At 38.3% G+C, this 53,530-nt stretch carries 49 protein-coding genes, 1 tRNA gene, 1 pseudogene and 1 riboswitch; of the genes and pseudogenes, 28 read left to right on the top strand and 23 right to left on the bottom strand.

Going from position 1 to position 53,530, the window contains the following annotated elements; all coding sequences use genetic code 11:
* Positions 1 to 304 (bottom strand): hypothetical protein (locus QZ620_RS01900; RefSeq protein WP_295178503.1); only part of this gene is annotated, 304 nt, incomplete at its 3' end.
* A 46-nt stretch (positions 305 to 350) separates the two neighbouring features.
* Between QZ620_RS01900 and QZ620_RS01895 the strand changes: the two are divergent.
* A pseudogene (locus QZ620_RS01895) lies at positions 351 to 1,319 on the top strand (S9 family peptidase); the annotation flags it as partial.
* A gap of 487 nt (positions 1,320 to 1,806) precedes the next feature.
* Here the strand turns inward: QZ620_RS01895 and QZ620_RS01890 are convergent.
* The 3 genes from QZ620_RS01890 to QZ620_RS01880 form a co-directional block, all read right to left on the bottom strand.
* Positions 1,807 to 2,463 (bottom strand): HD domain-containing protein, encoded by a 657-nt coding sequence (locus tag QZ620_RS01890; protein WP_295178501.1) that lies wholly within the window; start codon positions 2,461 to 2,463, stop codon positions 1,807 to 1,809.
* 3 nt (positions 2,464 to 2,466) lie between these two features.
* Positions 2,467 to 3,198, bottom strand: coding sequence for a 1-acyl-sn-glycerol-3-phosphate acyltransferase (locus QZ620_RS01885; protein WP_272957434.1), 732 nt, complete (start codon positions 3,196 to 3,198; stop codon positions 2,467 to 2,469).
* A gap of 161 nt (positions 3,199 to 3,359) precedes the next feature.
* Positions 3,360 to 3,770, bottom strand: coding sequence for a BrxA/BrxB family bacilliredoxin (locus tag QZ620_RS01880; protein WP_013069643.1), 411 nt, complete (start codon positions 3,768 to 3,770; stop codon positions 3,360 to 3,362).
* Between the two features lie 176 nt (positions 3,771 to 3,946).
* On the opposite strand from QZ620_RS01880, the gene QZ620_RS01875 reads away from it, so the two are divergent.
* Together QZ620_RS01875 and QZ620_RS01870 are read left to right on the top strand one after the other, a co-directional pair.
* Positions 3,947 to 4,687: a TerB family tellurite resistance protein gene (locus QZ620_RS01875; RefSeq protein WP_228252072.1), complete on the top strand. Its 741-nt coding sequence runs from the start codon at positions 3,947 to 3,949 to the stop codon at positions 4,685 to 4,687.
* Between the two features lie 191 nt (positions 4,688 to 4,878).
* Entirely contained in the window at positions 4,879 to 5,391 is a 513-nt protein-coding gene (locus QZ620_RS01870) for a hypothetical protein (RefSeq protein ID WP_013069646.1), read from the top strand.
* A 15-nt stretch (positions 5,392 to 5,406) separates the two neighbouring features.
* On the opposite strand, the gene QZ620_RS01865 is transcribed toward QZ620_RS01870, so the two are convergent.
* Genes QZ620_RS01865 through QZ620_RS01850 form a run of 4 tightly spaced genes read right to left on the bottom strand, consistent with a single transcriptional unit; the run spans position 5,407 to position 7,611 of the window.
* The gene (locus QZ620_RS01865) at positions 5,407 to 5,898 is read right to left on the bottom strand and encodes a thioredoxin family protein (protein WP_013069647.1); all 492 of its coding nucleotides are present in this window, start codon (positions 5,896 to 5,898) and stop codon (positions 5,407 to 5,409) included.
* A gap of 26 nt (positions 5,899 to 5,924) precedes the next feature.
* On the bottom strand, positions 5,925 to 6,686 hold the full coding sequence (locus QZ620_RS01860) for a UDP-2,3-diacylglucosamine diphosphatase (protein WP_295178489.1): 762 nt from the start codon (positions 6,684 to 6,686) through the stop codon (positions 5,925 to 5,927).
* Between the two features lie 49 nt (positions 6,687 to 6,735).
* On the bottom strand, positions 6,736 to 7,113 hold the full coding sequence (locus tag QZ620_RS01855) for a rhodanese-like domain-containing protein (protein ID WP_013069649.1): 378 nt from the start codon (positions 7,111 to 7,113) through the stop codon (positions 6,736 to 6,738).
* A 48-nt stretch (positions 7,114 to 7,161) separates the two neighbouring features.
* Positions 7,162 to 7,611: a 6-carboxytetrahydropterin synthase gene (locus QZ620_RS01850; protein WP_013069650.1), complete on the bottom strand. Its 450-nt coding sequence runs from the start codon at positions 7,609 to 7,611 to the stop codon at positions 7,162 to 7,164.
* A gap of 184 nt (positions 7,612 to 7,795) precedes the next feature.
* A riboswitch (TPP riboswitch) is annotated at positions 7,796 to 7,892 on the top strand.
* 186 nt (positions 7,893 to 8,078) lie between these two features.
* On the opposite strand from QZ620_RS01850, the gene thiS reads away from it, so the two are divergent.
* The 6 genes from thiS to thiH all read left to right on the top strand — a co-directional run bounded on the left by thiS (position 8,079) and on the right by thiH (position 13,769).
* Entirely contained in the window at positions 8,079 to 8,282 is a 204-nt protein-coding gene (thiS, locus tag QZ620_RS01845; protein WP_295178483.1) for a sulfur carrier protein ThiS, read from the top strand.
* A 52-nt stretch (positions 8,283 to 8,334) separates the two neighbouring features.
* Positions 8,335 to 10,191 carry a phosphomethylpyrimidine synthase ThiC gene (gene thiC / locus QZ620_RS01840; protein WP_295178480.1) on the top strand — a complete coding sequence of 619 codons (1,857 nt, stop codon included), beginning with the start codon at positions 8,335 to 8,337 and terminating at the stop codon, positions 10,189 to 10,191.
* Positions 10,192 to 10,314: 123 nt separating this feature from the next.
* A complete protein-coding gene (locus QZ620_RS01835; RefSeq protein WP_295178477.1) occupies positions 10,315 to 10,911 on the top strand; it encodes a thiamine phosphate synthase in 597 nt (198 codons plus the stop codon).
* Positions 10,892 to 11,566, top strand: coding sequence for a thiamine phosphate synthase (locus tag QZ620_RS01830; RefSeq protein ID WP_295178474.1), 675 nt, complete (start codon positions 10,892 to 10,894; stop codon positions 11,564 to 11,566). Before QZ620_RS01835 ends, QZ620_RS01830 begins: the two co-directional genes overlap by 20 nt.
* A gap of 333 nt (positions 11,567 to 11,899) precedes the next feature.
* Positions 11,900 to 12,670 (top strand): thiazole synthase, encoded by a 771-nt coding sequence (locus tag QZ620_RS01825; RefSeq protein WP_295178471.1) that lies wholly within the window; start codon positions 11,900 to 11,902, stop codon positions 12,668 to 12,670.
* Positions 12,663 to 13,769 carry a 2-iminoacetate synthase ThiH gene (thiH, locus tag QZ620_RS01820; RefSeq protein ID WP_295178468.1) on the top strand — a complete coding sequence of 369 codons (1,107 nt, stop codon included), beginning with the start codon at positions 12,663 to 12,665 and terminating at the stop codon, positions 13,767 to 13,769. Before QZ620_RS01825 ends, thiH begins: the two co-directional genes overlap by 8 nt.
* A 669-nt stretch (positions 13,770 to 14,438) precedes the next feature.
* Here the strand turns inward: thiH and QZ620_RS01815 are convergent.
* From QZ620_RS01815 to QZ620_RS01785, 8 genes are all read right to left on the bottom strand, one after another.
* Positions 14,439 to 15,338: a carbohydrate kinase gene (locus tag QZ620_RS01815; RefSeq protein ID WP_295178466.1), complete on the bottom strand. Its 900-nt coding sequence runs from the start codon at positions 15,336 to 15,338 to the stop codon at positions 14,439 to 14,441.
* 1 nt (position 15,339) lies between these two features.
* Positions 15,340 to 16,104, bottom strand: coding sequence for a type I methionyl aminopeptidase (gene map, locus QZ620_RS01810; RefSeq protein ID WP_295178464.1), 765 nt, complete (start codon positions 16,102 to 16,104; stop codon positions 15,340 to 15,342).
* 21 nt (positions 16,105 to 16,125) lie between these two features.
* A complete protein-coding gene (locus tag QZ620_RS01805) occupies positions 16,126 to 17,703 on the bottom strand; it encodes a glycoside hydrolase family 32 protein (protein WP_228252086.1) in 1,578 nt (525 codons plus the stop codon).
* 283 nt (positions 17,704 to 17,986) lie between these two features.
* Entirely contained in the window at positions 17,987 to 19,279 is a 1,293-nt protein-coding gene (locus QZ620_RS01800) for a PepSY domain-containing protein (protein ID WP_295178460.1), read from the bottom strand.
* 2 nt (positions 19,280 to 19,281) lie between these two features.
* Positions 19,282 to 21,750, bottom strand: a complete 2,469-nt coding sequence (locus tag QZ620_RS01795; protein ID WP_295178458.1) for a TonB-dependent receptor — start codon at positions 21,748 to 21,750, stop codon at positions 19,282 to 19,284.
* Positions 21,751 to 22,135: 385 nt separating this feature from the next.
* Positions 22,136 to 22,297, bottom strand: a complete 162-nt coding sequence (locus tag QZ620_RS01790; protein ID WP_295178456.1) for a hypothetical protein — start codon at positions 22,295 to 22,297, stop codon at positions 22,136 to 22,138.
* A gap of 187 nt (positions 22,298 to 22,484) precedes the next feature.
* Positions 22,485 to 22,610, bottom strand: a complete 126-nt coding sequence (locus QZ620_RS13830; protein WP_366935414.1) for a GIY-YIG nuclease family protein — start codon at positions 22,608 to 22,610, stop codon at positions 22,485 to 22,487.
* Between the two features lie 47 nt (positions 22,611 to 22,657).
* Positions 22,658 to 22,731 (bottom strand) — tRNA-Asn (locus tag QZ620_RS01785).
* A 118-nt stretch (positions 22,732 to 22,849) separates the two neighbouring features.
* Between QZ620_RS01785 and QZ620_RS01780 the strand changes: the two genes are divergently transcribed.
* The 4 genes from QZ620_RS01780 to QZ620_RS01765 all read left to right on the top strand — a co-directional run bounded on the left by QZ620_RS01780 (position 22,850) and on the right by QZ620_RS01765 (position 25,955).
* Entirely contained in the window at positions 22,850 to 22,999 is a 150-nt protein-coding gene (locus tag QZ620_RS01780) for a hypothetical protein (protein ID WP_272958858.1), read from the top strand.
* 327 nt (positions 23,000 to 23,326) lie between these two features.
* Entirely contained in the window at positions 23,327 to 24,736 is a 1,410-nt protein-coding gene (locus tag QZ620_RS01775; RefSeq protein ID WP_295178453.1) for a nicotinate phosphoribosyltransferase, read from the top strand.
* 6 nt (positions 24,737 to 24,742) lie between these two features.
* Positions 24,743 to 25,345 (top strand): bifunctional nicotinamidase/pyrazinamidase, encoded by a 603-nt coding sequence (gene pncA / locus QZ620_RS01770; RefSeq protein WP_295178451.1) that lies wholly within the window; start codon positions 24,743 to 24,745, stop codon positions 25,343 to 25,345.
* Positions 25,346 to 25,370: 25 nt separating this feature from the next.
* Positions 25,371 to 25,955 carry a hypothetical protein gene (locus tag QZ620_RS01765; RefSeq protein ID WP_295178448.1) on the top strand — a complete coding sequence of 195 codons (585 nt, stop codon included), beginning with the start codon at positions 25,371 to 25,373 and terminating at the stop codon, positions 25,953 to 25,955.
* 40 nt (positions 25,956 to 25,995) lie between these two features.
* Here the strand turns inward: QZ620_RS01765 and QZ620_RS01760 are convergent, their stop codons facing one another.
* On the bottom strand, positions 25,996 to 26,754 hold the full coding sequence (locus QZ620_RS01760) for a hypothetical protein (protein WP_013069673.1): 759 nt from the start codon (positions 26,752 to 26,754) through the stop codon (positions 25,996 to 25,998).
* Between the two features lie 201 nt (positions 26,755 to 26,955).
* On the opposite strand from QZ620_RS01760, the gene gdhA reads away from it, so the two are divergent.
* The 7 genes from gdhA (at position 26,956) to QZ620_RS01725 (ending at position 36,736) form a co-directional block, all read left to right on the top strand.
* Complete coding sequence (gene gdhA / locus QZ620_RS01755; RefSeq protein WP_272958856.1) at positions 26,956 to 28,299, top strand: NADP-specific glutamate dehydrogenase; 1,344 nt, start codon at positions 26,956 to 26,958, stop codon at positions 28,297 to 28,299.
* An 86-nt stretch (positions 28,300 to 28,385) separates the two neighbouring features.
* Entirely contained in the window at positions 28,386 to 29,105 is a 720-nt protein-coding gene (recO, locus tag QZ620_RS01750; protein ID WP_295178441.1) for a DNA repair protein RecO, read from the top strand.
* Complete coding sequence (locus tag QZ620_RS01745) at positions 29,105 to 31,498, top strand: TonB-dependent receptor (protein WP_295178439.1); 2,394 nt, start codon at positions 29,105 to 29,107, stop codon at positions 31,496 to 31,498. The genes recO and QZ620_RS01745 overlap by 1 nt, the downstream gene beginning before the upstream one ends.
* A 124-nt stretch (positions 31,499 to 31,622) precedes the next feature.
* A complete protein-coding gene (gene ileS / locus QZ620_RS01740; RefSeq protein ID WP_295178437.1) occupies positions 31,623 to 35,024 on the top strand; it encodes an isoleucine--tRNA ligase in 3,402 nt (1,133 codons plus the stop codon).
* 3 nt (positions 35,025 to 35,027) lie between these two features.
* The gene (locus QZ620_RS01735) at positions 35,028 to 35,411 is read left to right on the top strand and encodes a TraR/DksA C4-type zinc finger protein (protein ID WP_026914778.1); all 384 of its coding nucleotides are present in this window, start codon (positions 35,028 to 35,030) and stop codon (positions 35,409 to 35,411) included.
* A 57-nt stretch (positions 35,412 to 35,468) separates the two neighbouring features.
* A complete protein-coding gene (locus QZ620_RS01730; RefSeq protein WP_295178433.1) occupies positions 35,469 to 36,092 on the top strand; it encodes a hypothetical protein in 624 nt (207 codons plus the stop codon).
* 38 nt (positions 36,093 to 36,130) lie between these two features.
* Complete coding sequence (locus QZ620_RS01725) at positions 36,131 to 36,736, top strand: lipoprotein signal peptidase (protein WP_295178431.1); 606 nt, start codon at positions 36,131 to 36,133, stop codon at positions 36,734 to 36,736.
* Between the two features lie 2 nt (positions 36,737 to 36,738).
* Here QZ620_RS01725 and QZ620_RS01720 read toward each other — a convergent pair whose 3' ends face one another.
* Genes QZ620_RS01720 through QZ620_RS01695 form a run of 6 tightly spaced genes read right to left on the bottom strand, consistent with a single transcriptional unit; the run spans position 36,739 to position 41,524 of the window.
* Complete coding sequence (locus tag QZ620_RS01720) at positions 36,739 to 37,155, bottom strand: response regulator (RefSeq protein WP_295178429.1); 417 nt, start codon at positions 37,153 to 37,155, stop codon at positions 36,739 to 36,741.
* Positions 37,156 to 37,164: 9 nt separating this feature from the next.
* On the bottom strand, positions 37,165 to 38,619 hold the full coding sequence (locus QZ620_RS01715; RefSeq protein ID WP_295178427.1) for a PAS domain-containing sensor histidine kinase: 1,455 nt from the start codon (positions 38,617 to 38,619) through the stop codon (positions 37,165 to 37,167).
* 53 nt (positions 38,620 to 38,672) lie between these two features.
* On the bottom strand, positions 38,673 to 39,245 hold the full coding sequence (locus QZ620_RS01710; RefSeq protein WP_295178425.1) for a 5-formyltetrahydrofolate cyclo-ligase: 573 nt from the start codon (positions 39,243 to 39,245) through the stop codon (positions 38,673 to 38,675).
* Positions 39,232 to 40,227 carry a succinylglutamate desuccinylase/aspartoacylase family protein gene (locus tag QZ620_RS01705; protein WP_295178423.1) on the bottom strand — a complete coding sequence of 332 codons (996 nt, stop codon included), beginning with the start codon at positions 40,225 to 40,227 and terminating at the stop codon, positions 39,232 to 39,234. The genes QZ620_RS01710 and QZ620_RS01705 overlap by 14 nt, the downstream gene beginning before the upstream one ends.
* 3 nt (positions 40,228 to 40,230) lie before the next feature.
* Positions 40,231 to 41,103: a 30S ribosomal protein S6--L-glutamate ligase gene (gene rimK / locus QZ620_RS01700; protein WP_295178420.1), complete on the bottom strand. Its 873-nt coding sequence runs from the start codon at positions 41,101 to 41,103 to the stop codon at positions 40,231 to 40,233.
* A gap of 1 nt (position 41,104) precedes the next feature.
* Entirely contained in the window at positions 41,105 to 41,524 is a 420-nt protein-coding gene (locus QZ620_RS01695) for a RimK/LysX family protein (RefSeq protein ID WP_295178417.1), read from the bottom strand.
* Between the two features lie 153 nt (positions 41,525 to 41,677).
* On the opposite strand from QZ620_RS01695, the gene uvrC reads away from it, so the two are divergent.
* The 8 genes from uvrC (at position 41,678) to pgi (ending at position 53,194) form a co-directional block, all read left to right on the top strand.
* The gene (gene uvrC / locus QZ620_RS01690; protein WP_295178414.1) at positions 41,678 to 43,477 is read left to right on the top strand and encodes an excinuclease ABC subunit UvrC; all 1,800 of its coding nucleotides are present in this window, start codon (positions 41,678 to 41,680) and stop codon (positions 43,475 to 43,477) included.
* On the top strand, positions 43,470 to 45,698 hold the full coding sequence (locus QZ620_RS01685) for a patatin-like phospholipase family protein (RefSeq protein WP_295178412.1): 2,229 nt from the start codon (positions 43,470 to 43,472) through the stop codon (positions 45,696 to 45,698). The genes uvrC and QZ620_RS01685 overlap by 8 nt, the downstream gene beginning before the upstream one ends.
* A 172-nt stretch (positions 45,699 to 45,870) precedes the next feature.
* A complete protein-coding gene (locus QZ620_RS01680; protein WP_295178409.1) occupies positions 45,871 to 47,037 on the top strand; it encodes a homogentisate 1,2-dioxygenase in 1,167 nt (388 codons plus the stop codon).
* A gap of 102 nt (positions 47,038 to 47,139) precedes the next feature.
* A complete protein-coding gene (gene hppD, locus QZ620_RS01675) occupies positions 47,140 to 48,282 on the top strand; it encodes a 4-hydroxyphenylpyruvate dioxygenase (RefSeq protein ID WP_295178408.1) in 1,143 nt (380 codons plus the stop codon).
* A 295-nt stretch (positions 48,283 to 48,577) separates the two neighbouring features.
* The gene (locus QZ620_RS01670; RefSeq protein WP_295178406.1) at positions 48,578 to 49,354 is read left to right on the top strand and encodes a DUF3108 domain-containing protein; all 777 of its coding nucleotides are present in this window, start codon (positions 48,578 to 48,580) and stop codon (positions 49,352 to 49,354) included.
* A gap of 2 nt (positions 49,355 to 49,356) precedes the next feature.
* Complete coding sequence (locus QZ620_RS01665; protein WP_295178404.1) at positions 49,357 to 50,325, top strand: tryptophan 2,3-dioxygenase family protein; 969 nt, start codon at positions 49,357 to 49,359, stop codon at positions 50,323 to 50,325.
* Positions 50,326 to 50,329: 4 nt separating this feature from the next.
* Positions 50,330 to 51,562 (top strand): peptidoglycan DD-metalloendopeptidase family protein, encoded by a 1,233-nt coding sequence (locus QZ620_RS01660; protein WP_295178402.1) that lies wholly within the window; start codon positions 50,330 to 50,332, stop codon positions 51,560 to 51,562.
* Positions 51,563 to 53,194, top strand: coding sequence for a glucose-6-phosphate isomerase (gene pgi, locus QZ620_RS01655; RefSeq protein ID WP_295178399.1), 1,632 nt, complete (start codon positions 51,563 to 51,565; stop codon positions 53,192 to 53,194).
* The last annotated feature ends 336 nt before the right edge of the window (positions 53,195 to 53,530 follow it).

Genomic DNA, 53,530 nt, shown 5'->3' with positions numbered 1-53,530 from the left:
GATGACCAGCATCCTCTTCTTTATAACACTTAATACAACTCTTAGGTTTCTCACCTCGCATCATTGCTTTACGTGTACCTCTCATATAAGCATTATTCCAAGCTTCAGCTAAGGATGTATTAGCAAGATTAGAAGGCATACCATCATCATTTTTAATAATGCCAATATCCGATTCTACTTTATCTTGGGAGTCTGGGTTCTGAACACCAGATGCGTTTGCTGTACAGCATACTCGCATATGTCCATTTGGTCTGGTTGAGAGATGCACCCAAGGGAGTGCACAAAAAGTATCACTTGTTTCCATAATGTATTTTCCAAAAAATGATAAACTTGATATTAGTAAGTATTTTAGGGAATTTGGAGATAAACAGTTTTTTACCGTAGGTAGAACAGATGACGAATCCAAATATATGATTGCGGTAACCAGCGATAAAATTGTAGGAGAGTACTACCTATATGATGTAGAAGCTGATGAGGTAAGTTTACTCTATAAATTATTACCGCATCTAAAAGAAGAAGATATGGCGAGTATGAAGCCTATCACTTTTAAAAGTCGGGATGGATTAAGGCTACACGGTTATATTACTTTGCCGCATAACTATCAGGAAGGAATGCAAGTGCCATTAGTGGTAAATCCTCATGGCGGTCCACAGGGAATCCGTGATAGCTGGGGCTTTAATCCAGAAGCGCAATTATTCGCCAGCCGTGGCTATGCAACCTTAAATGTAAACTTTAGAATTTCTGGAGGCTATGGAAAAGAATTTTTAAAAGCAGGCTTTGGAGAAATTGGTCGTAAAGCAATGGACGATGTGGAAGATGGCGTAGATTATGTAATTGAACAAGGTTGGGTAGATAAAGAGCGCATAGCGATATATGGCGGCAGTCATGGTGGTTATGCTGTATTACGCGGAATGACAAAAACACCAGAAAAATATGCCTGCGGAGTAGATTATGTAGGTGTGAGTAACCTAAATACTTTTATGGAAACTATCCCGCCATACTGGGAAAAGTATCGGGAGTTATTATATAAGATATGGTATAATCCGGGCATTCCGGAAGAGAAAAAGGTTATGGACGAGATTTCGCCCGCCTTACATGTCGATGAAATCAAAAATCCGTTGTTTGTGGTTCAGGGGGCTAATGATCCTAGAGTGAATATTAACGAAGCCGATCAAATCGTAGAGACCCTTAGATCTAAAGGAGTAGAAGTGCCTTATATGGTGAAATACGATGAGGGTCACGGTTTTGCTAAAGAAGAAAATCGATTAGATCTTTATAAAGCGATGATGGGCTTTTTTGCGGAACACTTGAAGAATTAGAATTGATCAATTTGCTAATTTGAAGATGTGGCGATGGGGATTAAGAATTTAGATCGCTGCGCTGCTAGAATATAGGTCAGATAAAAGAGATTTCGCAAATCAAGAGCCAGGAAGCTATTTTAAAAATTTTGAATTTTAAATGCTGAATTTTGAATTTTTTTTAAGCTGACTGTTTAGAGTTTTGTACAGGTTATTGTTAATGGTCAATGTAGATTGACTGCTATCATCCTGGGCACTTCGATACGATTTTTGAAATCACTCAGTGACCTAAATGCTAATGAGGGCCGAGTGATTTTTCAAAAGCAGATTAATTGAATCTATGATTTGAAGTGCTTTATACGGTGATAATCTAGAATATAGAGAAGAGAAAATAGACGAGATATTCAAGAATCAAGAGCCAGGAAGCAGGACAAGAAGTTGAATTTTAAATGTTGAATTTTGAATTATTCTGAAAGCTGATGCCTTTTTCCGTTTACTGTAAAATAATTCAAGCTTCCCCATTCCATTCTGCGTAAAACTGATCTAAAAAGCTTTCCATATATTGATGGCGTTTTTGTGCAATTTCAGTACCAGTTTTGGTGTTCATTCGATCTTTAAGCAATAACAACTTTTCGTAGAAATGATTGATCGTTGGAGTATTAGAGGCTTTATATTCTTCTTTTGTCATATTTAATTTTGGCGCTATTTCAGGGTCATAAAGCGGTCTTCCCTTAAAGCCACCATAATTAAAGGTTCTTGCGATCCCGATGGCACCAAGGGCATCTAAACGATCGGCATCCTGAACGATATCCAATTCGGTCGAATGAAATTGTTGCTCTACATTTCCGCCTTTAAAAGAGATATTCTGAATAATTTTTACCACATGCTCGATAACATCTGCATTTACCTGCTGAGATTGTAGAAATTCGGTAGCTACTTTTGGCCCAACCGCCTCATCTCCATTATGAAATTTAGAATCGGCAATATCATGAAGTAATGCGCCAAGCTGAATGATAAAATCATTGGCCTCTTCTGTCTTAGCGATAAGTTTAGCATTATTTAAAACACGTTCTATATGAAACCAGTCATGCCCACCTTCAGCGTTTTTAAGTGTATCTTTTACAAACTGAATGGTGTTTTCAATAATCAAATCTTTGTTAGTCATAGTTTATCGAATATCAGCAATTATTGTACGCTCTACCAGGGCTACCAGGCTTTCCGGATCGGTAGAATCGATTTCAATAGGTTTATGAACTTTCATTCGTAATTTTACCCCTATTGTTAAAGGGAAACTTCCATCCTTTAAAAGTTGCCAGCAGTTATTAATGGTTATTGGTACCACCAGCGCATGTGGCATCTGCTTAAAAAGCATCTGCATTCCACTGGCCGCAAATTTTTTAGGTTGGCCATCTCGACTTCTTGTACCCTCAGGAAAGATTACGGCAGAGCGATTGGTCTCTTTTAAATATTTGGCAAATTTTGCCATTTTTAATAAACTTTCTCTACGGTTTTTACGATCGATTAAAACCGATCCACCATGTCTTAAATTAAAAGAAATACTGGGAATCCCTTTGCCCAATTCTTTTTTACTAACAAATTTGGGATGGTGTTTTCTTAAATACCAGATAATGGGTGGGATATCGTAAACGCCCTGATGGTTAGCAACAAATATACATGGACGCTCTACCGGGATATTATGTTCGTTTTCAACCACAAATCGTGTTCCTAATATGTTAAGGCAACGCAGCAAGAAAAAATTAAAAATATCTACACTTTTTTTATGTGCAGAATAACCTCCCAATTTTAATGATATCCATTGGACTGGATGAAATATTAGTAAGGTAAGAAAGAAAAAAAAGTAAAAAATTACCGTTAATGGATATGATAGTATTTTCTTCATTATGCAGTTTAAAACTACAAAAATAAGTTTTTAAAGGAAATAGCCACAGATTTCTTATACGATCATTCCATGTCGCATTCTGGGCAATATGGGAAAATAGTGGAGATAAAAAAACCGACAAGCAATTTGTCGGTTTTTGATATTTTAAATGTGAATGCTGCTTAGCAAAATTCGTCGTAAGCACCGGTAAGGTTCTCTGCAATCATTTCAGCAGGACGTCCTTCAATATGATGGCGCTCTAACATGTGTACCAGCTCACCATCTTTAAATAAGGCCATAGAAGGCGACGAAGGAGGGAACGGTACCATAAAACCACGAGCAACATCAGTAGCTTCGCGATCTACACCGGCAAAAACGGTATATAAGTTATCTGGAGTTTTTGCATTTTGTAAAGACATTCTGGCACCAGGACGAGCATTTGCTGCAGCACATCCGCAAACAGAATTTACTACAACTAACGTAGTTCCTTCTTTTTTCATTGCCGCTTCTACATCTTCTACGGTATGTAATTCTTCAAAACCTATGCTAGTAAGATCTTCTCGCATTGGCTTTACTAAATCTGCTGGATACATATATTGTAATTTATTATTAGACTTTATTAGTTTACAAAGATATTAAATTAAGTTCAGCTTCATGAAAGTCAGCCGTTAAACCTAATTTCTTATAAAGTTGTCGTGCGTAAATCGCTGCCCTTACAATAAAAGCGGTTAGTTTTGTAAATGTTATCTTTGCTAAAAAATTTCGATCTATGATAAAGTGGCTTTTAGCTGTTTTAGGTTTTATGTACATGCGATATCCCGGGGCCATTATTGGTTTTATCATTGGGACACTTTTAGATAATTGGAATCGCAGCAGTGGTGGCTTTTTACAGTCAATGATGGGAGGGAAGCAGACGTCTTCGGTAAGTCCGGGTGATTTTGAACTCAATTTATTGTCACTTTGCGCCCTGGTTATTAAAGCAGATGGTAAAGTTTCGCAAACCGAACTGGATTATGTGCGTTCCTATTTTGTTCGTGCTTACGGGAAAGAACGGGCCAATGCTACGTTTAGAACTTTTAATGATGTCATTAAAAACCGCGAATTATCGGCCTCCCGAATTTCACAATATTTGGCCAGCCGTACTCAGTATCCCACCCGATTGCAAATTACGCACTTTTTATTTGGGATTGCCCAGGCCGATGGCTCGGTAAGTACCTCAGAGGCTAATATGATCCAGCAAATCGCCAGTTATCTTAAGATTGGTGCTAAGGATTTTGAAAGTATTAAGGCCATGTTTCTTAAGCAAACGCCAGAGAGTGCTTATAAAATACTGGAGATTGATAAATCAGCCTCAGATGCCGATGTGAAAAAAGCCTATCGTAAAATGGTAAAGAAATACCACCCCGATAAGTTAGAACACATGGATGAGGCTTATAAAAAAGGGGCTCGTGAGAAATTTGATAAAGTACAGGAAGCCTACGAAACCATCCAGAAAGAACGTGGCTTCTAAGGCTCATCGAGCCATTTTTAATTGATGTAGTAAATGTTGGTTAATAGACGTTGCCTGCGCCGGGCTTTACGCTACAATCTTATGCTCGTTCCTCACAAAAGGATTTTCACTGCAATCCCTAACGCAAATTATTTTTGGATGGTTACGCAACTATTTAGTTGTTTAGGTATCTATTTATAAAACAGGGATTTATGAGAGCTACTTTACGATTTTTATTTTTACTGGTGTTTTTGGTAGGTTGTGCAGGTGATGATGAGGAGGAAATTGAATGTTCTTTGGAAAAAAATGCGCTTTTAGACTCTTATTATTCTCCACAATTTTTAATAAGACTGGTAGATGCTTCGGGGGAAAATCTTCTTGAAAACGGAAGTATTGATCCAGAGATTATTACGATACAATCAGCTTCGGGGAATTCTGATTTTGTTTATATACCCGAAATTGAAAATACAGCAACTAATACTATAGCTAGTGAAATTCAATATTCTTTGGGAGTATTTATGGCAGGCGGTAAGGAAACTTATAAATATCAAATAAGTGTAGAGGGATTTGAAACGACCGATTTGGTGATTCGGGCAGAACAAATTGAAGAACCTTGTTATTCTTATATTATTCCGATAAGTGCATCGATAAATGGGGAAGTTCTAGCGCAGATAGAGGTTTCTGAAACTGAGCTGCTTGTTATTCTGCCTTTAGTAGCGCAATAATGATATGCACTTAGCTTAGTGGATGCTTATCAACTCCATCATTTTTTTAGTCGTTAAATATTCAAATTCGCGGTTTTTAACCCTAAATTTTTCGTCTAAAATTAGGATCACTGGTAAGCTAAATTCAAAGTTTTCTCGACTAGCTAATAGAAGTGGAATCTGATGAATGCCATTTCGCATGCTTTCGGCTTGTTGATTATAGAATTTCTGGCCCTCAAAATTAATTGTATCAGTACTTTCGGCATTCATTTTAACCGCGTAGAAATCAGAGTTTAATTTTTCAATAATTTCAGCATTTTTAAATGCATTTTGCTCCATCTTTTTGCAGTACACACACCAATCGGCGTAGAAATAGATAAAAGTTTTTTTCGGTTTTCTGGCTAAAGAATCTTCTAATTGCTCAAAATTCAACCAGTTTATAGTATTGACTTTCTGGCTATAGCTGAGTATGGGCAAGGCTAAGAAAAGGATGAATATTTGAAGATTTTTAATCATTTTTTTAGCCATTACTATTTACTGTAAACTGTAACTTTCTATTTATCCTTCAGCTTTTTTAACTGCAAATCATTTCCGTCGAATTCGGCATAGGTATAATGTGTAATCCAGTCGCCGGTATTGATATATTTAGAATCTTCTTTCAGCTTAATTTCCATAGGTAAATGGCGGTGACCAAAAAGAAAATAATCATAATGTTTAGTTTCCAGTTTACGCCTACAATACTGGATTAACCATTCGTTATCTTCACCTAAGAATTCAGCATCTTCATCTCCTGAGATGAGCTTATTTTTTACTGAAAAATATTGGGCTAACGGAATGCCAATATCAGGATGCAGCCAACGATACAACCATTTTGCAAAGGGATTGGTAAATACCTTTTTCATCCGCTTATAGCCATAATCTCCCGGACCAAGTCCGTCCCCATGACCTATTAAAAAATTCTTTCCGTTAAATTCAAATTCCTGTGGTTTGCGATAGGTGGGGATATTTAGTTCTTCTTCAAAATAATTTTCCATCCATAGGTCGTGATTTCCGATGAAAAAATAGATGGGAATACCACTGTCTTTTAGTTCGGCCAGTTTTCCTAAAACTCTAACAAAGCCTTTAGGCACAGCATGTTTATATTCAAACCAAAAATCAAAAAGATCACCTAGCAAAAAAATAGCAGCGGCATCTTCTTTAATTTCATCCAACCATTTAACGAATATCGCCTCTCTGGGTTTACTGGCTTCTTTGGTGGGAGCACCTAAGTGATTATCACTACTAAAATATACTTTTTTTCCTTCGGGAATGATCATTGCTCGTTACTTAACTTTTACAAAGTTAACAGAAACTTGTAAAGCACGATTAGTTTCTGTTTTCAGAATACGCTATTAATTTCTGGAGGTCTTTTATCGAACCACCGTTAGTGACTTTAAAACCGTTTTCTTTTAAAATTTTGCTGGCTTTTACACTGCGTATTCCATGTGCGCAATAGGTGATATAATTAAGCTCTTTATTTAACTTTTTAAGGCTGTCTGAATTGATAATGCCCAGCGGAAAATTAATGGCATTTTTTATATGTCCCTGTTTAAATTCCCTTGGAGTGCGAACATCTAAAATTTGAAACTGACTAATATTCTTTCCTTTCAGCGATTGGTCTCTTTTTCTGTTGTTATAGTTTTTCAGCACAAAATAGGAGCCCAACAGTATTACGATGACAATGGCAGGAATAATCGGATTCATTTTTTAGTTTAATCAGTAAGATATCAAAAGTCTCGAAAATCAAGATTTCTAATTATCAATTGCATACCACTCTGCAAAGCTGCTTTCGGTTTCCTGAAGTTTTAAAGAATGTAGTTGAATATGATCCGGTAAATGTTTCTTTATTTTTTCAGCAAAATCAATTACCATATTCTCACTGGTGGGTTGATAGTCTACTAAAATTACATGATGACCACGGTTTTTTAATTCTTTGGCAAGCTCGATATGTGGGGTGTTTTGATTAAAAACTGTAGCATGATCAAATTGGTCTACAATTTCAGATTTCACGATCTTTTTTAGATCACCAAAATCGATTACCATTCCGTATTTTACATTTTCAGTATCTGTGATTGGCTCTCCAATAACAGTTACGCTAAGTTTATAACTGTGGCCGTGCACATTGCGGCACTTGCCATCATAGCCGTAAAGCGCGTGTCCTGTTTCAAAAGAAAATTGTTTGGTAATCCTGATTTTTGCCATACCGAAATTTTAAGTCTGCCTTGTGTAATTATTTTCCCTGTAAAATTTAAGCTGAAATTATATAAGATCGACTCTGGATTTTTCAGGGAATATTTAAAAGCAAAGGTATTAAAAGTGTATCCAATTTTGGAGATTATAGCTTCAGCATTTTTTTATCCCGGAAAATTTGAGTTAACTTTGAAGATGTAAACTTTAGGGGTGCCAATTAAATTTGGCTGAGATAACACCCTTTGAACCTGATCCAGATTAGCATCTGCGAAGGAAAAAGTACGAAAATTTTGAATCGAATATGGCCAATATCAGGCTGAAATCTTTTTGATTTATTTAAAAACCAGACTTACTATTTATAATCTGGTTTAAGAGTAAAAATTAAATTTCGGTTCATAGCTCGTGGATTTACCACGAAATTACTCACTTTTCTTCAGGGACAATTCCCCTTGGTTTACAGCTATTAAAAATCTAAGGATATGATAACTGTAAACGTAAACAACCAAAATCATTCTTTTAAAGAACCGGTAAAGCTTGATGAACTGCTGGAGCAGCTGAATATTCAGCCTTCAGGAATTGCCATCGCTATTAACAACGAGATTATTTCTAAACCCCAATGGGAGCATACCCTGTTGGAAGAAGGGAATAACGTACTGGTGATTCGTGCTACGCAAGGCGGTTGATCGTTTTATTTTCAGTAATCAAATTTTACACATCAATCTAAACCTTTTTAGTATGAAACCTAACCAATTACCGAGGGAAGAAGCCATCAGCAGAACGCCTTTTCCCAACTCAGAAAAAATTTACGTAAGAGGGCAGCTTCACGAAAATGTGAATGTACCGATGCGTAAGATCAATCTAGATGATACCGTCGATAAATTTAACGGTATCCGAACGCCAAATGAGCCTGTTTTGGTGTACGATACCAGCGGTGCTTACACCGATCCTAATGTAGAGATCGATGTTCGCATGGGTTTAAAACCTATTCGCCAGCAATGGATTGCTGCCAGGGAAGATGTGCAGCAGTTAAGCAGACTTTCCTCGGAATACGGCCGGCAACGAGAGGAAAATAAAAAGCTGGAGAAACTTCGGTTTCAACGAATCAGGAAACCTTTAAAAGCAAAGCCGGGACAAAATGTTACCCAAATGCATTACGCGCGGAAAGGAATTATTACGCCGGAAATGGAATTTATCGCCATTAGGGAAAATCAGAAACTTCAAGAAATAAATCAAATTACTCAGCAACATCCGGGCGAGAGTTTTGGGGCGAGTATTCCTAAAGTCATTACTCCTGAATTTGTTCGGGATGAGGTAGCGAAAGGATGTGCAATTATCCCTAGTAATATTAACCATCCTGAAAGTGAACCTATGATTGTAGGGCGAAACTTTTTGGTAAAGATCAATGCCAATATTGGGAATTCTGCCGTAAGTTCTTCGATTGAAGAGGAAGTAGAAAAAGCGGTTTGGGCATGTCGTTGGGGTGCCGATACGATCATGGATCTTTCTACCGGAAAGAATATTCACGAAACCCGTGAATGGATTCTTCGGAATTCTCCGGTACCCATCGGAACAGTACCTATTTATCAGGCTTTGGAAAAAGTAAATGGAAAAGCTGAAAATCTTACCTGGGAGATCTTTAGAGACACTTTAATTGAACAAGCCGAACAGGGTGTCGATTATTTTACCATTCATGCCGGAGTTCGTTTAAAATATATCCCGCATACTGCAAAACGGCTCACCGGTATCGTGTCTCGGGGAGGTTCGATCATGGCAAAATGGTGTTTGGCGCATCACCAGGAAAGTTTTTTATACACGCATTTTGAGGACATCTGCGAAATCATGAAAGCTTACGATGTAGCTTTTTCACTGGGCGATGGTTTGCGTCCTGGTTGTATTGCAGATGCGAACGATTATGCGCAGTTTGCCGAATTAGAAACGCTTGGCGAATTAACCAAAATTGCCTGGAAGCACGATGTACAATGTTTTATTGAAGGTCCCGGGCATATCCCCATGCACATGATTAAAGAAAATATGGACAAGCAGTTGGCAGAATGCGGGGAAGCGCCTTTTTATACACTAGGGCCATTAACAACCGATATTGCACCGGGTTATGATCATATCACTAGCGGAATTGGTGCCGCAATGATCGGCTGGTACGGTTGTGCGATGTTGTGTTATGTGACGCCAAAAGAGCATTTGGGTTTACCCAATAAAGAAGATGTAAAGGAAGGTGTGATTACCTATAAAATTGCAGCACATGCGGCCGATTTGGCAAAAGGTCATCCAGGAGCACAGCATCGCGATGATGCCATGAGTAAGGCGAGGTTCGAATTTCGATGGGAAGATCAGTTTAATTTAGCTTTAGATCCCGATACGGCGAGAGCTTATCACGATGAGACCTTACCTTCTGAAAATGCGAAAGTGGCTCATTTTTGTTCGATGTGCGGCCCTAATTTCTGTTCGATGAAGATCACACAGGATGTACGGAACTATGCTAAAGAAAACGGACTCGACAGTGAAGAAGCAATCAAAAAAGGCATGGAAGAGAAATCAGAAGAGTTTAAAAAGAAAGGCAGCGAAGTATATCTGTAGAGGTGTAAGTTTTTAAAGTTTGAAAGTTTGAAAGTTTGAAAGTTTGAAAGTTTGAAAGTTAGAAAGTTAGAAAGGTGAAAGTGTGAAGTTTGCGAGCTTCAAGTAATAACAAAGCTTAAAATTATGCTGATTGTAATTTCTGCGGAAAAGTTGATCGAGAATGAAGAATCTCAGCTGAAATCGATGTTCGATGCAGGTTTAGAAACACTTCATATTCGTAAACCTGAAGTTTCTTTTGAAGAGCTGAAAACCTGGTTAGAAAACTTTGAGCTGGGATATCGTTCTAAAATGGTGCTGCATCAGCATCACGAATTAGCACGAGAATTTGGGTTGAAAGGGGTTCACCTTCCGGAATATTTCAGAACAAGTCTGAAGGAAACTTTAGAAGATTATGTCAACACATTTCAGCATTTAAAATTTACAGTGAGTACCTCGTTTCATCAAAAAGAAAAGATCTCTAGAACATCGATTTTCGATTACTGTTTTTTGAGTCCGATTTTTAATTCCATCTCTAAAACCGGGTATGTGGGAAAAACGTTTCAAGTCCTGGACATCCAGCAAAAAGTGATCGCGCTTGGCGGGATAGATGCAGCGAAAATTCCACTTGCCTATAATATGGGGTTTTATGGTGTGGCTGTTCTGGGAGCGGTTTGGCTACAGGAAGATCCAATACATAGTTTTATTAAAATTCAGCAACAATATGAGTCAGTTTTCAACTAAACATCCGGTGAATTTACCAAAAGAAATCTCCTGTTTGCATTATATCTCGCAGGGTAAAGATCGCGAGGAACACTTAGCAAATATAACACGTGTTTTAAAGGCAGGTGCAAACTGGATTCAGTTACGAATCAAAGAGATGCCGCAAAAAGAAATACTGAAAACGGCGATTTTGACAAGGGAATTATGCGCCAAATACAAAGCAAAGCTAATTGTAAATGATCATGTAAAAGTAGCGAAAACCTGTAATGCTGACGGAGTTCATTTGGGACAGGAAGATACAGATGTTTTAGAGGCTAGAAAGATTTTAGGAAAGGATAAAATCATTGGCGGAACGGCGAATACGCTTCAGCATTGTTTGGAGCATCTGGAAAACGGAGTTGATTATATTGGTTTGGGGCCTTTACGATTTACTTCCACCAAAAAGGAACTGAGTCCTGTTCTTGGTTTTTCAGGCTATCAAAAATTGATGGCAGAATATTTAAAACAAGAAAATCCGGTTTCGATAATAGCCATTGGCGGGATTGTACTTGATGATATTGAGGCACTTCGAAAAATAGGTTTAAGCGGAGTGGCTGTTTCCAGCTTACTAACGCATTCAAAAGATCCCAAAAATGAAATTCAGCAGATTTTAGATCGCTTTGCTGTGAGAGTTTAGATTTGAGAAAATAGTCAATTTGATGATGTGGTAATGAGCTGATTTGAAAATGAATTGAAGCAAGATTCAGGACTAATTTATTTTGAATGCTAAATGTTGAATTTTAAATGAAGATCTGAAGTCACTCTTGAGAAACGCTTGTCACTTCGAGTGCTTGCGAGGTAAGGAGCAATTGTATCGAGAAGTGGATTTAAGTTTGTATTTAGATTTGAGAAAATAGCCAATTTGATGATGTGGTAATGAGCTGATTTGAAAATGAATTGATTTCAGAATTAAAAATCAAAATATAAAATCCCTCCTTTTGGTGGGGACTAGGGGAATAAAAAATACAAAATGAAAAAACTAAAAATAGCAGATAAAAGCTTTGATTCCCGATTATTTACGGGAACGGGAAAATTCAGTAATTCAGGTTTAATGCGCGAAGCAGTTTTGGCTTCAGAAAGTGAGTTGGTAACCGTGGCGCTCAAAAGAGTTGAAGCGGGCAATACTGAAGATGATATGATTAGTAGCCTAGCGCATGAAAAACTAAGTTTATTGCCGAACACCTCAGGCGTTCGCGATGCCAAAGAGGCTGTTTTTGCAGCCCAGATGGCCAGGGAAGCGCTTGGAACAAACTGGGTGAAAGTCGAAATTCATCCCGATCCTAAATACCTATTGCCAGATGCAGTAGAAACCCTAAAAGCCTGTGAAGAACTGGTGAAACTGGGCTTTGTAGTCATGCCGTATATTCATGCTGATCCGGTGCTGTGTAAGCGTCTCGAAGATGTAGGTACGCAATGTGTAATGCCCTTAGGTGCTCCTATTGGTACTAATAAAGGCTTAAAAACCTTCGATTTTTTAGAAATTATTATCGAACAAAGTAATGTTCCGGTAATTATAGATGCAGGGATTGGGGCTCCCTCACAGGCTGCTTTTGCTATGGAAATGGGAGCCGATGCTGTTTTGGTAAACACCGCAATTGCCGTTTCTAAGAATCCGGTACAAATGGCAAAAGCCTTTAAAATGGCCGTAGAATCCGGGCGAATGGCTTACGAAGCAAAACTTGCCGGAACCGGTAAGATTGCCCAAGCCAGTAGCCCACTAACACAATTTTTATATGAGTAGTTTTAAAACAGTACTTGCGCAGTATGATTGGGATGAGGTTTTGGAAAGTATTCAACACAAAAATGCACAAGATGTAGAGCGTGCTTTAAGTGCTGTAAAACCCGATCTTGAAGATTTTAAAGCCTTGATTTCTCCAGCAGCCAAGCCTTATTTAGAGCCAATGGCTACCAAAAGTAAACTGATTACCAAAAAGCGTTTTGGCAATACCATGCAAATGTACGTGCCAATGTATTTAAGTAACGAATGCCAAAATATCTGTACGTATTGCGGATTTAGTTTAACGAATAAAATTCCGCGGCGCACCTTAACCGATGCTGAAATTTTAAAAGAAGCCGAATTTCTGAAAAAGAAAGGCTACCAGCATATTTTACTGGTTACAGGGGAAGCGAATAGAACGGTGGGCATTGATTATTTGAGTAATGCTGTTCGTCTTTTAACACCACATTTTGTAAATATTTCTATTGAAGTGCAACCGCTGGATCTGGAAGAATACGAACGATTGGTTGACGATGGTTTATATGCCACTCTAGTGTACCAGGAAACTTATCACCGCGAGACCTACAAAATTCATCATCCTAAAGGGAAAAAATCGAATTTTGATTATCGTTTAGAAACACCAGACCGTTTGGGGAAAGCCGGAATTCACAAAATAGGAATTGGGGCTTTATTTGGATTAGAAGATTGGCGTGCCGATAGTTTTTTTACGGCTTTGCACCTTAAATATTTGCAGAAGACTTATTGGAAAACAAAGTATTCGATTTCTTTCCCAAGATTGCGACCTTTTAGCGGCGGTTTAGAACCCAAAGTTGAAATGACCGACCCCGATTTGCTACAATTAATCTGTGCGTATCGAATTTTAGATGAAGATGTAGAATTATCGATTTCTACCCGCGAACAGGAAAAATTTCGCGATCATATTGCGCATTTAGGAATCACCTCGATGAGTGCCGAATCAAAAACCAATCCTGGTGGTTATGTGGTAGAACCACAATCGCTGGAGCAGTTTGAAATTTCAGATGAGCGTAGTACCGAAACGATCGCTACCATGTTAATGAAAAACGGAATCGAACCGGTTTGGAAAGACTGGGAGAAGTTTTAGTTTAGTATTGTTAGTATTTAGAATGGAGTGGAATTAGTTGGGAGCTTTTAGCTTGAAACTGTCTGCTTTTAGGCGTTGGCTTTTCTTCGATGTTCCCTTGCAGGTTGTTGAACATTCCTGTTCATTCCTTTATTTTAATTACTATTTTCCATTTCAAATAAAAAATACCTAAATTGTAAATTATTCGGGGGAAATAAAATATTTTTTGTCTTTAAAAACGTATACTATGAGTGAAAATAAAATCAGTTTGAATACTATTCTTACGCTAGGATTTATCGCTATTTAGTGTATTGCTTGCGATTAATTTGATATTTAAAGATATACTTGGTGATAACTTAAACCCAATCTTAATGATGGGTCTGGGGTATTTCGTAGGATATTATGCTTTTAGAGGCTTACGTATTCCAGGGAATAAATAATTCTAATCTCCGGACTACGATTCAGCATCGCATTTCGATTTAAGAAATTTTATAATCCTTTTTTAAATCCAAATTTTCCTTAAGCGGCACCTTAAAATTCGGCGCTAAGTCTTGTCTCTTGTCTCCTGATTCTTTTCTCTTAACTTTTAACAGCGAGGAGGCTACGCATAATTTTATCAAACTGCTACTTAACTGGAGACTTCGATATAAAATCTTTTGCAAAGAATTGCAGTCTGTCTCCGGTTATCAGCTATTCCGCATCAGGAAACATAAACTTTTCAATTTCTTCAGCATAAAATTTAGGATTTGCACCTTCTTGCGAGGCCACCAGGGCGCCAATCGCGCAGGCATAATTCAATGCTTTTTGAGGCGCTTCTTTTTGTAATAATTTTGAAATCAATGATCCTAAAAAGCTATCACCGGCTCCCACGGTATCTGCTACTTTTATTTTATAACCGCTGTTGTAGTATAATTTTCCTTCAGTAAAAAGAACGGCACCATGACTGCCTTTGGTTACACAGATGGTTTTTGCATTAGTGATTTTAGCCATGTAGCTGAGGTTTTGCTCCAGCGAGTGGAAAGGCGAGTCGAACATCGCCGCGATCTCATATAATTCGTCGTCATTAAATTTAATGAAATCAGCTTTTAAAATAAGGTCTTCTAAAACTTCTTTTTTGTAATGCGGTGGTCTTAGATTGATGTCGAAAACAGAGAATTTTGCATATTGGAGTAATTCATTTAAGGTCTCTCTGCTTTTTTGATCGCGACAAACCAAACTTCCGAAGATAAAAGCATCTGAAGTATTTACTTTTTCGATCATATTTTCAGAAATATCGATTTTATCCCATGCAGCAGGATATTCGATAGTATAAGAAGCTGAACCATTTTTATCGAGCTCTACATTTACTACACCGGTAGGGAAATCTGGAGTTTTAGCAACTAAAGAATGATCTATTTTTCTGGATTTTAGGTATTCCAATAAATTTTTTCCCTTTTCATCCTGGCCAACACTACTAATCATCGAGGTGTCAATTCCGTTGGCGCTTAGGCGGGAAGCAACATTTAAAGGTGCTCCCCCAATTTTTTCTGAATTAGGGAAAATATCATATAAAATTTCTCCAAAAGAGACTGCTTTTAGCTTTTGTGTCATTTTAGTTCCAAATTTCGTTAGCTGCAGTTAATATTAAAGGAAGACCATCGGTGACCATAATAGTATGTTCATGTTGTGTTACATAACCACCTTTGTTTCCAATAAGTGTCCAGCCATCATTTTGCTCTACTGCTATGGTCGATTTTGTAGCGATAAAAGTTTCTATGGCTACAGTGGTATTTTTTTTGAAGCGTTCCCGATTGCTTTTAATTCTATAATTTAGAATGTTTTCGGGCTTTTCGTGTAAACTTCTACCCACCCCGTGTCCTGCTAAATTTCTAATGACCTTAAATCCAGACTTTTTCGCTTCAGTTTCCATTAAATAGCCTATATCTGCGATTTTCACTCCGCCTTTAATTTGACTTATCGCTTTTTGCAGAATATTCTTCGAAGCATCTACCAGAGGTTGGTGATTATTGAGATCTTTTCCAATAATAAAAGAACCTCCATTATCTGCCCAGAATCCATTTAATTCTGCGGACACGTCGATATTTATTAAATCGCCTTCCTTTAGAATTTTATTTTTTGACGGAATACCGTGGGCAGCTTCGTTATTTACACTAATGCAGGTATAACCGGGAAACCCATAAGTTTCGAAAGGTGCCGATTTTGCACCATAACTTTTAAGAATTTCACCACCATAATCGTCCAGTTCTTTGGTAGAAATTCCAGGTTTTGTAAATGCTCTCATTAGTTTAAGTGTAATTGCAACAACTTCACTAATCTTTTTCATTCCGTTTAATTCTGCTTCAGTGCTTATGGACATGGATTTTAATTCGAATAGTTATTAATTAAAATTGAATTCGTTGGCTTCAATATCGATTACAGGAACACCTTCATTAATCTTTAAACTGGTATAAGGCTGCTTGGGAAAGAAGATCTCGGTCATTACTGTTTCTCCATCATCATAAAAAACTTCGATGCTCATATTATCTAAAATCATGTTTACTTGTAAGGAATCTGAAGTCGATATTCTTCTTCCGGTAGATATGGTAGAAGCAAATTCCTTTCCGAAGTCAGTAATTCCAGATTCAGATCGATCAATATAAAACTCGTTTTCTGCTTTTTTAAATCCAAATTTAAAATGATCGCCACTATCATTACTTAAAGATAAATGAACATCTTTGGTGATCTTGGGAATTAAAAAAGAAACCTGTGCTTTGGTAAGATCAAGCTCGTTGGTATCGATTATTGCATGATCCTCGTCGGTTACCTTCCATTTGGTGATCGTTTCACCAATATATTTTTCAAGTTCTTTAACCGGGGTAGATGTGATAATATACTTATCATCTTCTTTTTTTAGCGTTAATTTTCGTGCAATTGTCATGGCGCTTCTCCATGTTTCAGTAGGAACTTCCTGAGCATAAAGCCAGTTAGACATCCAGCCCATAAATAAAGTCCGGCCATCTTCTTTTGGAATATTAGACCATGTAACTCCGGCATAATTATCTTTTCCAAAATCCAGCCAGTAAGGATGGTCTATGTTTTTTCCATGAAGATCGGCTTCAGGAGTAAAGTTCTTACCATCCCAATTACCCACAAAATATTGCGTGGCCGAGCCGCCATTGTATCCGCCGGGATTAGTACTTTGAATAAGCACCCATTTGGTTTCTTCGCTGTTTTCTACTTTCATAGGGAAGAAATCGGGGCATTCCCAAACGCCGTCCTGTGCTGCGTAATTTTCACCAAATTCCGATACCTTTTTCCAGTCTTTTAAATTTTCTGAAGTGTAAAAATAGGCACGGTCTTTAGCCGAAAGCACCATTAACCATTGATTGTTTGCTTCATCCCAGTTCATTTTAGGGTCCCTGAAATCTTGTAATTCGGGATTCTTAATTACCGGGTTTTCTTTGTATTTTGTCCAGGTTTTTCCTTCATCCAGGCTATAAGCAATAGCCTGCGATTGATAATCGATTCGGCCTTCTTCAGCAGCCTTCGCATCATGATAGGTAAACATGGCTACAACTGGCGGAGTGGTGCCATCTCCAAAGCCCGAAGTGTTATTGTGATCTACAACCGCACTCCCGCTAAAAATATAGCCTTTTTCATCGGGAAAAAGAGCGATGTCCTGTTCTTTCCAGGTAATCATGTCTTTACTGGTAGCGTGTCCCCAGTGCATTGGTCCCCATTTATTATCTTCTGGATAATACTGAAAGAATAAATGATACGTACCGTTTAAGTAAAACATTCCATTAGGATCATTCATCCAGTTTTCTTTTGGAGAGAAATGAAAGGAAGGTCGAAAATCCTCATCGGTTTGGATTGATGCGGTTTTGTTTTTACTTTTTTCTTGATCCTGAGTATTGTTTTTACAGGAGGCTAAAAATAATAAAGCTATAAGAGCTGCAAGTCTCAAAATTGTCATAGAATATCAGAATTAATATTAAAAAGCAGCTAGCGGTTAAGATTATATAAAAATAGAGAAAATTTTACTGATTTTCCTAATGATTATGTCAATCGATAATTAGTTAAAAAATTTAAGATCAATTTTCTCAAAATAATACACTATAAATGAATGTATGTTCAAAAAACAAAATGGCCTACTAAAAATAGCAGACCTTTGTACCAGTAAGGGAATTATAAAAATGATTTTTAGAGGCATTTAGGCAAATAATTATTCTTGTTTCTGGAAGCTTAGTGGCCTATAACTATTTTGTATGGGTAATCTTTTTTAAACGGTGAACAAAAACATAATAAGTAAGCAGTAAAATTACAATCCATCCACAGCTAATGACCAGTATTCCTGTAGATGACGTATGGTAACGGGACACCAGTTGTACATACATGCTTATGATTAGAAGGATATATATACCCCAATTTACAAACTTCCATTTACCCAATATTGAGATTTGCTTCTTTTTTCTTTGTAACGCCTTGCGTTTTAGGGTAATCCATATTCCGGTTAATATCAATGAAGAAATGCCTAAACCTATAAAAAACCAGATAATCTTTGTGGTTAGTCCTCCCCAGTATCCAAAATGAAGTGGATCGGCAATATCATTTATCCACATGATATTACTTATATTTTTAGCATTTTGGATCTTTACTACTTTGTAGTTGTATGGGTTTATATAAACCCTATTAGCACGTTGACGAACCAGCGGAACATCAGAGTTGCCCCTAACATACACAGGCTCATTCTTTGTATTGGGGATGTTTATACCTTCTGGCTTAAAATAAGGAATTGCTTTTTGGGCTACCTGGGTGATACGGTCATAGTCAATAGTATAGGTAAGATTAATACTATCGTTATTTGCATTGCTATATTCCAGCTTTGGAGGTTTAAGGTTTACTGCGGTGCGTACATCGGCAATATTGGTCCGTTCTATAAAATACCATATTCCGGTAGCTGAAAACAGAATGGAAAACGGAATAGACCATAATCCCACGAGCCGGTGAAGACTTCTGAAAAACACCAACGGGCCTTTTGTTGTTTCGAGTTTAAATAATTTTCTCCACCATTTTTTGTAAAAGCATAAAGCCGTTAAAAAGGAAATCAGCAACAAAAAAGCAAAGCTCAATACCACTAAATAGCCAAATTGATAAAAAGGCATAAATAAAAAATAGTGAAGATCCCTGAAAAAGCGTTGAAAGGTAAGGTTGGCATTTCCCTGTATTTTTCCTGTATATGGGTTGGCGAAGACATAGGTTTGCCTGCCATCCACCTTTGTATAGATGATATCACATAAATAAGGTTCTTCTGCCCGCATCCAATAGGAAATCTGAGCATTGGGATATTGCTTTTTGAGATTACTGATAATGGTATTTCTCGAGGCAAATTCTTTTTGGGGTTTAGCCCTGATCTCAGAAATAAACAACCAGTCCATCTCGTGGCTAAGGGTTGCCATAGTACCTGAAAAGCATACTATAAAAAATAGTATGCTTAACTTGGTACCAATCCAACTATGAATTTTAAATAACTTTTTCTTTGATAATTTCAATGCTAGAAAGTATATGAAACGGTTGACATAATGTTTCGAGGTCTACCCGGGAAGGCACGCAAGAAATCGTAACCACCTACCCAATGTGTTTTGTCAAATACATTATTAATATTTAATTGTATCTGGAATTTATTCACTTTATAATAGATAGCGGTATTAAACAATCCATAACTAGGAAAAACCGGGATCAACTCTGGGTCTCTCACAATAGATCCGTTTCTTTCGCCTACATAATCGTAACCAAGTCCAAATCCTAATCCATTTAAATCTCCATGATCAATGATATATTTTGACCAAAAATTGAAGGTATTTCTGGGGGCGTTGGGTTTTTGATTACCAAAAGTGGCGAGTGTAGATTCATCGGCTTCGGTAAAATAAGCGTGGTTATATGCATAATTCATAATCACACTCCAGTTGGGCATAATCTGACCGTAAATGTCAACTTCAACACCTTCTGATTTTTCTTCCCCAATTTGCTTTAGTAAATCAGAGTTACTGGAATCATTAGCATTGTATAAAGCGCCTTTCTGGCTTAGGGAATAAACAGCTAAAGTAGCGCTTAGGCGTTTATTGAACCACTCTGTTTTTATCCCAGCTTCAAACAATTCACTGGTCAAAGGATCAAAAGGCCCTCCGGCTTCAGGATTATTGATAGTGGTGGCCGTTTGCGGTTGGTAACCCTTTACCCAGGTGCCGTAAAAGTTAACATTTGGTTTAAGCTTGTATACCATTCCGATTCGTGGTATAAATTTATCCTGACTAATTTTTTCTTCTTCAGCAGTTTCATAGTTTAGATAATCGGTAAAGTCATCGTAGCGTAGCCCCACCAAAAGATTAAACTTTTTGTATTGAAATTGGTTTTGTAGATAAATACCATTTCCGGTTTGTTTGTACCGGTCATAATTTCTAATACCATACACATAATTGCTCATGTCGCGCATAGCGTTTCCGTTGGTAGAAGTCAGATCAAAAGGCGCTACATTGGCTACAGGGTTGCCATTTTCGTCAAGTACATAATTATCTTTTTTGGCAACATTGAAGGAATTCGTTGCCTTACCATTTTTTAAAAGATAAGCGTTGGCCTCTAGTTGAGATCCTCCCGGCTCCAGCTCCTGTTGAAAATAATCATAGCCCACCAAAAACTTGTTCTCTATGGCTCCAAGGTTAAAATCAACATTAAGGTAATTGGTAAAGTTTTGGTTGTTCCATGAGCGCTTACGATTAAATACGCGCATAGCTACTTTCGTAATATCATAAGAGCCGTCACCAAGGGCCAAAAAATTGTTGGCCGTTCTATGCTCTAACAAATCTTCATCGTAACCAGAATTCATATACGAACTATTAAAACTGATGTGTTCATTGAATTTATGCTGAAATGATAAAGTTACATTTAGATTTTGTTCGTTCAGGTAATCATTTTCTGCACTTAAGGAAGTAGTTATTGGTGTAGAGTAGAGGTCGCCATCACCAAAAACGGCTTGTCCACGATCCAGTCGTCCTTTATTGTCCTGGTAGACTACATCTAAATTTAAACGTGTTTTTTCGTTAGGGATAAAAGAGAACGAAGGTGCCACAACAATATTTTTGTTGAATTGCAAATCCCTGAAACCATCGGTATTTTGGTATCCTAAGTTTAGACGGTATAAAAGCTTTTTGTCTTTGCTCATTGGGCCGGTAAAGTCGCTTAACAACCTAAACGTATTAAAACTACCCATACTGGCACTTATAGATTGTTTAGTGGTTTGTAGCGGTTTTTTTGTAACGGTATTTATTGTTCCGCCTGGGGATGCATTTCCAAACAAGGCAGAAGCAGGCCCTTTAATAACTTCTACTCGTTCGACATGGGGAATAATCTGCTGACTCCAAAAACTGGTCATCATTCGGGAGCCGTTTAAAAGCATACTACTATTTCGTTGTCCCTGAACTCTAAATCCTCTAATTGTTAAGTCGTTATAAAAAGAAAACTGGTTAACACCACTAACATTCTTCACCACATCGTTCACGGTAAAGGCTGCCTGATCTAAGATAACCTCTTTAGTGACGTAGCTTACGGCCTGCGGTACGTCGATAAGCGGCGTAGCTGATTTAGTACCAATAAAAGAGGTGGTGTTCTTGTAGTTACGTTCTTTCCTACCGATAATCTCTACCCCTTGCAACTGGGTGGCCGATTCATTTAATAGGAAGTCTAGTTCAGCTTTTGTTCCTTCCTTTACAGTGATTGATTTATTTATAGATTCATATCCCAGATAGGAAGCTTTTATAGTGTATTTGCCAGGGGCAAGATTCTTAAGTTCGTAGTGTCCGTTCTTATTGGTCATAGCACCTGTGCTGGAGTTTAGTACAAATACATTGGCATTATGAATTGGAGTTCCCGAATCGGAAAAAACTTTTCCGTGAATGGAAATATTCTGACCATAGGCCGTGTTAAATAGTGCTAGTAAAAAGAAGTAGAGAAAGTAATTTTTTTTCATTTTGAATTTTATTTAAAACAATTCTAAATAATCGGTTGCGAATTTAAAACGAACTTACTTTTATCACAAATTTTAATTAGATTAATTTTAAATAAAGTTTAGGTATGCTCTAATCCCTGCTCGATGAGTTTGAGAAATAACAGGAAAATAGAGGTCACAGCTATGTAAGATATGAAGATAACTTTAGTACTAATATTGGGAAGTAAACTCTTCGCGAAAAGATTAGGTAAGATTATCTAAGATTTTTGTGTGGTGGATTCAGGGCTTCCAATCAATAGAATGAAAAGCGGAATACGCAGACCTTCAATCTTTCTGGTGGTGTGAGGGGTGCTACTCCGTCATTCGATGGCGGAGCCATCCACTTGATTGGGGCATTGTGTTATTGTTATTCAGTTCTACTTTCTGTTTTGATATATCCTACAACGAATGGTTCCTTGTCTTCAATTTGAAAATCTAAAGTTGACCAGTGGTCAATAATTACTGATGTTTTTATTAAGGTTAAAGCATCCTCATCACTTAATTCAATTCCATCTTCTGTTTCTTCCATTTATCAGGATGTTCTTCTAATCTTCTTTTCGCCTCTTCTTCGGTAACCTCCTTAACGTCAACGATGAGCTCATTTTCATACCAATTAGGATTGGTCTTCTACCTCATTTTGAACGTTACTAAACTTACAAACTAGAAATCTATTTTTGAGGAACTCGCTGAAGGATGTGTATATCGGTACACCTTGATTAAATTATATTCTTAAAATCGTAAAAACCCAGATTGTAGAATTGATCCCTATTTTCAATATCTTCGGTTTCTCCGATATAGTATTGATCAACTTTCTGCGAATAAATAATATAAACAAAATGCATCATGGAAGATAACAAAAAAGCCACACTAAAACTAGTGTGGCTTTTTGCTCCCCCTCTTGGGCTCGAACCAAGGACCCTCTGATTAACAGTCAGATGCTCTAACCAACTGAGCTAAGGAGGAATTTGCAATCAATTTTGCGGATGCAAATATAACGGAATTTTTAATTATCACTAAATAATATTCAAAAAAATAAAGCAGTATTTTAAATAAAATTGAATTTGGAAAAAATAATTGTGCTATGAGTCTGAAAATCCATGGTTTATATATTTATATCAAAAATGTAAATATTGCAAGTCAACCAGATGTTGATGCTATAGTAAATGCCGCAAATGCTAAACTCCCTCCGGGGGCATCAATGCGATTTACAAAATCGGGAAATAAACTTTAGAAAAACGACAAACCTGAAGATAGAATATTCTATCAGTATATTATAAAACTCACTGAAAACATAAAATCAAGTAGGTGTTATACCTGAAATTTCAACAGGAATTTTCTGTTATTCCAAAATTAATGCCGTTGAATTGGTTTTTAATACAATTTTGACGGAAGCAGAAGGGTTAAAACACTTGCAAAGGCTTAAATTTGTATTGTTCAGTACTGAAGATTTAGAATTTTATAAAGATCGATTGGCTGAAATTTAATTAACGATGTGGATAAACTGCATAGTTCATTAAAAAAATAAATCTTGATTATCGATTTACAAAACCAACCTCTTATGTTTGATTTTACGGCAACCTATACCGATCAATACCAACTTGCGATGTCGCAGGTTTATTTTAAAAATGGAAAACGAAACACCAAAGCCGTTTTTGATTATTATTTCAGAAAAATTCCGTACGGAAGTGGTTTTGCCATTTTTGCAGGGTTAGAAGATTTACTGGAAATTATTACAAATCTTCGGTTTAGTAAGGAAGATATTCAATTTTTAAAGCAATACGATTTTGAGGATGATTTTTTAGAATATCTCAAGAATTTTAAATTTTCAGGAAATATTTACTCGGTACAGGAAGGGGATGTAGTTTTTCCAACCCGACCTGTTTTACAGGTGGAAGCCAATTTAATCGAAGCTCAGATTATCGAAACGATTTTATTGAATTTATTAAACTTTCAAACCCTTATAGCAACCAAAGCCAGTAGAATGCGATTGGTGTCTCGAGAGCGGACTTTGCTTGATTTTGGATTGCGACGTGCACAGGGTCCTGGCGGTTATTACGCTACGCGAGCGGCCATGATTGGCGGTTTTAACGGGACCAGTAATGTCATTGCCGGTCGGGATTTGGATATTCCGGTTTCTGGAACGATGGCGCATTCGTTTGTGCAGAGTTATGATGATGAGCTTACTGCTTTTAGGGAATTCGCCAGAGGACGGCCTAAAGCTTGTGTGCTTTTGGTGGATACCTATGATACTTTAAAAAGTGGTGTTCCCAATGCGATTACAGTGGCAAAGGAAATGGAAGAACAAGGCCAAAAATTAATGGCTATTCGTTTAGATAGCGGAGATTTGGCATATTTGGGTAAAAGAGCGCGACAACTTTTAGATGCTGCAGGTCTCGAATATGTGAAAATTGCGGCTTCAAATCAATTAGATGAATTTGTGATTAAAAGTTTACAGGAACAGGATGCGCCAATCGATATTTACGGAGTGGGAACAAATCTTGTGATTGGCAAACCTGATGCAGCTTTAGATGGTGTGTACAAGCTCACATTTTCAGACGGAAAGCCAAGAATCAAAATTTCAGAAAGTTTGATTAAAACCACTTTGCCGCATCGAAAGCAGGTATACCGAATGAAAGATAAAAACGGAGAGTGTGCAGGAATCGATGTAATTGTGATGGAAAACGAAAATGATACTGAACTGTCTAAAGTTTTTCACCCGTCAGAACCTTACAAGTTTTTAGATGTTTCCGCTTACCAAAAAGAAGCATTATTGCAACCAGTAATGGAAAATGGCATAATGAAAATCAAAAAAAGAACACTTTCTGAAATTGCGGCATACAGCAAATCGAGATTGGCAGAATTACCACTTGAGTATAAACGCTTTAACAATCCGCATATTTATAAAGTCAGTATCTCAGAAAAATTAAAGGCAGAAAGGGATCGATTAATTAGCGAACATAAAATGTAAAATGGCATGAAGGCTTTACTTCTTATAGACGTACAAAACGATTTTATGCCTGGCGGCGCCTTAGCCGTTCCCGATGGCGATAAGATTGTACCAATAATTAATAAAATTCAGCATCAATTCGATTTAGTGCTTGCTACCCAGGACTGGCATCCGGCGGGACATGCCAGTTTTGCCAGCACCCATCATAAAAACCTTTATGAGGTAATTGATTTAAACGGAATCGATCAGGTCATGTGGCCGGATCATTGTGTGCAGGGTAGTAGGGGTGCCGATTTTCATCCTAAGCTGAAATTGAATAAAATCGAAGCGATTTTTAGAAAAGGTACCGATCCTGAAATTGATAGTTACAGTGGGTTTTATGATAATGCTCATTTAAAATCTACTGGTTTAAGTGGCTATTTAAAAGAAAAAGGAGTAACCGAGCTATATTTTGCCGGTCTGGCCGGTGATTTTTGTGTAGCTTTTAGTGTTAAGGATGCTTTAGCTGAAGGTTTTGCAGCTTTTTTAATTGAAGATGCCACATGCGCTATAGATGCTACAGGTTTTGAAAAAGCAAAAGCTGGAATTGTTGAAAAAGGAGGGAAGATATTATATGCAGATGAGGTATAGGATATTTTTTATATTCATTGTTTTTTTGAGCTTTTTCAGTTGTAAAAACGATACTTCTACCAAAGTTGAAACTGAAGTAACATCTATGGATCCTTATATGGCTCCATCAGACAGCATTCCCGAGCGCACCTCTGCTGCGGCATTAGATTTAAAAAAGTATCAACTTTTTATAGATACTACAAAGACTTCGGTTTTTTATCAGCAATTAGATTCGGTGATCACTTCCGAAGTAAGAAAACATGAAAATTCTATATTTAAACTGGTTGAGATTAAAAAATATAACGATCAGTTTTTACTTTACGAGCCTTGCGACGGTACTATTCCGCGTTATTACATTTCTAAAGGGGCTATAGATATTTACGGCCAGAACGAAAATATTCATTTTAAATTAAAGGATTTTATGCTGAGTGCAGGAAATCAGGTGTTGTTTAAAGATGAAAGGGACCGTAGCTTAAGTCTTAAGGAAGTAAATGAGAAGGTGATCCGGTTAAAGTACGGTGATTCACGTGCGGTATATGTTACTAAAATCGAAAATATTCCGCAATTTGAAATGATGGTAAATAACTGTTTTGGCCAAAAAATAAAGGAGTTCGATAAATTTCAGGAATGAATTGCCTAAGGATGGTTTTATTCATTCTGTAAGAAGCTTTCTAAAAATTGAGATAGTGAATATATCCAAAGTTTAGCCAAATGGTCCAGTCGTTCGATTTATTTTGCGGCCCTTGTACATTTAAGCCTTCAATGTAATCACTGCCATAATACTGCCATTTAATTTCAGCCACTAAATCACTATTTCTTCCCAGTCGATAGCGCGTGCCTCCCCCAAACACGAAATTATAGGTGAACCCGCTATCTAAATTAAGTCCCCCCTGAAAAGCAGGGAATAAGACTCTAGGATTATCGATGGGTCCAAGATCACTGTACGCATCAGGGATGTAGTAAACTGCATGTATGCCTGCGGTGATATATGGAGAAAAGCGTTCTGAAAAAATCAGAAACTCCCTAATTTGGGTAAAGTGCCATTCCAGTTGCGTACCTATTTCGAATATATTGGTTTCACCGTGCATAGCTCTTAGCATTTCTCCCCTGGGGTTGTTTTGGTAAGAAATAGGGCCGTAATGGTTTAAGTAAGAATGAAAATAATCTATTTCTGTTCTTACCCTAAAAAAGTCTTTAAAATAGCTTGTGCGGTAATTATTCCCGGTGTATACAAAATTCATGTAATGCTGAAATCCTACCCCAAAACCGGTGTTGTAATAAAAGTTTCTAAATTCACCGCGTTGTCCATAATCGGAAGTAATAGCTGCCGGCCCGGCAGTAACTCCTATTTCGTGCAATACCTGCCCAAAAGAATAAGGAGATGAAATGCATAAAAAACCGATTAAAAATATGATACGAATCCGCTTCAATACAGGGGTTTAAAGGATTTATAGGCAAATATATAAAAAGAAGATTAGGTATTTTTAAATTGAGTTTTTCTTTTTTTTAATGAAATTCAATAGAAAGTTAATATTGTATGAAAAACTAAAATTTTATCGATAATTTTTATATATCTCATATATTTGCACCTCGAAAAAACATTTTTTTTAAACAAACTTAAGCGACGCCTTATGGAAAAAAATATACAGGATTTCTTGGATAAAGTGTCTAAAAGAAATCAAAATGAACCCGAATTTTTACAAGCGGTTCATGAAGTTGCTGAAACCATAATACCTTTTATTGAACAAAATAAAAAATATCAAAACGCTAAATTATTAGAGCGTATGGTAGAGCCAGAGCGTGTAATCATGTTCAGAGTATCTTGGTTAGACGATGAAGGTAACATTCAGATTAATCGCGGTTATCGTGTACAAATGAATTCGGCCATCGGACCATACAAAGGAGGTCTGCGTTTTCATCCATCGGTAAATTTAAGTATTCTTAAGTTTTTGGCTTTTGAGCAAACCTTTAAGAATAGTCTTACAACCTTACCTATGGGTGGAGGTAAAGGAGGTTCAGATTTTGATCCAAAAGGAAAGTCGGATAATGAAGTAATGCGTTTTTGCCAAAGTTTTATGCTAGAGCTTAGCAAGCACATAGGGCATAACACTGATGTTCCTGCCGGAGATATTGGAGTGGGAGCACGTGAAGTTGGGTATATGTTTGGCCAGTACAAAAGATTACGAAACGAATTCACCGGAATTTTAACCGGAAAAGGATTGTCTTACGGTGGATCTTTAATTCGTCCAGAAGCAACTGGTTACGGTAACGTATATTTTACCCAGAATATGCTAAAGACCAAAGGAGAAAAACTGCAAGGTAAGACGGTGGTTATTTCTGGTTCTGGTAACGTGGCCCAGTACGCTGCAGAAAAAGCAATAGAGCTTGGCGCTAAAGTGGTAACCATGTCTGATTCTGGTGGATATATTTATGATGAAGAAGGAATCGATGCAGACAAACTTCAATTTATCATGGAGCTTAAGAACGAAAAACGAGGCAGGATCAATGAGTATACCCAGAAATATACCGATGCCAAGTTTTACGCAGATAAATCTCCGTGGGAAGTGAAATGCGATGTTGCATTGCCATGTGCTACACAAAACGAATTAGAAGAAGCTGATGCTAAGAAATTAGTAGAGAACGGTTGTATGTGTGTTGGAGAAGGAGCAAACATGCCATGTACACCAGAGGCAGTAGAAGTCTTTCGTGATGCTAAAATTTTATTCTCTCCTGGTAAAGCATCTAACGCGGGTGGGGTGGCCACTTCTGGACTGGAAATGACACAAAATTCATTGCGTTATAATTGGACCTCTGAAGAGGTTGATAATAAACTTCACGAAATCATGAACGATATTCATGAAAAATGTGTGGAATACGGTTGTGATGAAGATGGTTATGTAGATTACGTAAAAGGCGCAAATATTGCCGGCTTTGTTAAAGTGGCCGATGCCATGTTAGCTCAAGGTGTGGTATAAATCCTGATCTACATAAATAAGATAAAGCCGCTTGTAAAAGCGGCTTTTTTTATACCTTCCGTCACCAAAATCATACTTTAAGTTCGATGATAGTTAATTCTAAAGCAATTGTAATTAGTGCGCTGAAATACGGAGAGGCAGATCTAATCGTTAATTTGTATTCTTTAGAAAGTGGTTTGCGTACTTATATGTTACGTGGAATTCTAAAATCGAAGAAAGGAAAGTTTAAGGTAAGTCAGTTTCAATTATTAACGCAGCTTGAGATTGTCGCCAGTCATAAAAACAAGGGCACACTGGAATACCTAAAAGATACCAAGGTGATCAATACCTATACCTCCTTGTATACCAATATGATCAAAACCAGCCTGGTGATGTTTATTGCAGAAGTTTTAAAAAGCGCGATTAGGGAAGAAGAAGCCAATCCCGCGCTGTATCACTTTTTAGAAACCGCTTTTAGCTGGTTGGATTTACATGATAAAACTGCTAATTTTCATATCATGTTTTTGCTGAAATTATCTGGTTTTTTAGGATTTCAGCCCGATGACCTAAATACCGAGCAGCCATTCTTTAATTTATTGGAAGGAACTTTTGAGCCTGTTAAAACGAACGATTATTGCGTAGAAGGAGAAAATCTTGATATTTTGCGGGCATTTTTAAATGTGAATTTCAATGATATGCAGCGGGTAAAATTGAGTGGTGAACAACGTGCTGACTTTTTAAGAATGTTGTTGCTGTACTACGAATTACATATCGAAGGTTTTAGAAAACCAAAATCCCTAACCGTTCTTAACGAAATTTTTAATTAATGCGAATTTTTGTATTTCTCTCTTATGTTCTTTTCAACATAAATTTGTTTTCACAAGATATTATTGTGCTGGATAGTGCTACTGAAGAACCTTTAAGCAATGTCATGATTTTTAATGCTGAAAAGACTAAAACTAGCCTGAGCAATTTTGAAGGTCGTGCGGATATATCTAAATTCGATAGTACCGAAGTACTTTTTTTTCAACATATCTCGCACGAGGTATTCAAAATTAAGAAGTCAGCTATTAAAAACCAGATTGTTTATCTTCAGGAAGATCAGAATAAGCTGGATCAGGTGGTGCTTTCTGTAGCAAAATTTCAGCTTCAGAAAGATGAAATTCCGCAGAAAATAGTAAGTATTGATAAAGAAGACGTACTGCTGAATAGTCCGCAAACCTCCGCTGATCTGTTAGAAAGTACCGGTCAGGTATTTGTGCAAAAAAGTCAGTTAGGTGGGGGAAGTCCTATGATCCGCGGTTTTGCAACCAATCGTGTGCTAATTTCTGTTGACGGCGTAAGGATGAACACCGCAATTTTTAGAAGTGGCAACCTGCAAAATGTGATTAATATAGACCCTTTGGCGATTGAAAGAGCAGAAGTGATTTTAGGTCCTGGTTCCATGGTTTATGGGAGTGATGCTATTGGCGGGGTGATGAATTTTTATACACTGCAGCCAGATTTTAGTTTTACCGGTGACTCTTCTGTTTCAGGCTCTATATATACTCGTTTTGCCACGGCAAATAACGAAAATACCGTACATGCAGATGTGAATGTAGGACGTGAAAACTGGGCTTTTAGAACCGGGATCACTTATTCAGATTTTGGAGATCTTAAGATGGGAGAACATGGTCCAGACGACTATCTGCGACCTGATTATGCTGAAAGGCAGAACGGCATCGATGTGATGGTGGAGAATCCAGATCCGCTGGTTCAAAAGCCAACAGGATATGACCAGATCAACCTCTTGCAAAAGGTGAAATATATGCCATCCAAAGACTGGGATTTTAATCTAGGAATTGTTTATTCCCAGACTTCCGATTTTCCGAGGTTTGACAGACTATACCGCAAGCAAGATGGTGTTTTACGTGCTGCAGAATGGTATTATGGTCCGCAAACCTGGTTTCTTGGAAATTTGAAAATCAATCACCGTAGCCGTTCAGAATTTTATGATAAAGTTCAGTTTACAGGTGCTTATCAGTATTTTGGTGAGAGTAGAAATGATCGGGATTTTGGAGAGCCTTTACTTTTCTCTACGGAAGAAAATGTAGATGCTTATTCAGCAAATCTGGATTTCGAAAAGTCTTTGTCTGAGAGCAAGTTGTTCTACGGTTTCGAATATGTACTTAATTCGGTTGCTTCCGAAGGAGCCTTCAGAAATATTCAGAATGGAGAAACCGGAGATACGGCAAGCAGGTATCCAGATGACTCAAAATGGCAATCCATGGCGATGTATTCCAGTTACCAGTGGAAAATAAGTGAGGACCTTTCGTTACAGTCGGGACTACGCTACAACCATATCCTGGTGAACGCAAGATTTGAGGATCGTTTCTATGATTTTCCTTTTGAGGAAGCAAATATCAGTACTGGGGCACTTACCGGAAGTCTTGGACTTAACTGGCGTCAAAATCACTTTGTAGGCTGGCGACTGGGACTTTCTACCGCTTTTCGTGCTCCTAATATTGATGATATTGGTAAAATATTTGATTCTGAACCTGGGTCTGTTGTCGTCCCAAATCCAAACCTGAAGTCGGAATATGCCTATAATACAGAGGCTGGAGCCGACTTCAATTTCAGCGATAATCTTCGTCTTGGGCTAACCGCTTATTATACGTACCTCGATGATGCGATGGTTCGAAGAGATTATGATCTGGATGGTGTAACCGAGATCGATTACCAGGGCGAACCTAGTCGTGTACAGGCCATACAAAATGCTGCCAACGCTTATGTTTATGGACTGGAAGCTGGACTGGAAATAGATTTTTCGGTTGCCTTGCGTATGAACTCTCAGTTTAGCTATACCTATGGAGAAGAAAATGATGGTGGGGAATATGTGCCCTTGAGACATGCAGCACCAATGTTTGGCAGTACGCATCTGGTCTGGAACAAGCGAAAACTAAAACTTGACCTATTTGCAGAGTACAATGGTGAATTTGACTTTGAAGATCTGGCTCCGGGAGAGCAGGATAAAGCCTATTTATATGCAACAGATGCCAATGGAAATCCATATTCACCGGCATGGTATACGCTCAACCTAACGGGACAATACAGGCTCAATCCAAATTGGCTGGCTACTGTTTCACTGGAAAATATTACAGATCAGCGTTATCGTACCTATTCTTCCGGAATTGCTGCGGCAGGTAGAAATTTGATCATTGCCCTGAAATACAATTTTTAGCAACTTCATTACTTTCCCAATTCAGAATTATCTGATGCTGAAAAGCGGTCGTTTTTTAGCGAGGAATCATATCATCTTTTGTTAAAAATCCTTATTTTCGCACATCATTTGAAAATAGGAGAAAATGAGTGCAAAATTCCCTGAATATAAAGGTCTTGACCTGCCTAAAGTGGCCGAAGAAATTCTTAATTACTGGGAAGAGAATGATATTTTCGAAAAGAGTATAAGTTCTCGCGAAGGCAAGGAATCTTACATCTTTTTCGAAGGACCTCCATCTGCAAACGGCTTACCTGGTATTCACCATGTGATGGCCCGTTCTATCAAAGATATTTTTTGTCGTTACAAAACTCAAAAAGGGTTTCAGGTTAAACGTAAAGCAGGTTGGGATACTCATGGTCTTCCTATCGAACTTGGCGTGGAAAAAGAGCTTGGGATCACCAAAGAGGATATTGGAACAAAAATTAGTGTTAAGAAATATAACGAGGCTTGTAAAAATGCCGTCATGCGTTATACCGATGTCTGGAACGATCTTACCAAAAAAATGGGTTATTGGGTCGATATGACAGATCCATATATCACATACAAGTCCAAATACATGGAAACTGTATGGTGGTTGCTTTCAGAAATATATAAGAAAGATCTTATTTACAAGGGCTATACCATTCAGCCGTATTCTCCAAAAGCTGGAACAGGTTTAAGTTCTCATGAGCTTAATCAGCCGGGAACTTACCAGGATGTTACTGATACTACGGTAACGGCGATGTTTAAGATCACAGACTCCTCTGCTGCACCGGTTGGCGCTGGCCTGGAAGGAGCTTTCCTGATCGCATGGACTACCACACCCTGGACTTTACCATCGAACACTGCACTTACTGTTGGACCTAAGATCCAGTATGTAAGCGTAAAAACATATAATCAATATACGTTTGAGCCAATCACTATCATCGTGGCGAAAGATCTGGCTGAAAAACAATTTGATAAAAAATTCACTAAGGTTTCTTCGGAAGAAGAGCTTAAAGCTTATGCTGAGGGCGACAAAAAGATCCCGTATTTAATAGGCGAAGGTTTTACAGGAAAAGACCTTGTTGAAATTAAATACGAGCAGCTTTTGGATTATGCGCAACCTTACGACAATCCAGAGAATGCTTTCCGTGTGATCGCGGGAGATTTCGTGACCACTGAAGATGGTACGGGAATCGTACACACTTCTCCAACTTTTGGGGCAGATGATGCCTTGGTAGCGAAACAGGCTTCTCCAGAAGTACCGCCACTTCTTGTGAAGGATGAGAACGGTAATTTGGTGCCATTGGTGGATCTTCAGGGGAAATTCAGACCTGAGTTAGGTGAATTTGCCGGGAAGTATGTAAAAAATGAATATTATGATGAAGGGCAGGCACCTGAGAAGTCTGTAGATGTTGAGCTGGCCATTAAATTAAAAGAAGAGAACAGGGCTTTTAAAGTTGAAAAATATGTTCACAGCTACCCAAATTGCTGGAGAACAGATAAGCCAATTTTATATTACCCACTGGACTCATGGTTTATCAAAGTAACCGAGTTCAAGGACAGAATGCATGAGCTTAACCAGAACATCAACTGGAAGCCAAAGTCTACTGGTGAAGGAAGATTTGGAAACTGGCTGGCCAATGCAAATGACTGGAACCTTAGCCGTAGCCGGTATTGGGGAATTCCTTTACCTATCTGGCGAACCGATGATGGCAAGGATGTGAAGGTGATTGGATCTGTAGCGCAATTAAAGGAGGAGATGGCGAAAGCTGTTGAGGCCGGAGTGCTGGAAAAAGATATATTTTCAGATTTTGTAGCTGGTGACATGAGTGAAGAGAACTACGAAAAAGTAGATCTTCATAAGAATGTGGTAGACACGATTACCCTGGTTTCAGATTCAGGAAAACCTATGAAACGTGAAGCAGACCTTATCGATGTTTGGTTTGATTCCGGTTCCATGCCTTACTCACAGTGGCATTATCCATTCGAGAATAAGGAGAAAGTCGAAGATGAATGGCGTAAGGCAGATTTTATTGCTGAAGGTGTAGACCAGACCCGTGGATGGTTCTATACGCTGCATGCGATCGCAACCATGATCTTTGATGATGTTGCCTATAAGAACGTTGTTTCTAACGGACTTGTACTAGACAAGAATGGGCAGAAAATGTCCAAACGTCTTGGAAATGCAGCAGACCCATTTGAGACTCTGGCTGTTTACGGACCAGATGCTACGAGATGGTATATGATCTCTAATGCAAATCCATGGGATAATTTAAAATTTGATATTGAAGGTATTGGAGAGGTTCAGCGTAAATTCTTCGGAACCTTATACAACACCTATTCGTTCTTTACACTGTACGCAAACATAGACGGTTTTACGTATGCTGAAGCAGACGTAGATCTTGACAAAAGACCTGAAATAGATCGCTGGATTTTATCAGAACTGCACACACTTATTCAGAAGGTAGATAAGTTCTATGCTGAATATGAGCCAACAAAAGCAACTCGTGCTATTTCAGAATTTGTTCAGGAGAACCTTAGTAACTGGTTCGTGCGTTTAAGCAGAAGACGTTTCTGGAAAGGTGATTACGAGCAGGATAAAATTTCAGCTTACCAGACATTATATACCTGTATGGAGACTGTGGCAAAGCTGGGAGCACCGGTAGCGCCATTCTTTATGGACAGACTCTTCAGAGATCTGAATAATGCTACTGGGAAGGATACTTCAGAATCTATACATATTGCTGAGTTCCCGGTTTATCAACCAGAATTTGTTGATAAATCCCTGGAGCACAAAATGGAAAAAGCACAGACGATCTCTTCTCTGGTGCTTTCACTACGGAAGAAGGAAATGATCAAAGTGCGTCAACCTCTTCAAAGAGTAATGATTCCGGTACTTGATGATGCACAAAAGCATGAAATTGAGGCGGTTGCAGACCTCATAAAGTCTGAAGTAAATGTGAAGGAGATCGAGCTTATAGATGATGCTTCAGGACTTCTGGTAAAGCAGGTAAAACCTAACTTCCGAGTTCTTGGCCCAAGATTTGGTAAGGATATAAAGCTGATTGTCAATGCAGTGAATAATTTTTCCGCAGAAGACATCGCAAAGATCGAGAGAGAAGGAGAGATCGAATTAAACATTAACGAAAAAATGGTTAATTTGTCACTCGCTGAGGTAGAAATAAGCTCTCAGGATATAGAAGGATGGTTAGTAGCCAGCAGTGGTAATCTAACTGTGGCTCTGGATGTTAGTATCAGTGAGGAATTGAAAAGGGAAGGTGTTGCCAGGGAACTGGTAAACAGGATCCAGAACCTCCGAAAAGATTCAGGCTTTGAAGTAACTGATATAATAGATGTTACCCTACAAAAGGACGGCATGATCGAGGATGCCGTGAACGATAATATAACCTATATTAAAACCGAAACATTAACTGCAAACCTCGATTTTGCAGAGGTGGTGGAAGAAGGTGCAGATGTTGAATTTGATGATGTCGCCACTAAAATGTTCATTAAAAAACATTAAGCCATGTCTACAGACGTAAAAGAACGCTACAGCGATGCAGATCTAGCCGAGTTCAAGGCTTTGATCAAATCCAAGATCGAAAAAGCACAGGAGCAGTTGTCCAACTACCAGTCTGCTTATAAGAATGATGGAAATAATGGTACAGATGATACCTCCCCAACATTCAAAGCTTTTGAGGAAGGAAGTGAAACTATGAGCAAGGAGGCTAACTCTCAACTAGCCATCAGGCAGGAGAAGTTCATTCGGGATCTTAAGAACGCCCTGAACAGGATCGAAAACAAGACGTACGGTATTTGCAGAGTTACCGGGAAGCTTATTGCCAAAGAAAGACTGTTATTGGTGCCACATGCAACTTTAAGCATTGAAGCAAAAAATATGCAGCGCTAAGCAATACAAACAAACGTCCGGAACAATTTCCGGACGTTTTATTTTTACTGAAGGAAGATGTTGAAGAAATTTTGTCTGCTGATTCTTTTCTGTACGAACATGTCTTTGCATGTCCAGCGGGACACCCGTGAGATCTTCAATGCTGCCGGGATTGAATCCATCGATATACTTACCAACGAGGTTTTCAAAATTACTATTACCGCTACCAATACAGACAGGATCAGGCTCATTACTCACTCTGAAGGTGAATACTTTAATCAGATTCGTGTTCAAACAAAAGTCGATGATGGCAATTTGAGCATAGAAACAAGCTATCCCCAGGAACTTACCGGAGGCTTTGATAAATTGAGTGCACATAAGGTCTTTTCTTTAGAGCTGGAACTGGAGATTCCAAAGGATCTTGAAATTTCTGTAGACTCCAATATTGCTTCCTTAATTGCATTTGGTTCCTTCAGCCAGCTAACAGCGAATCTAAAAGATGGCTATTGCAACCTGAGAGAATTTGCTGGAAATGCTACAATTAATACTTACGAAGGTAATATTCGGGTTGAAACAGCCTCTGGTCTTGTAGAGGCGGTAAGCAGGAATGGCAAGGTGGAGATCCCGGAACATTTCAGTGGTAGAAATCCTATAAAACTTAAGTCCATAGACGGCAATATATTGGTGCTAAAAACTAAATAATATTAGTATTTTTGGTGCGTTTCAATTAAAAATCAACCATGTCGCTTAAAAAAGCTGGAATCATCATTTTCCTGATCTTATTAATAGATCAGATCTCCAAAATTTATATCAAAACACATTTTGCACTGGGTGAAGAGATTGAGGTTTTCGACTGGTTTAGTATTCTTTTCGTAGAGAACGAAGGAATGGCCTGGGGAACCAAGATTCCCGGAGAATATGGCAAGCTTGCCCTAACGCTTTTCAGACTGGCTGCTATAGTTGGAATTGGATACTGGTTATGGGATGCAGTTAGAAAGAATGGATCTAGAGTATTGATCGTTTCTATCGCGCTTATCTTTGCCGGCGCCTTTGGAAATATCATTGATTCTGTTTTCTACGGAATCATCTTTGACGATAGCTACGGTCATGTAGCAAGTTTTTTACCTGAAGCCGGTGGCTATAGTTCGATATTCTACGGGAAGGTGGTAGACATGCTTTATTTCCCTCTGTGGAAAGGTTATTTGCCAGGTTGGATCCCATTCTGGGGTGGAGAGTACTTCACATTCTTTGAACCCGTATTCAATATAGCAGATTCTGCAATTAGCGTTGGTGTAGCTTTACTTTTGATATTTAATAAAAAAGCATTTCCGAAGGAAGAAGAATAATATCAGGCAGCAGTTTTATCGAAGATCTTTTCGAACTTTTTAAGTTCAATAGGTTTAATTAGATAATCTGTAACCATATTAAATGATTTCACTCTCTCCAGATCCCGAGGGTCTATTGAAGAGCTAACCACGTAAAGAGTGATCTTTTTATTCAGGTTGTTTTTGATCTTCAGGAATTCATTTAAAAATTCCCAGCCATCCATTACAGGCATGTTAAGATCCAGGAATATAATATCTGGAAGCAAATTCTCATGGGTCACAGAAGACATGGAATTTTTAAAATAATCCAGTGCTTCCTTACCATTTTTGTAGATAAGAAGATTCTCTGATAATTTTTTGATCTCTATGATCTTTTTAACCAAGTTCACGTATATCTTATCATCATCGATGATACACGCTAGTTCTACTTTCTGCCCCATTGTATAGATCTAGAATTTTATTTTAAACGTAGTCCCTATGTCTAGAGTACTACTAACAGATATGGCTCCCCCTAGAGCTTCCACCTGGTTTTTGGTAATGAATAAACCAATACCTTTTGCTTCCTGACTGGTATGATGAAAGGTTCGGTACATTCCAAACATTTTATCACCATATTCGTCAAGATCGATCCCCATTCCATTGTCACTTATCTCGAGAAATTCTTTTTCGTTCTCAATATATGTCTGGATAAAGATGACCGGTTTACGACCAGGTTGTTTATATCTAATCGCATTCGTGATTAAATTTAATAAAATACTTTCAAGATACTCAGGTATATAGCTAATTTCTTTCAAATCCTGAAACTCAGCGACGATTTTTGCATTTTCCCGATTAATGAGTGATGATATCGATGCCAGAACGATCTCCAGAGCCTCTTCAAATTTGATTTTAACCCTCTCTTTCTTTAGCGAACTTTGAACACTAACAATATTATTAAGTCTTGAAATCGCAGAATCCAGGTTGCCAGCAACATCATCAACATTGGCCAGTAGATCCAGTTTATCTCTATCGGTTTTAGCCTCTCGTAGCAATTCCACGATAAGACTCAAATTGCTACTATGAGATCTTAAATGATGGGAAACGATGTGGGCAAAGTTGAAGAGTCGGGAATTTTGCGAAGCAATGATATCCAACGAGTTCTGAAGATTCAGTTCATTGTTTTTGTTTTCATCGATGTTCTGTAAAACTCCTCTTATTCCAATCACCTGCTGATCGTCATCATATACTGGTTTTCCTGTTAATCGCACCCAATATTCTCTATTCTGAAAGGAGATCATTTTCAATTCCAGTTTAAAAGGAATCCCGAAGTTCTCACATTTATCAAAGGCAGATTTCATTCTGTTATGATGTTCTTCAGCATAGAAGCTTTCCCGCTTTTCATATGCAGGTTGAAAATCCCGGGGGCAATCGAGAATTTTCTTAGTTACATCATCCCAGTAAATATTCTTATTGATCGTGTCTACATACCAGCCTCCGGTAGAAGTCATTTCTGCAGTCTCGCGATAGTAGAAGAAGTTTTCTTCGATCGTGTACTGGTCCCGCTTGGTCTGGTGGATATTTACAAAAAGGAGTACCGCTGTTTCCCTGAAGGAATTATCCTTGCTTTTTAGATTCTTGCATTCAAACCAGCGATACTTTCCATTCCCAAGTTTCAGCTTGATCTCAAATTTGAAGGTTTCATGATCAGCGATAAGTTTTTCAAAATGGATTCTGAAATCGTAACGATAATCGGGATGTAGAATATGATTGATAAAAAATTCAAAACGATCTTCTTCGATCTTAGGATCACCCACAAGATTTCCGAAATGGTCTGACCAGCTAATCTCCTTGGAAAAGAGATTGATCTTCCAATAGGCGATATCGAAATCCTGAAGTATGCTGTTTAACTGAAGGTCGCTAAGCATTAGGGTCTTTTGGCAATGTTAAATGTACATTTTTAAGCTAGTTGTAGCAAAAATTATTTTTTCCTGAAATCGTAGATCCTGTTTGGGGTAACGCAATAGTCCAGTGGGATGTCACTGGTGTACACATCACTGATCTCTTCTACGGGTCCATAGAATGAAACTCCAATTTTAATGATGTCTTTTTTGCAGCGACTTAAAAACCGATCGTAAAAACCTTTTCCGTAGCCAACTCTGTGTCCGCTTTTGTCCAGTGCCAGAAGAGGAATAAATACAGCGTCCAGTTGTTGTGCAGCAATCTGGATTCCATCTACCGGTTCTGGAATATTCCATGGATTCTTAACAATCCTGGTTTGATCGGTAAGTAAGTAATTGATCATCTCACCAGTTTCGAAATCAGACTTGGGAACAATGATCTCTTTGTCTTTGCCCTGCAGTACATGTAGCAAATACTCTGTATTTACTTCCTTTTGTTCAGCAATACTCAGGAAAATATGAAAATATCGTACATCCCAGATGCTCAGTTCAAGACATCTATTCGCAATATCAATGCTCATGCTCTCGATATCTTCCTGAGCAAGCTGACTGCGTAAAAGCTTAAATTTCTTCCTGATTTCAGACTTCTTCATCAAAAAGCACTTTTGATTGCATGGATATGTGAAAGATGGCATCACCCTGATAAACGATCGGGGATTCATTAATATTAATCACGTAACCTTCACTATTGCTTTTGATCTTATGGCTAAACTTACCGTAGGGATCTGTAATAGTAGCGATATACTCACCTTTTTCAACATGTTTGCCACACGGGATCTTGACATGTAGAAGACCACTATATTTTGCCCGTAACCAGGAACTATTCTCGATAAGAACAGTATCTCTTTTTACCTCTGGATATTCAAATTTATCATTCAGCATTTCCAGATGACTAAGAATACGCATAGCGCCGTCTACACCCACTTTTGCTACATCTTTATTGGAGTCCAGGGATTTTCCACCTTCGAACAGCAAAACGGGAATTCCTAATTTTGAACAGGTTTCCCGGTAGGATTTTGTGATCGTTTTGGAATGTATGGTAAAAGGAGCGTTGAAGATCTTGGCATATTTAATACTTTGTTCGTCGCCTTTTTTAACCCGTATTTGTGGTGCATTGAACCTGGCAGCACCTCCGGTATGGAAGTCCAGGCAAAAATCAGCTATTGGTAGTATTTTTTTTACGAATTGATAGGCAAATCTACTCGCCAGCGACCCATTTTTTGTTCCGGGGAATACTCGATTAAGATCACGTCCATCAGGAAATTCACGAGCCATATTCAAAAATCCGAAGATGTTGACGATCGGGATGCAAATGACGGTACCCACTTTAGGTTTGTTAATACCTTTTGAAATGATCTGTCTTACGATCTCAACTCCATTGATCTCGTCACCATGAATTCCAGCAGTTAGAAGCACAACTGGACCCGGTTTTTTGGAACGTTCAATAATGACCGGCACCTCCACAGAAGTGGTAGTGTATAGCTTGGCCATATTAAAATTTATGGTCGCTCTTTTACCCGGCAGTACTTTTTCTCCCAGGATCTCAAGAACATTGTTCTTGTCTATTCGCGGCATATGTTAGACGTTTCGTTCAATATATCTAATGATCGTTTTGGCAATATCCTTTCCGGTAGCTGCTTCAATTCCTTCCAGACCAGGAGAGCTGTTCACTTCAAGTATAAGAGGACCACGACTACTTTGCAGCATATCCACACCTGCTACACCAAGAGCCATTGCTTTCGCTGCTTTGATGGCTGCGTTTTCCTCTTCATCTGTTAATTGAATGATGGATGCTGATCCTCCACGGTGAAGATTCGATCTAAACTCACCTTCTTTCCCCTGTCTTTTCATCGCACCTACAACCTGTCCATCTACCACAAAAGCCCGGATATCTGCTCCACCAGCTTCTTTGATGAATTCCTGTACGATTACTCTTGCCTGTAGCCCGTTAAAGGCTTCAATTACAGATTCTGCAGCATTTTGAGTTTCTGCCAGTACGACTCCTAATCCCTGAGTACCTTCCAGTAATTTGATGATTACCGGGGCACCACCAACATGATCCAGAATTTCAGTCACATCTTTCGAATAGTTGGTAAACACAGTTTTAGGTAAACCAAGTCTTGCTCTCGATAATATCTGTAAGCTTCTTAATTTGTCCCTGCTTCTTACCAGTGCCTGAGATTCAGTCGTGGTAAATGTTCCCATCATTTCAAATTGTCTTACTACGGCAGTACCGTAAAAAGTTACCGAAGCTCCAATTCTTGGAATTACCGCATCAGTATCATCCAGAAAATGGTTTTTGTAGTAGATACTTGGTTTCTTCTTTTCTATAACCAGGTCACACTTTGTAGGATCGATCACTTCTACCTCGTGGTTGCGCTTTTTAGCGGCTTCTACCAGTCGGCTTGTAGAATAGAGTCGGGGATTTCTGGATAATATTCTAATCTTCATGTTACTTCAGGTTAAACGAGACATCGACAAGCTCGGTGTCCACTATAAATTTTTTGGTTAAAAACTTTCTTCCAATCAATACCGGATATCGCATTTCCTGTCTGTCTGAAAGCGATAAGGATATTTTAAATACTTTTCCGAAGAGTTTAATATTGGTACGCACCAGATATCGTTTCTGGATGATCCCGTTACTACTTCTTACAAATACAATGTCGTAATCTTTAAAAATAAAAGCTCTGCCATTATATAAAGGATGTTCAGCATCCAGAAAGGTACAATGCAGTTCATCATCAACTTCTTTGATATTCTCGCAATGTATCGAGGAACTGTAAGCTCCTGTATCCATTTTAATGGCGATGTCGTTGAGGTGTAAAGCAGGAAAATCTGCCTTGTCAAATCTTCCGATCACAATCTTCTCCATAATGCAATATACTAAAATGCCCTAAGTCTGGGAGCTGTGCAAAGTAAACGAAAGATTATGCAATATTTTGATACGTAGAGCGATATTCTTAAAATTTACTTCGGAAGCCAAAAAAGGTTTAGTGAGCTTATTTTAATGTTTATTTTTGAGGTAATGGAAAAGCCAGCTCTGGACGTACAATTAAAAACCTTGCCCAATAGCCCGGGTGTTTATCAATATTTCGATAAGAATGGAAAGATCCTATACGTAGGGAAAGCCAAGAATTTGAAGAAAAGGGTGACTTCTTATTTCACCAAGCGACATGACAGCCATCGAATTGGAGTCATGGTCAAGAAGATCCATGAAATAAAACATATCGTGGTTGCTTCAGAAACCGATGCATTGCTTCTGGAAAATAATTTGATCAAGAAACATCAGCCTAGGTTTAATGTGATGCTGAAGGATGACAAAACCTATCCCTGGATCTGTATTAAAAATGAGCGGTTTCCACGAGTTTTTCCTACCAGAAAACTGGTTCGTGATGGCAGCGAATATTATGGGCCTTTTACAAGCTTTAAAACAGTAAACACACTACTCGATCTAATCAAAGGATTATACAAGTTAAGAACCTGTAATTATGATCTTTCCGAAGAAAAGATTCGGAATGAGAAATATAAGGTCTGCCTGGAATATCATCTTGGTAATTGTGAAGGACCCTGTGAAGCTTTGCAGCCTGAAGAAGAATATAATCGAAATATTGAAGCGATTCGCCAGATCGTAAAAGGTAATTTCAAGGATTCCCTTCAGCGTTTTCGAAATCAAATGAAAGAGCATGCTGAGAATATGGAATTTGAAGATGCTCAGCGTATCAAGATCAAGATCGATGTCCTGGAGAACTATCAATCCAAGTCTACCGTGGTAAATCCACGAATTAATAATGTAGATGTTTTTTCCGTAGTAAGTGATGAGGGTTATGGCTATGTGAATTTTCTGCAGTTATCTCACGGTGCGATCATACGCTCCCATACCATCGAGATGAAAAAGAAGCTGGATGAAAGCGACCTGGAATTGCTGGAACTGGCCATTGTGGAGATCAGGCAGCGCTTCAGCTCGAAATCTACAGAGATCTATGTGCCTTTTAAGGTCGATGTTGGTGAAGACCTGAAGATCACGGTTCCAAAACTGGGCGATAAAAAGAAGATCGTAGAGTTGTCCCAGCGAAATGCGAAATATTTCAGGCAGGAAAGATTTAAGCAAATGAAGATCATAGATCCAGACCGTCATGTAAACCGAATTATGGCGCAAATGAAAGAAGATCTTAGACTTAGCGAGGAACCTCGACATATAGAATGTTTCGATAACTCTAATATACAGGGAACCAATCCGGTTGCCGCCTGCGTGGTATTCAAGGATGGAAAACCAAGCAAAAAGGATTATCGAAAATTCAATATCAAAACCGTAGAAGGACCAGACGATTTTGCTTCTATGGAAGAAGTGGTTTTTAGACGTTATAGAAGACTGCTTAATGAAGATGAGCCGCTTCCACAATTAATTATTGTGGATGGTGGAAAAGGGCAGCTTTCCAGCGGTGTGAAGGCACTGGATACCTTAGGTCTACGCGGAAAGATCGCCATCATAGGAATCGCGAAACGACTGGAAGAGATCTACTATCCCGGCGATTCCATACCTTTATATCTGGACAAAAAATCTGAATCTTTAAAGATCATTCAGCAGTTACGAAATGAGGCGCATCGCTTCGGAATTACTTTTCACCGGAATAAAAGAAGTAAAACCGCGTTAAATACCGAACTTGAGTCTATTGCTGGAATTGGCGAAAAAACAGTCATTGAACTCCTGAAGAATTTCAGATCTCTTAAAAGAGTGAAGGAGGCAAGCGAAAAGGAACTTGCAGACGTGATCGGGGCTTCCCGGGCGACCATCGTTTATCAATTTTATCATAAAGAGAATGCGTAAATATCTTTTCATCCTTAGTCTACTCATTTCCTTTGGAGCAATTTGCCAGGAAGAGGATAGGCCAAAGGTTGGACTTGTATTAAGCGGAGGTGGTGCCAAAGGTCTTGCCCATATAGGTGTGCTAAAAACCCTTGAAGAGCAAGGCATCAAGATCGATTATATTGGAGGTACCAGTATGGGAGCAATTATTGGCGGACTCTACGCTTCCGGCTATTCTGCCAGCGAACTTGATTCTATTTTTAGAACCACACAGTTTGATATTCTAATTCAGGATAACCTGCCAAGGCGGGCTAAAACTTTCTATGAAAAGGAAGATTCAGAAAAATACGCGATCACGCTACCTTTTGACAATTTTGATATTTCATTTCCTAGCGGACTTTTTAAAGGTCAGAATATTTACAATTTACTTTCCAGACTTACCATTCATGTAAGCGATGTGGAAGATTTTAGTGAATTACCCATCCCGTTTTTCTGTATTGCGGCCAATGTAGAAACCGGGGACGAAGTAATTCTGGATAGTGGATCACTGGCTAAAGCAATTTCAGCAAGTGGCGCGATACCAACACTTCTAAGTCCCATAAAAATTGACGGACAATTGCTCACAGACGGTGGGGTTGCTAATAATTACCCGATCGAAGAATTAAGGCGTCGTGGTGCTGAGGTGATCATTGGTGTGGATGTGCAGGACAGTCTTGTCAAAAGAGATAAATTACGAAGTGTGTTCGAAATTATGAGTCAGATCTCAAATTTTCGCACGATCAATGATATGAAGGAGAAAGCTCCAAAAACCGATATTTACATTAAACCGAATGTAAATTCTTTCTCGGTCATGGCTTTTGACAAAGGACAGGCGATCATAGATTCAGGAGCTGTGGCCGCAAACAATATGCTGGAAAAACTCAAATTGCTAAGTGATCCAGATGATAGCTTATTAATTCGGAAACCGGTTCCAAAGATCGATAGTTTTAATATTAGTGCACTTTCAGTAGAAGGAAATAACACCTATCCCAGAGCTTATGTGCAGGGTAAATTAAAACTTGATTACGAAGAAACTTACAACTTCGAGGATCTGAATATTGGAATTAACAACCTTTCTGCGACCGGTAACTTTGAGAGAATTAATTACCAGCTAATACCCGAAGATGAAAATGGCAATTATGTACTTGCCATGCAGATCGAGGAAAGTGAAAACAAAATGCTATTGCGACTGGGATTGCATTATGATGAACTTTATAAAAGTGGGGCACTGGTGAATCTTACCCGTAAGAGTTTACTATTTACTAATGATGTGGCTTCTCTGGACCTTATCGTGGGGGATAACCTGCGTTACAATTTTAACTATTACCTGGATAAAGGTTTTTACTGGAGCTTCGGAATAAATTCTCGTTACAACACCTTTGATAAAGGCTTGCTCTTAGACGGGATCAGAGATACTGAAGGTCTGAGTGAATTTCAGGATATAAGAGAGCTGGAAGTTACGGTGAGAGATTTCACCAATCAGATCTACGTGGAATCACTATTTCAGCAGGTATTTTCAATAGGTGTAGGAGTGGAACACAAATATTTAAAGTATAGCAGTAATACGTTTAACGATGCGATTAACCAAAGTCAGGAACTGGTTCTGGCAAATGACCATTATGCCGGCGGCTTTGGATACGTGAAATTCGATTCATACGACAATAAATATTTCCCCACCAAAGGAGTTCGTTTTGATGGAGACTTTCATATTTACCTGTATTCTTCAGATTATAATAATGATTTTTCGGAGTTCTCGATCGCTAAGGGAAGTTTAGGTTATGCTATCCAGCCTTTTCCCAAATTCACGACGCGAATAAGTACAGGAACCGGTTTTAAGATAGGGAACGATGAGAGCCAGGTGCTGGATTTCTTTCTGGGTGGTTACGGGAATGATTTTATCAATAATTTCAAACCTTTCCTGGGTTATGATTTCTTAAGCCTTTCCGCAGATAGTTATATAAAGGCGCAACTGGAGTTCGACTATGAGCTTTTCAGAAAGAACCATATTATCGCCAGCGCCAATATTGCCAATGTGGAAGATGATCTGTACACCACCGGAAACTGGTTGAGCATGCCCGATTATAATGGCTACGGAATTGGTTACGGAATTGAAACATTTATGGGACCACTGGAAGCAAAATATTCCTATTCACCTGAAAATAAAGAAAGTTACTGGTTTTTTAGCCTGGGATTCTGGTTCTAAGCGACGAATTTTCTATAATTACTTTATCGTTTTCGTAACCGGTTTTTACACTAGATTTAAGATTGTTTCGGTAAATTTTCTTGATATTTGTGTAAATCGAAATAAATACTGGAAATAATAACAATCTTTCAAGAAATGAATTCATTTTTGATCGATTTTAAAATATAATCACATGCCTTTTTATCATAAACTCGGCAAAATCCCACACAAGCGCCATACGATTTTCAGAAAACCTGATGGAAGCCTTTATTATGAGCAACTTTTTGGAACGATTGGTTTTGACGGAATGTCTTCCAATCTGTATCATGAACATCGCCCGACTCAGGTGAAGGAAATCAAAGGAAGTTACGATGTACGACCGAAGGTTGCGATTGAAAATAACCTGAAATCATACCGTTTAAAAGGTTTCCAGATCACTCCGCATCCAGATTATCTTCAAAGTAGAAAAGCGGTTTTGACCAATGCAGATTGTGATATTATTCTCGCTTCTCCTCAAGGTTCTACGGAAGATTATTTCTATAAGAACTCTGATGCAGACGAATTGATATTCGTGCATAAAGGATCTGGTAAGCTAAGAACTCATCTTGGAAACATTGATTTTAAATATGGGGATTATCTATTGATCCCAAGGGGGACTATCTACAAAATGGATTTTGATGATGAGAACAACAGGCTTTTTATCGTTGAATCCCGTAGACCGATCTATACTCCAAAACGATACAGGAACTGGTTCGGGCAACTGCTGGAACATTCTCCATTTTGTGAAAGAGACTTACGCCAGCCACATGAACTGGAAACCAATGATGAAGAAGGGGACTTTCTTATCAAGATCAAGAAGCAGGGAGAAATTTTCGATATGGTCTACGCGACGCATCCTTTTGATGTGGTTGGGTACGACGGCTACAATTACCCGTACGCGTTCTCCATTCACGATTTTGAGCCAATAACCGGAAGAATTCACCAGCCGCCACCGGTGCATCAAACATTTGAAACTGATGCTTTTGTGGTTTGTAGTTTTTGTCCGCGTAAATACGATTATCACCCGGAAAGCATTCCGGCGCCTTACAGTCATAGTAATATTGATAGTGATGAGGTGCTCTATTATGTTGATGGTGATTTTATGAGCAGAAACGATATTGAAGCAGGTCATATATCCTTGCACCCAGCGGGAATCCCTCACGGGCCGCACCCTGGAGCAGTAGAAAGAAGTATTGGGCAGGTAGAAACTGAAGAGTTGGCCGTAATGGTAGATACCTTCAAGCCGTTAAAACTTACCGAAGAAGCGATGAAAATTGCCGATGAGACTTATTACAGGTCCTGGTTAGATGGAGAGCATTAAGAGATGAAAGAAGATTTATCAGCACAGGATAGAGCGATGTGGTAATATTTTGAAATTTGATTTCAAGTTTATATCATATTTACATCCTTTAAAATAACAACAATGTCAAAAGATAGCACATCATTAAATTTAGAAAAAGTAGTTCCTGAAGCAGAAGACTTTCTGCCAATCCTGGGAACAGACTTTGTAGAACTATACGTAGGAAATGCCAAGCAGGCGGCCTATTATTACCAACACGCATGGGGTTTCCAGCCAATCGCTTATTCAGGTTTGGAAACTGGTCGTAAAGACAGCGTTTCCTATGTAATGCAACAGGGGAAAATTAGAGTTGTTCTTACTTCACCATTGCAGCCGGAAGGAGATATCAATGCGCATATAGATAAGCATGGTGACGGAGTAAAGTTTGTAGCACTTTGGGTGGACGATGCGAGAAAGAGTTACGAGGAAACTACAAAAAGAGGAGCGAAATCTTATGTAGAGCCATATGTAATGGAAGATGAAAACGGTAAGGCTGTGATCTCTGGAATACATACTTATGGAGAAACCATTCACCTTTTTGTAGAGAGAAAAGACTATACCGGACCATTTTTACCAGGTTACAGAGTTTACAATACCAAAACGCAGGTGCCAGATACAGGTTTACAGTTTATCGACCATATGGTTGGAAATGTAGGCTGGAATGAAATGGACAAATGGGTGGAATTCTACGGAAAAGTAATGGGCTTCGCCCAGTTGGTATCATTTGATGATAAGGATATTTCGACCGACTATACCGCGCTTATGAGCAAGGTGATGAGCAATGGGAATGGTAGAATCAAATTTCCAATAAATGAGCCTGCGGAAGGAAAAAAGAAATCACAGATCGAGGAATATATCGATTTTTATAATGGAGCCGGAGTGCAGCATATAGCTTTAGCTACAGATAACATTATTGAAACAGTTACAGCATTAAGGGATAGAGGCGTGGAGTTTTTATATGTTCCGGAAACTTATTATGATGATCTACTGGATCGTGTTGGTGATATCGATGAGGACCTGGCGCCATTAAAAGAGCTGGGAGTGCTGGTAGATCGCGATGATGAGGGGTATTTGTTACAGATTTTTACAAAACCAGTTCTGGACAGGCCAACTATGTTCTTCGAGATCATCCAGAGAAAAGGTGCTCAATCCTTCGGAAAAGGAAACTTTAAAGCTTTGTTCGAAGCAATTGAAAGAGAACAGGATTTGCGAGGTACATTAAATTAAGATTAAATATCTGCTAAAATTTAAGTGGAAAAATGAAATAAATGACAATCTGGTAAACGTTTAGTTAAAGTTTATTTAAGAGTTGCGGGTAAGGGAGAAATATGAGACTTTTGCACCGCATTTCTGGAGTGGTTACCAGAATTGAATTTTTTTTCATAATTTAAGTTTTAGTTGGTTAATAAGACAAAATTCCCCATCATTAATTTGATGGGGTTTTTTTGTTTCTATACTTTTGGAATAGTAATTGTAATCCATCCATACGCCTGAAAATTCTATTACTTAGACAATTAAACCTATGAGAAATTATATTACAATTACCTTTCTTTTTCTAGTGTTTACCACGGGAAATATGTTTTCACAAGATGCATTTGACGAAGGTGAGTGGTTCAAATTCAGAATACACTATGGAGTTTTCAATGCGAGTTATGCGACGCTGGAGGTAAATGAAACTAAATTTCAGAATAAACCTGTCTATCATATTAAAGGACGCGGTAGATCTACAGGATTATTAGGCTTGTTCTTTAAAGTGGATGATGATTACCAGACTTATATCGATAAGCAAACTGGCAAACCTTATCGTTTTGTACGTAATATTGACGAAGGCGGTTATACCAAGGACCTGGTGATCGACTTTGATCATAATGATAAGAAAGCCCATGTTCTCAATCGAAAGAATAATCAGAAAAAATCATATTCTGTGCCTCATAATGTGCACGATATGTTATCATCATTTTACTATATTCGCAACCAAATTAAAAACGACGAGTTAGAGCCAGGTGATGAGATGCGTCTGAACATGTTCATCGATGACGAAAACCTCGATTTTAAGCTTGTTTTCCTGGGGCGTGATACGATTAAAACTAAGTTTGGTAAAGTTGCAACCCTGAAATTCAGACCTTATGTACTGGCCGGAAGAGTATTTAAGGAGAAAGAAAGTCTTACTTTCTGGATTAGTGATGATAAAAACAAAATTCCGGTGAAAATTGAAGCAAACCTGGCCGTAGGGTCTTTGGATGCCGATCTTGAAGCTTACAAAGGTCTAAAGCATCAATTTAGTATACTAATGGATTAGATATGGAGATAAAACCCGAAATCGCGGAACGAATTGGAAAGCTTGAAGAAAAGTTCAAAAATTCGGGACAGGATATGGGGTCTTATCTGGATGGTCTGCTTTATGACCGCTATCTTTCTTACTGGGATTATATTAGTGTAGATACGCTATTAAGTTTACAAAAGACCAATACGCACTTTCCAGATGAGATGATCTTTATCACTTATCACCAGATCACTGAATTATACTTTAAGCTCATCATACACGAGCAAAAACAGATCATAGAAACCAAAACCCTAACATCTGCCTATTTCGTTGAAAAGCTAAATAGGATGAATAGGTATTTCAGAATACTTATCGACTCCTTCGATGTAATGATCAAGGGAATGGAAAGGGAACAGTTTCTGAAATTCAGAATGGCTTTACTACCTGCCAGTGGATTCCAATCGGCTCAGTTCAGGATGATCGAACTATATTCAACTCCTTTGGAAAATCTTGTCGATTTTAATTTGAGAGATGAATTTACAGTAGAAAACTCTTCCGAAGAACTTTTTGAGAATATCTACTGGAAAAAAGGAGGTATAGATCTGGAAACCGGCGAGAAAACTCTTACGCTTAAGCAATTTGAAAAAAGATATACTCCTCGATTTCTAAGAATTGCAAAAGATGTATACGGAAACACCATATATCAGCGTTACCAGGCCATGCATGAAGAAGATCGTCAAAATGAAGATCTACAACAGGCTCTTCGGAACTTTGATGTTAATGTAAATATTAACTGGTTGCTCATGCATATGGGTGCTGCTTACCGATATTTGAGCAAGAAAGATGAAACCATAAAAGCGACCGGCGGAACAAACTGGAAGAAATTTCTACCGCCAAGTTTTCAAAGAGTTTCTTTCTTTCCAGAATTATGGAGTCAGGAAGAACTGAACAACTGGGGGAAGCAATGGGTGAACCACACATTTAATACTGAAAAACAAAAAGCATAAAAACTTGAAGAAATTAGGCTTATTAGTAATGCTAATGCTGGCAATGACTGCCTGCAATGACGATGAGAAAGAACAGGCCGTAAATGAGGTCGAGACCAAAAAAATTCCTAAGATCGAGAAACAGTATGGTTTTATCCTGAATGATTTTGAGGTCATTAGGGATACCATAAGGTCTGGTGATAGTTTTGGTTACATCATGGATCAAAATGGCGTGAATCATGGAAAGGTCTTTGAAGTTTCAGAAAAAGTAAAGGATACCTTTAACCCTGCGAGAATTACTGCCGGTAAGAAATACATGATCCTAAGAGCAAAAGATTCGGCTAAAACACCGCAATATTTCATTTATGAAAATGATAAGATCAACTATACGGTAGTCTCTATTGGGGATAGTATCTATGCTGAAAAGAAAAAAAGACCGGTAACTATAAAGCAAAGAGAAGTAAGCGGAGTGATCACTTCTTCCCTTTCAGAAGCAATGCAGGCTCAGGGCTTGAGTAATCTTCTGGTTTACGAACTTTCAAATATTTATCAGTGGAGTATTGATTTCTTTAAACTTCAAAAGGGAGACCAGTTCAAAATGGTTTACCAGGAGAAATATATTGACGATACTATTTTCGCCGGGATTGAAAAGGTAGATGCCGCGGTTTTTAAACATTCAGACAGGCCATATTATGCCTTTAGTTATATGACCGATAGCGTTTCTGGTCAGCCTAGTTTTTATGACGAGGAAGCTAAAGCATTACAAAGTTTTTTCCTGAAAGCTCCGCTAAATTATTCCAGGATCTCTTCAAGGTTTACAAAAAGACGTTTTCATCCGGTTCAGAAAAGATGGAAAGCCCACCTGGGAACAGATTATGCTGCACCACATAGCACACCGATCGTAAGTACTGCTAATGGAACGGTGATCGCTTCAGGCTATACCTCCGGAAACGGGAATTATGTTAAAGTGAGACATAATGGAAAATATACTACTCAATATCTTCACATGAGTAAGCGTGCAGTTAGAAACGGGCAAAGTGTTAAGCAAGGCGATGTGATAGGTTACGTGGGAAGTACAGGACTTGCCACAGGGCCACATGTATGTTATCGATTCTGGGTGAATGGCAAACAGGTGGATCCATTCCGCCAGAACCTGCCTTCAGCCGAGCATATCACAGACAATCTAAAAGACGATTATTTAAATCATATTGAATCGATTCGGGCAGAACTGGATCAAATTCCCTATAAAAGTATCTAGATGAAAAATATAAATCCAACCACTACCAAAGCCTGGAAGGAATTAGAAGATCATTATAAAGAGATCCAGGTTGAACATATGAAGAATATGTTCAATAACGATGAAGAAAGAGCTGACAAATTCACCATTAAATGGGAGGATTTTTATCTGGATTACAGTAAGAACCGAATGAATGAAACTACCGGGAAATTACTGAATAAGCTTGCTGCTGAATGTGGTTTGAAGGAAGCAATGGATGCATATTTTCAGGGTGATGCCATCAACCAGACAGAAGGAAGACCGGTTTTACATACTGCTTTACGAGCTTCAAAAAACGCGAATGTCCAGGTGCATGGCGAAAATGTAATTCCTGAAGTGCAGGAAGTAAAAGAAAAAATCAGAACTTTTACTGATGAGGTGATCGAAGGGAAACGCAAAGGTTTTACCGGGAAGAAATTTACCGATATCGTAAATATAGGAATTGGAGGATCTGATCTTGGACCGGTAATGGTTGCTGATAGCCTGAAATTCTACCAGAATCATCTGAATTTACATTTTATATCTAATGTAGATGGAGATCATGTACATGATACCATTCAGGATCTAAATCCTGAAACCACCCTTTTCGTGATAGTTTCAAAAACTTTCACGACCATGGAAACAATAAGCAATGCTACTACGGTTCGAGAATGGTTTCTAAAAAAGGCTCCTGAAAAGGAAGTTTCCAAACATTTCGTTGCTGTTTCTACCAATCTTAATAAAGTAGAAAGCTTCGGAATTGATCCTGACAATATTTTCCCGATGTGGGATTGGGTTGGAGGTAGATTCTCCTTGTGGAGCGCTGTAGGTCTTTCAGTAGCACTTGGAATTGGATACAACAATTTTGAATCTCTTCTGGAAGGTGCCCGCAAGATGGATGATCACTTCAGAAATACAGATTTCGAAAAGAATATTCCGGTACAGCTGGCACTAATAAGTATATGGTATAATAATTTCTTCGGCGCTGAAAGTGAAGCGGTGATCCCTTATTCTCAATACCTGGATAAATTTCCATCGTACTTGCAACAGGCGATCATGGAAAGTAATGGGAAAAGTGTGGACCGTAATGGTGAGAAAGTAAATTACCAGACCGGAACAATCATCTGGGGAGAACCAGGAACGAATTCACAACATGCTTTTTTCCAGTTGATTCACCAGGGAACCAAGCTTATTCCTGCAGATTTTATTGGCTTCAAAGAAAGTTTGTTTGGAGATCAGGGGCATCACGATAAATTGATGGCGAACTATTTTGCTCAAACTGAAGCTCTTCTTAATGGTAAAACGGAAGAAGTAGTGAAAGAGGAGTTGCGCTCCATGAGGTTTAGCCAGGAAGAAATAGATAGGATCAAATCATTTAAAGTATTTGAAGGTAATAATCCAACGAATACCTTATTGGTTCAAAAACTAACTCCGGAAAGTCTGGGGAAACTTATTGCCATGTATGAACATAAGATATTTGTACAGGGCGTGATCTGGAATATTTTTAGTTATGACCAATGGGGAGTTGAATTAGGAAAACAACTGGCGAATAAAATTCTTTCAGATTTTGAATCTAATAATTCTGAAGGTCACGATTCCTCTACACAGAATCTGTTGAAGTTTTATATGAACTAAATAGTTCGAATTATTACGTATAATATGAAAGCCTGAAGTCTGGAACTTCAGGCTTCTTTTATTTATAAAAGCTAAAATCCCTTCCGAAGAAATTGACTTGAAAATGCAGGAATGATGCAATTCGCTCATTAATAGAGTAGAGATCAAAATTTCTCCATTACAAATTCAATAAATTTTAAAGTTTTTGATTAGCAAAATTGATTTTTACTAAATATCGTGTCCATAATATTGCCCTGTTTAACGTCTTTAACACTCCTAGAGCTTATTTTGAATCATTCCATTTAACATAATATTTTGTTTTCCTCTAATTAGCAGTATATTGCGGCGAAATTTGTT

Source organism: uncultured Christiangramia sp., from assembly GCF_913046405.1.
In the GTDB taxonomy this organism is placed as follows: Bacteria; Bacteroidota; Bacteroidia; order Flavobacteriales; family Flavobacteriaceae; genus Christiangramia; species Christiangramia marina.
The sequence above is the reverse complement of the archived record's forward strand: the minus strand, read 5'-3'. Positions and strand labels throughout refer to the sequence as shown.

What these genes read in the sequence shown, in the direction of transcription:
- QZ620_RS01890 (WP_295178501.1), bottom strand. Translation starts at nt 2,463, where the DNA reads ATGACTAACAAAGATTTGATTATTGAAAACACCATTCAGTTTGTAAAA.
- QZ620_RS01885 (WP_272957434.1), bottom strand. Translation starts at nt 3,198, where the DNA reads ATGAAGAAAATACTATCATATCCATTAACGGTAATTTTTTACTTTTTT.
- QZ620_RS01880 (WP_013069643.1), bottom strand. Translation starts at nt 3,770, where the DNA reads ATGTATCCAGCAGATTTAGTAAAGCCAATGCGAGAAGATCTTACTAGC.
- QZ620_RS01875 (WP_228252072.1), top strand. Translation starts at nt 3,947, where the DNA reads ATGATAAAGTGGCTTTTAGCTGTTTTAGGTTTTATGTACATGCGATAT.
- QZ620_RS01870 (WP_013069646.1), top strand. Translation starts at nt 4,879, where the DNA reads ATGAGAGCTACTTTACGATTTTTATTTTTACTGGTGTTTTTGGTAGGT.
- QZ620_RS01865 (WP_013069647.1), bottom strand. Translation starts at nt 5,898, where the DNA reads ATGGCTAAAAAAATGATTAAAAATCTTCAAATATTCATCCTTTTCTTA.
- QZ620_RS01860 (WP_295178489.1), bottom strand. Translation starts at nt 6,686, where the DNA reads ATGATCATTCCCGAAGGAAAAAAAGTATATTTTAGTAGTGATAATCAC.
- QZ620_RS01855 (WP_013069649.1), bottom strand. Translation starts at nt 7,113, where the DNA reads ATGAATCCGATTATTCCTGCCATTGTCATCGTAATACTGTTGGGCTCC.
- QZ620_RS01850 (WP_013069650.1), bottom strand. Translation starts at nt 7,611, where the DNA reads ATGGCAAAAATCAGGATTACCAAACAATTTTCTTTTGAAACAGGACAC.
- thiS (WP_295178483.1), top strand. Translation starts at nt 8,079, where the DNA reads ATGATAACTGTAAACGTAAACAACCAAAATCATTCTTTTAAAGAACCG.
- thiC (WP_295178480.1), top strand. Translation starts at nt 8,335, where the DNA reads ATGAAACCTAACCAATTACCGAGGGAAGAAGCCATCAGCAGAACGCCT.
- QZ620_RS01835 (WP_295178477.1), top strand. Translation starts at nt 10,315, where the DNA reads ATGCTGATTGTAATTTCTGCGGAAAAGTTGATCGAGAATGAAGAATCT.
- QZ620_RS01830 (WP_295178474.1), top strand. Translation starts at nt 10,892, where the DNA reads ATGAGTCAGTTTTCAACTAAACATCCGGTGAATTTACCAAAAGAAATC.
- QZ620_RS01825 (WP_295178471.1), top strand. Translation starts at nt 11,900, where the DNA reads ATGAAAAAACTAAAAATAGCAGATAAAAGCTTTGATTCCCGATTATTT.
- thiH (WP_295178468.1), top strand. Translation starts at nt 12,663, where the DNA reads ATGAGTAGTTTTAAAACAGTACTTGCGCAGTATGATTGGGATGAGGTT.
- QZ620_RS01815 (WP_295178466.1), bottom strand. Translation starts at nt 15,338, where the DNA reads ATGACACAAAAGCTAAAAGCAGTCTCTTTTGGAGAAATTTTATATGAT.
- map (WP_295178464.1), bottom strand. Translation starts at nt 16,104, where the DNA reads ATGTCCATAAGCACTGAAGCAGAATTAAACGGAATGAAAAAGATTAGT.
- QZ620_RS01805 (WP_228252086.1), bottom strand. Translation starts at nt 17,703, where the DNA reads ATGACAATTTTGAGACTTGCAGCTCTTATAGCTTTATTATTTTTAGCC.
- QZ620_RS01795 (WP_295178458.1), bottom strand. Translation starts at nt 21,750, where the DNA reads ATGAAAAAAAATTACTTTCTCTACTTCTTTTTACTAGCACTATTTAAC.
- QZ620_RS01790 (WP_295178456.1), bottom strand. Translation starts at nt 22,297, where the DNA reads ATGGAAGAAACAGAAGATGGAATTGAATTAAGTGATGAGGATGCTTTA.
- QZ620_RS13830 (WP_366935414.1), bottom strand. Translation starts at nt 22,610, where the DNA reads ATGCATTTTGTTTATATTATTTATTCGCAGAAAGTTGATCAATACTAT.
- QZ620_RS01780 (WP_272958858.1), top strand. Translation starts at nt 22,850, where the DNA reads ATGAGTCTGAAAATCCATGGTTTATATATTTATATCAAAAATGTAAAT.
- QZ620_RS01775 (WP_295178453.1), top strand. Translation starts at nt 23,327, where the DNA reads ATGTTTGATTTTACGGCAACCTATACCGATCAATACCAACTTGCGATG.
- pncA (WP_295178451.1), top strand. Translation starts at nt 24,743, where the DNA reads ATGAAGGCTTTACTTCTTATAGACGTACAAAACGATTTTATGCCTGGC.
- gdhA (WP_272958856.1), top strand. Translation starts at nt 26,956, where the DNA reads ATGGAAAAAAATATACAGGATTTCTTGGATAAAGTGTCTAAAAGAAAT.
- recO (WP_295178441.1), top strand. Translation starts at nt 28,386, where the DNA reads ATGATAGTTAATTCTAAAGCAATTGTAATTAGTGCGCTGAAATACGGA.
- QZ620_RS01745 (WP_295178439.1), top strand. Translation starts at nt 29,105, where the DNA reads ATGCGAATTTTTGTATTTCTCTCTTATGTTCTTTTCAACATAAATTTG.
- ileS (WP_295178437.1), top strand. Translation starts at nt 31,623, where the DNA reads ATGAGTGCAAAATTCCCTGAATATAAAGGTCTTGACCTGCCTAAAGTG.
- QZ620_RS01735 (WP_026914778.1), top strand. Translation starts at nt 35,028, where the DNA reads ATGTCTACAGACGTAAAAGAACGCTACAGCGATGCAGATCTAGCCGAG.
- QZ620_RS01730 (WP_295178433.1), top strand. Translation starts at nt 35,469, where the DNA reads ATGTTGAAGAAATTTTGTCTGCTGATTCTTTTCTGTACGAACATGTCT.
- QZ620_RS01725 (WP_295178431.1), top strand. Translation starts at nt 36,131, where the DNA reads ATGTCGCTTAAAAAAGCTGGAATCATCATTTTCCTGATCTTATTAATA.
- QZ620_RS01720 (WP_295178429.1), bottom strand. Translation starts at nt 37,155, where the DNA reads ATGGGGCAGAAAGTAGAACTAGCGTGTATCATCGATGATGATAAGATA.
- QZ620_RS01715 (WP_295178427.1), bottom strand. Translation starts at nt 38,619, where the DNA reads ATGCTTAGCGACCTTCAGTTAAACAGCATACTTCAGGATTTCGATATC.
- QZ620_RS01710 (WP_295178425.1), bottom strand. Translation starts at nt 39,245, where the DNA reads ATGAAGAAGTCTGAAATCAGGAAGAAATTTAAGCTTTTACGCAGTCAG.
- QZ620_RS01705 (WP_295178423.1), bottom strand. Translation starts at nt 40,227, where the DNA reads ATGCCGCGAATAGACAAGAACAATGTTCTTGAGATCCTGGGAGAAAAA.
- rimK (WP_295178420.1), bottom strand. Translation starts at nt 41,103, where the DNA reads ATGAAGATTAGAATATTATCCAGAAATCCCCGACTCTATTCTACAAGC.
- QZ620_RS01695 (WP_295178417.1), bottom strand. Translation starts at nt 41,524, where the DNA reads ATGGAGAAGATTGTGATCGGAAGATTTGACAAGGCAGATTTTCCTGCT.
- uvrC (WP_295178414.1), top strand. Translation starts at nt 41,678, where the DNA reads ATGGAAAAGCCAGCTCTGGACGTACAATTAAAAACCTTGCCCAATAGC.
- QZ620_RS01685 (WP_295178412.1), top strand. Translation starts at nt 43,470, where the DNA reads ATGCGTAAATATCTTTTCATCCTTAGTCTACTCATTTCCTTTGGAGCA.
- QZ620_RS01680 (WP_295178409.1), top strand. Translation starts at nt 45,871, where the DNA reads ATGCCTTTTTATCATAAACTCGGCAAAATCCCACACAAGCGCCATACG.
- hppD (WP_295178408.1), top strand. Translation starts at nt 47,140, where the DNA reads ATGTCAAAAGATAGCACATCATTAAATTTAGAAAAAGTAGTTCCTGAA.
- QZ620_RS01670 (WP_295178406.1), top strand. Translation starts at nt 48,578, where the DNA reads ATGAGAAATTATATTACAATTACCTTTCTTTTTCTAGTGTTTACCACG.
- QZ620_RS01665 (WP_295178404.1), top strand. Translation starts at nt 49,357, where the DNA reads ATGGAGATAAAACCCGAAATCGCGGAACGAATTGGAAAGCTTGAAGAA.
- pgi (WP_295178399.1), top strand. Translation starts at nt 51,563, where the DNA reads ATGAAAAATATAAATCCAACCACTACCAAAGCCTGGAAGGAATTAGAA.